The organism is Poseidonocella sedimentorum, from assembly GCF_900116005.1.
GTDB classification, from domain to species: Bacteria; Pseudomonadota; Alphaproteobacteria; order Rhodobacterales; family Rhodobacteraceae; genus Poseidonocella; species Poseidonocella sedimentorum.
Genome location: NZ_FOYI01000003.1, coordinates 280918 through 337738, shown reverse-complemented (window position 1 = coordinate 337738; position 56821 = coordinate 280918). Strand labels below are relative to the sequence as shown.

The window sequence follows — 56821 nt, the reverse complement described above, 5'->3', positions numbered from 1 at the left end:
AGTGGCGCGGGCAAATCCATGACCGGCAACGCCGTCATCGGCCTGCTCGATCCGCCGGCGCATATCACCCAAGGCGAGATCTGGCTCAAGGGCGAGCGGGTCGACGCGCTCGATTTCGAAGCCAAGCGGCGGATGCGCGGCCGGGAGATCAGCATGATCTTCCAGGATCCGCTGACCTCGCTCAACCCGCTCTTCACCGTGGGCGAGCAGCTCGTCGAGACCATCCAGCTCCACCTCGGCGTCTCCGCCAGCGAGGCCAAGAAACGCGCGCTCGCGCTGCTCGACCGGGTCTCGATCCCCAATCCCGAAGAGCGGTTCAACCAGTATCCGCACCAATTCTCGGGGGGCATGCGCCAGCGGGTCGTGATCGCGCTCGCGCTTTGCTCGGAGCCCTCGGTGATCATCGCCGACGAGCCCACAACCGCGCTCGATGTGTCGGTGCAGGCGCAGGTGCTGGACCTGATCAAGGAGCTCGCCCGCGAGCGGCAGGTGGGCGTCATCCTCGTCACCCACGACATGGGCGTCATCGCCGACACGACCGATACGGTCACGGTGATGTATGCCGGCGAGGTGGTCGAAAACGGCACTACCGATCAAGTGCTCGGCGCGCCGACGCATCCCTACACCCGCTCGCTCATCTCCGCCGTGCCGCGCCCGACCGTCAAACTCGACCGCTTCCCGCTGATCGAATACGGCAAGCGCGAGGGCGGCTTCAAGATCGAGGCGCTGGCCCAGAGCTGGCCGCGCACCAAAACCTCCGACTCGGGCCGACTGCTCGAGGTCAAGGGCGTCACCAAACGGTTCCTCGAACGCGGCTCGCTGATCCCCTCGTGGCGCAGCTATTTCACCGCCGTCGACGAGGTCTCCTTCGACATCCACGATGGCGAGGTCTTCGGACTGGTGGGCGAAAGCGGCTCGGGCAAGTCAACCGTGGCGCGCATGATCGCGACGCTCTACCCGATGGACGGCGGCGATATCGTCTTCGACGGGGTGCCTCTCTCGACCATGGGCGCCGAGGGGCTCGCCGCCTATCGCCGCCAGATCCAGATGATCTTTCAGGATCCCTTTTCGAGCCTCAATCCGCGGATGAAGGTGGGCGATATCGTGGCCGAGCCGCTGCATCACCACCGGCTCCTGCCCCGGGGCGAGGTCGATCAGCGGGTGCGGCAGCTGCTCGATTGGGTCGGCCTCGCCAAGGACGCGTGGCGCAAATATCCGCATGAGTTCTCGGGCGGCCAGCGCCAGCGGATTTCCATCGCCCGCGCCCTCGCCACCCAGCCGCGCTTCCTCATCTGCGACGAGCCCACAAGCGCGCTCGACGTCTCGATTCAGGCCCAGATCCTCAATATCCTCAAGGACTTGCAGGAACATCTCGGCCTGACGATGCTCTTCATCAGCCACGATTTGCCCGTCGTGCGCCAGGTCTGCGACCGGGTCGGCGTGATGCGGCGGGGGCAGCTTGTCGAGGTGCAGGACACCGAAACCCTCTTCACCGCGCCCGAGCATGGTTACACCCGCGAGCTGCTGAGCCTGATGCCGAAGCTGGAGCAGCTCGACACAGCCGTCTAGGCCGCGCGCCCCGGGACGGAACCTTGCGCCCCGGCGGCGCGTTGACCTGCCACGCAATGGCAGGAGATGCGCGATGTCCAAGGTAGAAACATTCGACCCGACCACCTCGAAAAAGCTCGCAAGCTACGAGCAAATGTCCCGTGACAAAGCCTTCGAGCTGGTTGATGCCGCGCATGAGGCCTTCCTTGACTGGCGCGATGAGAGCTTCGAGTACCGCGCCGGGATCCTGCACCGGATCGCCGGCGCGCTGCGCGATCACAGCGACGAGCTGGCCCGGCTGATGACCTGCGAAATGGGCAAGCTGCTCTCGGCGGGGAAGGACGAGGTCGCGCTCTGCGCCGCGCTTTTCGACTACGCCGCCGAACATGGGCCCGAGGCGCTCGCCGATCAGCCGCGCGATCTCGGCGACGGCAAGTCCGGCCTCGTGACCTTCCAGCCGATCGGCGTGATCTATTCGATCCAGCCGTGGAATTTCCCGCTCTACCAGCCGGTGCGCGTCCTCGCGGCGACGCTGATGGCGGGCAATGCCTGCGTTCTCAAACACGCCTCGATCTGCACCGGCAGCGCGCTGCGCCTGCGCGAGATCTGTGTGGATGCGGGGCTGCCCGAGCATCTCTTCGGCGTGTTGATCATCGATCACGACATCTCCGACGAGATCATCGACCACCCCAAGATCCGCGGCGTGACCCTCACCGGATCGGACGGCGCGGGCCGGCATGTGGCCGCCAAGGCGGGGGCCGCGCTCAAGAAGACCGTGCTCGAGCTCGGCTCCAATGACGCCTACCTCGTTCTTGAGGACGCCGACGTGGACGAGGCCGTCTCGCTCTCGGTTCAGGGGCGACTCTACAACAATGGCCAGACCTGCGTGAACGCCAAGCGCTTCATCGTGACCGAGGCGGTCTATGACCGCTTTGTCGACGGCTTCACCGCCGCGATGGGCGCCATCCGCATGGGCGATCCCGCCCAGCCCGAGACCGAGCTTGGCCCGATGAGCAGCTTCGAGCAGCGCGAGACCGTGGACGGGCAGGTCCGGGAGAGCCTTGAGAAGGGCGCGACGCTGCTTTGCGGCGGCGAGATCCCCGACGGCGAGGGCGCCTTTTATCCCGCGACGGTTCTGGGCGATGTGACGCCCGGGATGCCCGCCTATGACGATGAGATTTTCGGCCCGGTCGCCAGCGTGATCCGCGCCCGCGATGACGAGGACGCGATGCGCATCGCCAATGACAGCCGCTACGGGCTTGGCGGGGGTATCTTTTCGCGTGACGTCGAGCGCGCCCGCGAGCTGGCGCGCACCCGGTTCGACACCGGCATGGTGCGGATCAACGGCTTTGGCGCCGCGCATCCCAACATGCCCTTCGGCGGGGTGAAAGACAGCGGGTATGGCCGCGAGCACGGCGGGTTCGGGCTGCACGAATTCGTCAATGCCAAGGCCGTTTACCTGCCTTAGGCGCCCGCCTGACGTGACAGGACGCCTCGGGCCCAGCGGTCCGAGGCCTCCCCGAAACAGTCGTGCAGCGAATCCACCGCGATGACGCTGCCGAGCGCGAGACGGCCCAGAAGACAGAGCCCGGGCGGCACATCGCGGCCCTCCGCGCCGATCAGCCCGCCATCGGCGGCGGTGTGCGCCGCCAGCGCCTCGCTCAGCCGCACGACCCAGCCCTCATCGATGAGCTCATCCACAAGCGGCGCGTCCAATGTCATCGGATCGGGGCTCGGCATGACCGCGTCGATCATCACCGAAACCGCCTCTTGGTTGCCGCTTTTGGCAAGGGTCCAGCCGCTCCCGGTCATCTCGATCTCAGGATCGACGGCCAGATCCAGCCGCACCAGCCCCGCATCGATCAGCGCCCGCAGCTCGCGGCTCGACGCCACCGGCGGCCCGTAGGAATAGCGCTTGAGACCCTCGTCAAACCCCACCAGCGCCTCGGCGGTTTCCGCCGGGGTTTCGGCGGGGTTGTAACCGGCGCGAAACGGGTCCTGCCATTTGCGCCACAACTGGCCCAGCACATAGCCGATGCCGGGCGGCGCCGCTCCGGTGGCCATGGCGATGCCGCGATCGAGGGTCTCTTCGGGGCCCGCGGTCTCGTCCTGCTGTGAGCCAGGCTCGGCCCATTCCTGCGCGAGCCAATCGTGCAGTGCGGCCTCATCGACGGCTGTGCTGGAGGAGCGCAGGATGCGCGCCATCGGCGGGATAAGCGCGGCATTGAGCGCGGCGCGCGCGGCCTCCGGGCTCGCGGCGGAGGCGGCCTCCTCAATCGCCGCCGTGAAGCGTGCGGTCTCGGTCTCCAGCGGCGCGAAACAGGCGTCGAGCGTCTCGGTCAGCGGCTTGGGGTAGGGCGGCTGCCCATTGAGCGAAAACGGCAGGATGCGCGCGGGCTCGCGCCCGGAGGCGCGATAGCCCTCTTCGGTGAACGTGCCGCCCTGTTCGCAGGTCAGCACGCGCAGGATATCAAAGGCCGAGAGGGCAAGCCCCCGGATCGCAACGGTTTTCCCGGCCCACTCCCTTGCCGCGACGGCGAGTTCCCGCGCCGGATAGGCCTCCGCCAAAGCGCCCGCGCCCTGCGCCACATGCTCGGCCCAGTCGGCTTTTTGCGGATCTGGGCGGCTGGGCGGTTGGCCCAGCGTGAGGAGCACCTCGTCATAGGGGCCCAGCCAGCCCGCGCCATGGGTCAGGTACCAGCCGTCCGCGCGCCGGCTGAGGGCGGTGATGCGGTGGCGAAGATGGCGGATGTCGAGCACGTTCTGGCGAAGGAGATCGTCGTAGCGGGCGCAGAGGTAACGCCCGAGCTCGGCGCGGGTGGGGAAGTCATCGGGCCCGAGACCGGCCTTGGACCAGTCGGCAAAGCGGCCCACGCCCGAGCTCTCCGGCGGGCGGATGGCGATATCGCGCAGCGGGATGTTGAGCTTGCAGATCGGGCTTTCGTCCGGATCGAAATTCGGGCCCGCACCGGGAGCGGCGAAGGGGTCGAACCCGTCGACCGCGCATCTGATCCCGCGCGCGCGAGCCCGTTCGGCCAGCGCCTCCAGAGCGCCAAGGGCGCGCGGGCCCATCCCGACGAGTGCAATGCGCGGGCCGGGCCCGCTCACCCGTTGCCCCGCAGCAGGTAGCGCAGATGGTCGGCGGTATAGGGTTTGCGCAGCACCTCCAGATCCGGGAAATCGGCCACCACCTCGCCGTCGCCGCCGTAGCCCGTGGCCAGCACCGCGCGGATGCCCGCTTCGGCGCAGCGTTCGGCCACGGCTTGCGAGGTCTCGCCGCCGAGGTTCACGTCCAGCAGGACGAAATCGATGCTCTCGCGCTCCAGAAGCTCCATCGCCTCCGAGACCTTCGAGGCCGTGTGCACCTCCTGCGCGCCGAGCTCGGTGAGGATATCGGCCGCGTCCATCGCGATGATCATGTTGTCTTCGAGCACAAGCGCGGAGCCCGTAAGCGGTGTGGGATCGGAGGGTCTCTCCGGCACATTGGCCACCACCTCCGGCGCCGGGGGCGCGCCGGGCTCGACGTGCCCGCCGGGGATGGTGAAGGCCGCCGAAACACCGGCGACGCGGTAGCGGATCTCGGCCGTGCCGTTGAGCTCAAAGGGCACGGAGCGTTCGATGATCGTCGTGCCGAACCCCTTGCGTGTGGGCGGCTGTACCGGCGGTCCGCCGGTTTCGCGCCAGTTCAGCAGCGCGGTGCCGTCCGGATCGAGATCAATCGCGATCTCGACACGCCCGCCACTCTGGCTCAGAGCGCCATACTTGGCGGAATTGGTCATCAGCTCGTGGACGACCAGCGCCAGCGTGGTGAAGGCGGAGGGCGACAGATCGACATGCGCGCCGGAGATCACCACCCGATCGGCGCGATCGGAGAGGAAGGCGTTGACCTCGTTGCTGATCAGCGTCTGGAGCGGGACCCAGGCCCAGTCGCGCTTGGTGAGCTGGTCATGGGCGCGTGCGAGGGCATGGATGCGCGCATCGAGCAGGGCGGCATAGGACTCCAGCGTGTCGGCGCCGCCGCGGGTTTGCGTCACGAGGCTGCGGATCAGGTTGAGGATGTTGCGGACCCGGTGGTTGAGCTCGGCGATGAGCAGCTCTTGCTGGTCCTGCGCGCGGCGCATCTTTTCGCTGGCCTCATCGGCGAGCTTGATCACCACCTCAAGCAGCGTCACCCGAAGCACCTCGGCGGCCCGCAGCTCGCGCGGGCGCCACGGGCTGGAGTGATCGCGGACGATCTCCTGCCAGGCTTCGAAGCTCTTGCGCGGGGTCAGGCGGACGCCGTTGGGCCCGAGGCTTGCGGGTTTGTCGGGATTGCCCGCCCATGTGACCGAGCGCGCCACTTCGCGGCGGAAGAGCACGAGGTAATCGCGCGGGGTGCGCGAGATCGGCAGCGCCAGGACGCCCGCGATGCGCCCCGCAAAGACATCGGCGCCGGCAAAGCGCGCGGCGAGGTTGTCCGTGGCATAGACCTGCGCGGCCTCGGCGGTGTTGAGGAACCGCGCGAGGGGGATGAATTCCTCCTTGGTCGGGGCCATGCCGCGGGCGCGATAGTCGCCGCCGGAATAGACCGCAACCCCGTCATGGGGGATAATCGGCTCGAGCTCGTCGGCGACTGCATCGAAGAGATCGAACAGGGATTCGCCGCTTGAGATCTGGGACATGAGGCGGTCGTGCACGCCGCGCGCCTTGTCGACTTCGGCGAGCTCCTGGGTGATCTCGAACTGCGCGAGCTCGTAGTTGAAGAGCTGGACGAAGAGCTCCACCGCGCTGCGCTTTTGAAAGTCGAGGTGAAAGGGCGCGTAATGGTGGCAGGCGAAGAGCCCCCAGAGCTCGCCCTTGCGCAGGATCGACACAGACATCGAGGCCTGAACGCCCATGTTCCGGAGATACTCCAGATGGATCGGCGAGACCGCGCGGGTCACCGCTTTGGAGAGGTCCACCGGCGCGCCCTCGGGGCCGAGCTCGGGCAGGATGCGATAGGTCTCGCCGCGAATGTCGGGGATGATGCGCAGCAGATTGCGCGTGTAGAGCGCGCGGGCCTGTTTGGGAATGTCGCTCGCGGGGTAGCGCAGGCCGAGGAAGGGCTCGAGCCCCGGAGAGACGGCTTCGGCGATCACCACGCCCGAGCCATCGGGCTCGAAGCGGTAGACCATGACGCGGTCTATCCCGGTCAGCCCCTTGAGCGCGCGGGCGCCCTCGGCGGCGATTTTCTCCAGCGTGTTATGGCGTTGGACGCGCGCGATCAGCGGCTGGACAAGGGCGAGATCGTCGCGCCGGACGTCGCTCGCGCCGCGCGGTTCGAATTCGAACACCAGCATGCGGCCGGCGTAGTGGATCGAGACGTCGAAGCGCCGCCCGTCGCCCATCAGATCGTAGTCATAGACACGCGCGGTGCTGTCCGCGAGCGCCAGGATCTGGATCCGGGAGCGCAGGAAATGCACCGTCTCTTCGGAGAAGAACTCCACGAAGCGCATCCCGAGCATGTCTTTCGCGGACCGGCCGAGCACCTCGTCGCAATTCTCGGAGACGTGGGCGATCATCCAGTCGGCGGAGATCGCGACCAGACAGCCGTAATGCTGGATGCGGCCGGGGATGTGGATCGGCTCGCGGTCACAGTTGGTCAGGTCGACCTCGGGCGGATCGAGGTCGGGGCGAGGTTCAGACATGGACGGATGCGTCCTCCAATGCGGCGCGGGCGGCGAGATCGCCGTAAAGGGTGAGGAGCGCGGCGGCATCGGCGACGATGCGATCGGCTTGCCGGGTCTCGGCGGGCATGGCGCGAGCGGTCTCGGCGACGGCGCGCCAGATGTCGAGCCCGTCGGGCGCAGAGAAATACTGCGCGGCGCGCTGAACGTCGGGGTTCTCCGAGGCGGCCCAGCGGGCGCGGAGCAGAACGGTGCCGAGCCGCGAGCCGGCGATCACATAATCGACCGCGAGCGGGTCCAGCGGGTGAAGCGGCGCAGGATGCGGCGAAAGCGGCGCGGCATTCAGCTCCGCCAGATCGGCCTCGGTGCGGGCGAGAAGCGCAGGGATAAGCGCGCGGGTCAGACCGCCCGCTTCGGCCTGCTGAAGTCGGCCAAGCGCGGCCTGCTGCATCCGCAGAAAGCCGGTGAAGCCGCGGCGATCGGTCAGGGAGAAGAGGGAAACGCGCTCATCAAGAACGCCGTGAGACGCCGAAAGATCGCGCCGGAGGCGGTTTCGGAGCGTCATTGGAGTGTGAGGTCGGGACGAATCGAAGGCATCATCCTTCAAACGTACCACCCGCGGCGAGTGAGGTGAATTCGATCCTTCGCGTCAAGCGGGTACCACAGGCGCCCTGCGAGCGGCGTCTTGACGCCGTGGCGCGGCGCGGCTCGATGCCTGCGGGCGAGGGGCAGGCAGGGGCGCGCGCGGCGCCCCTGCTGTCTTGCGAATTCAGGAGTCTAGCCACTCGTCGACTTCGCGACGCGCCTCTTCCTTGGTCTTGCCGTATTTCGCCTGGATCTTGCCTTCCAGCGCTTCACGGTTGCCATCGACCTGGTCGAGCTCGTCGTCGGTCAGCTCGCCCCATTTCGCCTGGGCATTGCCTTTGAATTCTTTCCATTTGCCTTGGACTTGGTCCCAATTCATGACGCTTTCCTTTCAGGTTTCACGTGTGGGTCTGGCAAACCAACGAGGGCGGCCCGGCTTTCGTTCCCGGAAATCTCCGCGCCATGTGCAATTGCTTGCCGGCGGGCCCCAACGGCGCCTCAGAGGTCCAGCGCTTCGGTTGCGTCATTGGTCTCCTGGCGCATTTGTTCCAGCGTGCCGCGCACCGGATCGTTGACGATCTGGGCCATGCAGGCATCGAGGGCGCCAAGAATGCGGCGCTCGCCGCTGCGGATGGCGGCGAGCCGGACGGGATCGGGCGCGCCGGCCTCTGCGCCCGCCTGATCATGCAGCCATTTGGCCCAGGTCTCGCCGGTCTCGGCCATCGCGTCGAAGATATCGGCCATCTCATCGAGCCTGTGCTGATGATCGCGGTGGAGGGGGGCGAGGCGCGCCATCGCGGCGCGGCACTGCGGATCATCCGGATCGGGCCGGGCATCCAGCAGCGCGATCCCGTCGCGCAGCGCAAGATGCAGCTCCGCCAGCGCCTCGACCGCCTTGCGATCCGTGTTGCGTTCTCCGACAAGGTCGATCATCTGCGCCTCCCATGGGCTGATCCCGGCCTTCGGCGCGGGGAATTGGGTGTAAAACGGGTCTCGGGAACCCAACTTGCCCCGCGGCGTTGAGTTCCCATGCGACACACCGAGACCGAAAAACCCGAGATCGCCGGCCTGCGCGCCATGCTTCCGTCCTGGATGTTCTGGGGCGGGATTGCGGCGCTGATTGCGGCCATCGTCCTTGTCATCATCGCGCTGAGCACCGGCGCGGAGCAGACCGGAATCGAGGAAAGCCCGTTCCGCAACGTGCCGGAACCTGTCCTCTCGCCGGACGGCTAGGGGCTCGGGTCGGGCTCGAAGCCGACCCGCTCCAGTTCGGCGCGCACCCGGTCCTTTTCGCGCTCCGTAGCGAGCCCGGCCATGGCGAAATCGTGGATGTCCTGCAGGACGATGCGCCCCGCGTCCCCGTCCGAGAACGGCGCGTGGCGGCTCAGCCGCGCGACCGCGTCGATCAGCACAATCATCACCTCGCCATGCGCCGCCCCGTCCCGGGCGATGCCGCGAAAGGCGTGGATCAGAAAGCCTTCGGGCGACAGCTCGGGCAGGTAGACCCGGGGGTAGGCCGGCTCAGGCGCCTCGGTCTCGCGCGCCTCATCCCACAGCAGCCGCTCCAGCCGCGCGATGACCTCGATCGCCGTCCCCTGATCGTTGATCCCCGGCGAGAGCGCCTTGGCCGCGGCCTCGCGCAGAATGATGAGCGCAAAGCGCGGATCCTGCTCGACGGTCCGGCTGTTGGCGATGACAAAGGCGCTGGCATCCGGCTTGGCATCCCCTTCGGCATCCGCGCGCGCGGGGACGATCCAGCCGAGCGGTTCGCCGCTCAGGATCCGGTCGCCCGGCTGGTGGGCGAGGTAGATCTCCGCGTCGTTCTGCTCCGCAAGCTCCTGCAAGGCCTCCATGTCGACCCGCGACAGGAACCCCGAGCGCGGCACGTCAAAACCCGTCGAATGCGCCGGCGCGCCATCCGCCGCCCAGGACCGCCCCCCTAGAAGCGGTGTGCTGCGCATGTCCTCGAAGGTCTCGCGCGCCGCGTTCTCGGCCCGGTCCAGCGCGTATTCCATCGAGCCGATCCGGGTGAGCTGCGAGATCCAGCGCACCAGCGAGACCACCACCGCGCCCACCACCAGCACCGTCGCCGCAAAGACGATCACCGCCGCGTCGTCGCTGTAATAGCCTGCGTTGAAGAGGATGATCGCGACGAGCGAGAAGACGAAGGCGCCGATGAAGGTGGCGAGCATCGATTGGGTCGAGGTGTCCTCCATCAGCAGCCGGTGGATGCGCGGCGTCGATTGCTCGGCCAGCGTGCGGTGCGAGGAGACCATGACCCCCAGCGAGAAGGTCGCGACCGCGAGCATTCCGTTGGCGAGGATCGTCAGGATCGGCAAGGTGGCGCTCTGGGAGAAACGGTCGGTGGAGCCATGGGGGATCACCGCTTCGAACAGCTCGGCCGACAGCGCGGCCAGCACCGCAAGCCCGGTGATCAGCGCCACGCGCACCCAGAGGATCCGGCTGGTGCGGCGCAGCTTGTGAAAGGTTTGCGTCAGCACGCTGCGCGGATCGGTGAACATGGCAACTCCGGGGCCCGGACCTGGGCTCATCCGCTGAACATGGGGCTTTGCGCGGGCATTGCCAACTGGGAAGGGCGCGGCGTCTAGCTGATCGCCGGGTGGATCCGGATCCGAGCGGTCGAAAGCGGCGCGGCGGGGTCCGATAAATCATAGGAGACGAGCGGGCCGTCCTTGCCCGCCGAATAGTCGAGGCAAAGCGCATTCGGGGTCTGGAGCACCGGATCGCCGCTGAGCCAGTAGTGCCCGAAAAAGACCGGGCGCGCCGAGGCGGGATAGGTGCTGGAGGACAGCGCCTCGGGCAAGGGCGCGTCCGGCAGATCCTCCAGGGAGGGTACGGAAATCGCGATATCGCGCCAGGTCCGCGCGGCGGCGTTCCACCATTGCAGGCGCATGTGATGCCGCCGGGTTCCGTCCTTGTCGGTGAAGGCCCGGCCCTCGGGGAGCCGCTGCTCCGGCCCCTTGGTGATCTGCTCGGCGAGGTGGAAGAGCTCGTCAACTTCCGCGCGATCGGCGGCGCGGATGAGCTGTGCCTCGGTCAGCACGCCATCCCCCGTGAGGGCCTTGAGCCGGTCGATCGACCCCTCGATCCAGCATGCATGCACCGCGCGAAATCCGTCGTCTTCCAAAAAGAGCGGCAGGCCGCGCATCCAGCGCAGCGCATCGCGCGTCTGCGGATCGCCGGGCGGGAATTGGTCGAGAAAGGCCTGATGCTGGCGGATGTTCTTGGCCGAATGCGCGCGCAGGGGCTGGCCGTCCTCGGGGTGAGCCGTGTGGAAATGCAGCGCGTTGAGCTCGTGGTTGCCCATGATCGCCCGGGCCTTGCCCGCATCGATTAGCTCCCGCACCGTCTTGAGAACGGCCCGGTTGTCCGGCCCGCGATCGATGAAATCGCCCAGAAAGACGATCTGCCGGCCCGGCTCCGGATGCGTCCACCCGACCGCGCGTCGGCGCCATCCGAGCCCGGCGAGCGCCGCATCGAGCTTGGCCGATTGGCCGTGAATATCGGGCAGGATGTCATAGCTGGTCATGCAGGGCTCCCTGACGTGTCCTCGGCTCTCGGTTCGGCCCAGCTTCCGCAGGGCGCGGCGCCGGCGCAACCGGAAAAATCCCGGGCCCGGTGGGGCGCTGCGTCGATGAGTGAAGAGGGTGGTGGCGGACAGTGAGGGATTCGAACCCTCGAGACGGTTTCCCGCCTACACACTTTCCAGGCGTGCGCCTTCGACCACTCGGCCAACTGTCCGTGGGCCGCTGTCTATCCGCATTGCGGCGCCGGTTGCAAGGGGGCAATCACCGGTTTCGGGCGGAGAATCCGGCCCGTGCCGGGGGGCGCGTCACCCCTGTTCCGGGTCGCCCATGTTGCCGCCTGTGTTGGCGCTCGTGTTGGCGGCGTTTTCGGCGGTAGGTTTGGAGTCGGATTTGGCAGCGGGCGCGGGTGCGTCGGGCGCGCTCTCGGCGCCGCTCGGCTCCGGCGCGCCGCCGGGCGCCGGCCGGGTGAGTGTCTCGGGGTTGCGCAGCCACAGATCGCGCTGCGCGAAGGGGATCTCGATGCCTTCGCGGGCGAAACGTTCGGTGATCCGGTGGTGCAACTCGGATTTGACGGCGACCAGCTTGTGCACATCATAGAGCATGGCGCGCATCCGGAAATCGAGGCTGTCGGCACCAAAGCCCATGAAATCGACTCCCGGTTCGGGATAGCTCATCACATCGGGATGGCCGCGTGCGATCTCCAGCAGGATCTCCTCCACCTTGCGCGTATCGGTGCCGTAGGCGACGCCGACGAGGATGACCGCCCGGCCGAGCGGGCTGCCGCGTGTCCAGTTCGTCACGGTCCCGGAGATGAAATCGCCGTTGGGCACGATGAGTTGCTGCTTGTCGAAGGTCTCGATCACGGTGGAGCGCACGGAGATGGATTTCACGATCCCCATGTTGCCGCCGACCTCGATCCAGTCGCCCTCGCTGATGGGGCGTTCGATCAGCAGGATGATGCCGGAGACGAAGTTCTGCACCACGTTCTGGAGGCCGAAGCCGATCCCGACCGAGAGGGCCGAGAGGATGAAGGCCAGCGCCGTGAGGTCGATCCCGCCCGCGTTGATCGCGATGAGGGCGGCCAGCGCGATGCCGACATAGCCGACGCCCGAGCGGATCGCGTTCTGCGCGCCGACCTCGAGCGAGGTGCGCGGCAGAACGGAAGATTTCAGCGCGAGTTGCAGCAGCCGCGTGGCGGTGAGCGCCGCGAGGAAGACCAGCAAAACCTTGATCAGCGCGCCGGGGGTGATTTGCGTCTCGCCGATGGAGAAGCCGCGCGAGAACGTCATGAAGAGCTCGCCAAGCTCGGTCGCCCGCACCCCCCAGATGAGCGCGAGCGCGGGCAGGGCGAGGACCGCCAGCCCGAAGTTGATCAGCACCGGAATGAGCGCGTCGCGCGCCTCGTCCATCGAGACATTGGCCGCCAGCGCGTAGAGATCGCGGATCGGGCGCTGGAGCGCGGCCAAGAGGGCCAGAACGCCCAGGGTCAGCGCTGTGGGCAGCATGATCGATTGCGCCGCGTTGACATATCCCGCCGCCGCCAGCAGCGGGCCGGTCACGGCGACCAGCGTGAGGAACCCCGAGAGCAGGCGGGGAATCTGCCGGCTGAGCCCGGCGCCATCGCTCTCCTCTTCGCCCTCGGGGGCGGGGGTTTCGGCCTCGGCGTGCGTGTTCTCGGCGATGCTGCGGGTGATGTAGCGCGCGAGGCGGAAGTAGAGCAGCCCGAGCCCGGCGTAGAACGGCAACAGGAAGACGCCGCGCGTCGCGGGCGGGACGAGATCGAGCCCGACAAAGGCGCCCAGCACGACGGAAAACCCCGCGAGCACACCGGTGGCGATGAAGCTGACCCGGGCACCGCGGCGCAGATCGTCCGAGAGCGAGAAGGCGGCGGGCTGCTGCGTGTTTTCGGGAAAGAGGCTGCGCGCGAGCCACAGGGCGATGAAGGTGGTGGCGAGAAACCCGATCAGCGCGCGCAGGAAGACCGTCCCGGTCTCGCCCGGGATGCCGGTGTTGATGAAGGCCACCACGAAGAGGATCGCGCCGGCCACGGGGAAGAACACCTGGCCCAGCGAGATCAGGAACGCCAGCGCGATGCGCCCGCGCCGCTGGCGCCGCTCCTGAACGTGATGCGCGAGCCGGGCGATCCAGCGCTGGCTCCGCAGCAGCAGGATGAGTGCGATCGCGAGGATGCCAAAGACGCGCGGCCAGGTGGTCTCCAGCTCGGCCAGCCGCTGCGCCGAGAGATTGCCCGACACCTCGCGCCCGATCTCGACCGCCACGCTGCGCAGCGCGGCAAAGGCGCGCTCCCAGTTGGCCGGGTTGAGCGGCATCGCCTCGCGCTCGAGCAAGGCTTCGTTCTGGCGGGCGCGGATTTCGCGGTCGATCCCGTCGATCAGGCTGTCGGCGCGCACCCGCGCGGTGTTGGCGTTGACCCGCGGCGTCTCGAGCGCGGTGAGCTGGGCCAGAAGCTCTTGCCGGCGGGCGGCGATCTCCTCGGGCTCGGTCTCGCCGGCCTCCGTGTCCGGGGCGGGGCCAAGCGCCTCGATCTGGCTCTGGAGCGTCTCGATCCGGGTCGCGTTGGTGTTTTCGGCCGCTTCGAATTGTGCGCGCCAGGTGACGATCTGCGCCCGGATATCCTCCAGCTCGGCGTTGGAGGCCGTATCGCTGTCGAGCAGCTGTTCGGCCGCGCTGGCCCGCCGCTCATAGGTTTCGTAGTCGGGGGGGCTCGTGTCCTGCTGCGCGAGCGCGGCGGTCAGCAGCCCGACCGCAAGAAGCGCCGATGCGAGCGCGAAAAGAGCGCGGCGGCTCAGATCGCGCAGGCTCATGCTTCGGCGAATACCGTGGGGATCGGCGTCGCGCGCGGCGCCTCGCCCGCGATCCAGCCGGGCAGGGGCAGGCCCTTCTCGCGCAGGAATTCGGGGTTGAAGAGCTTGGACTGGTAGCGCGTGCCGTAGTCGCAAAGCACCGTCACGATGGTGTGGCCCGGGCCCATCTCGCGCGCCATGCGGATCGCGCCGCCGACGTTGATCCCCGAGGACCCGCCGAGGCAGAGCCCCTCTTCGGAGAGCAGATCAAAGACGATGGGCAGCGCCTCGCGGTCGGGGATGTTGTAGCTGAAATCGGGGGTGAAGCCTTCGAGGTTGGCGGTGATGCGGCCTTGCCCGATGCCTTCGGTGATCGAGCTGCCCTCGGAGGCCATCTCGCCGCGGGTGTAGAAGGCGTGGAGCGCCGCGCCGTCCGGATCCGCGAGCGCGATCTTCACGCCCTTGGGCTGGAGCGCCATGCCCACGCCCGCAAGCGTGCCGCCCGATCCAACGGCGCAGACGAACCCGTCCACCTTGCCGCCGGTCTGCTCCCAGATCTCGGGCCCGGTGGTTTCGATATGCGCCTGCCGGTTGGCCACGTTGTCGAACTGGTTGGCCCAGATCGCCCCGTTGGGCTCGGTTTTCGCCAGCTCTTCGGCAAGACGGCCGGAATATTTCACGTAGTTGTTGGGGTTGCGATAGGGCACGGCGGGCACCTCGACGAGCTCCGCGCCCGCCAGCCGCAACATGTCCTTCTTTTCCTGGCTCTGCGTCTCGGGGATGACGATCACCGTCTTGAACCCGAGCGCCGCGCCGACGAGCGAGAGCCCGATCCCGGTGTTGCCGGCCGTCCCCTCGACGATGGTCCCGCCGGGCTTGAGCGCGCCGCGGGCGATGGCATCGCGGATGATGAAGAGCGCCGCGCGATCCTTGACCGACTGGCCGGGGTTCATGAACTCGGCCTTGCCGTAGATTTCGCAGCCGGTTTCCTCGCTGGCCCGCTTGAGGCGGATCAGGGGCGTGTTGCCAACGGCTTCGGCCAGATCATGTGCGATACGCATGTGCGCGTCCCCCCAAGGGTTTGGATTGCCTTTCCGATCTAGGCCGCGGCGGGTGAAACATCAACCGCCGAAACTCCCGCGTCCTCAGCCCGCCGCCCGCAGCCGGCCCCGCTCACGCGCGAGCCACAGGAGCATCGCCGCGAGGGGCCCTGCGTTGATCTCGCCGCTGTCGAGCAGCGCCATCGCCGCGTCAAAGCTCAGCAGATGGCTGCGGATGTCCTCGTGTTCCTGCGCCAGCCCGCCGAGCCCGGCCTGATGGTCCGACAGATCCGTCAAGGCGAGGAAATAGTGGAAGAATTCGGTCGAATAGCCGGGCGCGGAATAGGCGCGCATCATCGGCTCCAGCCGGTCCAGCCGCAACCCGGCCTCCTCCAGCGCCTCGCGCCGGGCGCAGTCTTCGGGCGCCTCATCCGCGTCCACCAGCCCGGCGATGGGCTCCAGCGTCCAGGGCGCGGGATCGCCGCGCAGGACCGGCCCGAAGCGGAGCTGTTCGACCAGCAGCACGAGGTCGGCCACCGGATCATAGGGCAGGACCAGCGCGGCATCATAGGCGATGAAGCATTCGCGCTCGATCGGCGTGCTCCAGCGGCCGTCGAACCGCCGGTGGCTCAGGGTGAATCCGTCCAGCCGGAAGAAGCCGTTGTAGAGCGGGGCGCGGTGGGCGATGTCGATATCGGCGCGGCCCATCGGCGTTTGCTGCCTGCGCGGGCGCAGGGCGCGGGCCAGGCGCTGCGCCCAGGCGCGGGCGCGAAAATAGGGGTAGAGCGCGGCCATGCGGGCGGGTTCGGCGTCGGGCCGCGCGAAATGGCCCATGAACTCGGTCGCGGCGTCGCAGGTCAGCGCGCCGTCGGCCTCGGCCCAGTCCTCAAGCGACCAGACGCCGGGCCGCGTCTCCGGCTCCGAATCCGGCAGGTAGACCGTCGCCACCTGCTCCGCGTCCGGGCCTGACACCGTGCCGGTCAAGCGGACCTCGCAAGGCGCGCGGGCATAGCCGAAGGGGGATTCGTAGAAGTCCAGCCGGGCGAGATCTTCGGCCGAGGCATCGACCAGCAGCGCCCCCTCCACCACGCTGCCCGGCGCGGAGCGGATCACGGGATAGGCGCCGCCCGCCACGGGGCAGAGCGCGACGCCGTCGAGCCGGGCGGGCGAGAGCGCGCTCTCCCGGCCAAGGACGATCCGGCGCAAGGGGTCATGGCGCAGCGTGCCATAAAGGAAAACGGCATTGGTCACGGGGGGGCGGGCCTTTGTCTGGCGCTTCGGGGGAGGGCGCGGCGCGCGGCGGGGCTCAGGCCGGGCGGCGCAGGGTGATTTGCGTGACGTCGGTGGTGCCGCTGGCGAAGGCCGCGGCGCAGGAGGTCAGGTAGAAATCCCACATCCGGTGGAAGCGCGCGTCAAAGCCCAGGGCGGCGATCTCGTCCCAGCGGTCGTTGAAGCTCTCGTGCCAGCGGCGCAGGGTCTGGGAATAGCTCTGGCCGAACTCGAAGTGGCGCGCGACTTCGAGCCCCGCCCCCGCCACATGCTCGCGCAGCAGTCGCGGGCAGGGGAGCATGCCGCCGGGGAAGATGTATTTCTGGATGAAATCCACCCCGCGCTTGTAGACCTCCCACCGCGCGTCCTGCACGGTGATGATCTGGAACGTGCCGCATTTGCCGGGCTTGAGACAATCGCGCACGGTGTTGAAATAGACCGGCCAGTATTTCTCGCCCACCGCCTCGAACATCTCGATCGACGCGATCCCGTCATATTGCCCGCGCTCATCGCGGTAGTCCTGAAGCTTGAGCGTCACCTGATCGGAAATACCCGCCTTTTCAACGCGTTCCTTGGCGAAGTTAAACTGTTCCTGACTGATGGTCAGCCCGGTCACCCGCAAGCCCCGTTCCTTTGCCGCATATTCGGCGAACCCGCCCCAGCCGCAGCCGATCTCAAGCACGTGATCGCCGGGCTGCGCGCCGATCTGATCGACCATGGAGGCGTATTTCGCGCGTTGCGCGGCCTCGAGGCTCTCCTGCCCGGTCTCGAACAGGGCCGAGGAATAGGTCATCGTGTCGTCGAGCCAGAGGCTGTAGAAATCGTTGCCCAAGTCGTAGTGGTAGGAGATGTTCTTGCGCGCCTGGGTCTTGTGGTTGCTCTGCAGCCAGAAGCGGAATTTCTCATAAAGCGTCACCAGGCGCTGGCCGGGGAAGCCGTCATAGACCGCCTCGTTGCCGGTGTGGATCAGATCCTGAAACGCCTGCAGGTCGGGGCAGGACCAGTCGCCATCGACATAGGCCTCGCAAAAGCCCAGATCGCCCTCGCGGATCAGCCGGGCAAAGACATCGTCGGAATGGATGTGCAATTCGGCCACCGGGCCGGGGTTTTGCCCCTCGACGCGGAACCGCCGCCCGTCGGGCATCACGAAGTCGGCGCGCCCGTTGTTGAGTTTTTTCGACATCTCGAACACCTGCGCGAAGTAGCGCGGCAGGCCGGTCTGGCCCTCGGTACTGGTCAGGATCATGCGTAGGCCCCGTCGTTGCTTGCGTGAAAACTTAGTTGGCCCACCCCGGCGCGGCAAGAATTTCGTTAAGACTTTCAATCCCGGGCCCGGTGATAGGCGGCCAGCGCGCGCTCTCTGCCCTCTTTGAGCCCGACCACGGGGGCGGGGTAGGGCGCCTTCGGCGAGAGGCCCCAGGCGCGGGGCGCCGCGTCGAAATAGGACAGGCTCTCGGCGCTCGGATCCTCAAAGGGCTCGGCCAGCCAGCGCCGGCAATAGGCCTCGTCGGGGTCGAATTTCTCGCGCTGCGTTTCGGGGTTGAAGATGCGGAAATAGGGCGCGGCGTCGGGGCCCGAGCCCGCCACCCATTGCCAGCCCATCGCGTTGGACGCCGGATCCCAATCGATCAGGCAGTCCTCGAACCAGCGCTGGCCGATGCGCCAGTGCGCCAAAAGGTGCTTGGTCAGATAGCTCGCGACGATCATCCGCGCGCGGTTGTGCATCCGCCCCGTGACGTAGAGCTCGCGCATGGCCGCATCGACGAAGAGCACGCCGGTGCGCCCCTGTTTCCACGCGATGACCTCCGGGCGGCTCTCGTCCTCGTCCCATGGGAAATCGTCCCATTCCTCGCGCCAGTTGTCGGTGAAAAGGCGCGGCCAGTGGTAGCCGAGGTGCCAGGCGAAGTCGCGCCAGGTGACTTCCTTGAGGAAATGCTCCGCGCCCGCCGCGCCGCGCTCCTGTGCGGCCAGACCGGCGGCCCAGAGCTGGCGCGGGGAAATCTCGCCCAGGGTCAGGTATTCGGAGAGGTCCGATGTGGCGGCTCGTGCGGGCAGGTTGCGATCCGCCTTGTAGCGCTCGATCCTCTCTTCGGTGAAGGTCGCGAGTCGCGCCTGCGCGGCCGCCTCTCCCGGGGCGATATAGGGGCGCAGCACCTCGGCCCCCCGGCGCAGTGCCGCGCCCATGTCCCAGTCCCCGAGTGCGTCGCTCCGGGGCCAGGCGGCGGGCGCGGGCAGGGACTTGGGCGCAGGGAGCGGCTCGCCCGGATCGCGGCTGCGCACATTGCGCCAGTAGGGGGAATAGACGCGGTAGGGCGCGCCGCCCCCGGTCTCGACGGTCCAGGGCTCGAAGAGCAGATGGCCGGGGAAGGAGCGCGCCTCCAGCCCGCGCCCATTGAGGGCGGATTTGATCTCGGCGTCGCGTTCTTGCGCGCGCGGATCGTAAAGGCGGCTCCAGAAGACGGCGCCCGCGCCGGTCTCCTCGATGATCTCATCAAGCACCCCGATCGCCGGGCCGCGGCGCAGGATGAGCCGGCTGCCGCGCGCCTCAAGCGTGTTGGCGAAATCCGCGAGCCCGAGGCCGAGCCGGAATGTCGCCGCGGCCCCGAGCGCATCCACCGCGCCGTCATGGATGAAAACCGGGATGATCGGGTGGCCGGTCTCGCAGGCCGCGCACAGCGCGCGATGATCGCTCAGCCGCAGATCGCGGCGGAACCACAAAAGAACGGGGGTATCGGTCACGGCGCTGTCTCCACGAGGTGTCCCGGGAGAATTAGGGCGATCCCGCCGGGGTCAACCCGGCGGGGGTCCCGTCAGCCGAAAACCCGGCTCAATGCGCCGTCCACCGCGTCGGTGATCTGGTCGATGTCATCGGGTGTGGCGATCAGGGCGGGCGCGAAACACAAGGTGTTGTTGTAGCCCGGCACGGAGCGGTTCGTCGCCCCGATGATGACGCCCTGCGCCATGCAATCGCCCGTCACCGCCCGGACCAGCGCCTCAGACACCGGCTCCTTGCTCGCCCGGTCCGCCACCAGCTCGGCGCCGCAGAAGAGCCCCGCGCCGCGCACGTCGCCGATCACGCGGTGTTTTTCCATCAGCCCGTGGAGGTTCTCCATCAGGCGCGCGCCCATGGCCTGGCAATTGCCCAGAAGGTCCTCTTCCTCGATGATCGCCATGTTCTCCAGCGCCGCCGCGGGCCCGGCGGTGCAACCGCCGAAGGTCGAGATGTCGCGGAAATAGTCGAGCGGATCGTCCGCATCGGACTTGAACATGTCGAACACCTCCTCGGTCGTCACGAGGCAGGCGATGGCGGCATAGCCGGAGGCCACGCCCTTGGCCATCGTCACCATGTCGGGCTTCACGCCGTAATGCTGATAGCCGAACCACGTCCCCGTGCGGCCGACGCCGCAGACCACCTCGTCGATGTGCAGAAGCACCTCGTATTTGCGGCAGATCTCCTGGACCCGCTCCCAATAGCCCGGCGGCGGGGGGATCACGCCGCCGCCCGCCGTGACCGGCTCAAGACAGAGCGCGCCGACCGTCTCGGGCCCCTCGCGCAGGATGACCTCCTCGATCGCATCGGCCGCGCGCTGGCCATAGGCCTCGCCGCTCAGATCGCCCCAGCCCTGATCGGCGGCGCGGTACTCAAGGCAATGGGGCACCTCGATGAACCCCGGCGCAAAGGGGCCGTACTGCGCGTTGCGCTCCTGCTGGCCGCCGGCCGACAGCGCGCCGAGGGTCGTGCCGTGATAGTCGCGGTCGCGATAGAGGATCTTGTGCTTCTTGCCGCCGAACCGCTTGTGGGCGATCTGGCGCACCATCTTGAAAGCCTTCTCGTTGGCCTCGCTGCCCGAATTGGCATAATAGACGCGCGAGAGCCCGGGCATCTTGTCGATGAGCCTCTCGGCAAAGCGTGCGCCGGGGATCGAGCCCATCGAGCCCGCGAAATAGTTGAGCTGCAACAACTGGTCGCGCACCGCGTTGGCGATCCGCTCGCGCCCGTAGCCGACGTTGACCGTCCAGACCGCGCCGGACACCGCGTCGAGATGCTCGCGGCCCGTCTGATCCCACACGCGCATCCCCTTGCCCTCGACGATGATCTTGGGATCGGTGGTCTCGAGCGGTTTGTGCTGGGTCAGATGGTGCCACACATGCGCGCGATCGGCGCTGACAATCCCTGACAGATCGTTGTCTTTCATCCCGCCATCCATGCCGAGATCTCCCTGAATTAACGTGAGGCGGCCACCCAGGGGCCGAGTCGTCGGGCGATGCTACATGAGCGCGCCGCACTCTCCAAGAACTCGCACCCCATCGCGGTCATTGACCGGGGTGGGATGCCGCGAAAGCGGCCCCTCTTTGGCGGGTTTGTCACGTCCGCGCGCGAAAAAACGAACAAATTGTTTGTACATGGGCGCAATATGCCTTTCCATCAGCCACAGTCGCGCGCGCAGACTGTGCGGGCGGCGAGTTTCTGAGCGCTCTCAACGCGCGCGAAAGACCACGGGGAGATCAATAATGAACATGAAAACCGCACTGCGGAGCGCCGTCGCGGGCGCCGCGCTTCTGACCGGGGCGCAGGCCGCCATGGCCGACGATCACGGCTCGATCACGGTCGGCTACTTTCTCGAATGGCCCATGCCCTTCCAGTACGCCAAGGTCACCGGCATGTACGAAGAGGCGATGGGCGTCGAGGTCGATTGGGTCAGCTTCGACACCGGCACCGCCATGAGCGCCGCGATGGCCTCGGGCGACGTGCAGATGTCCGTGAGCCAGGGCATCCCGCCCTTCGTCGTCGCGGTCTCGGCCGGGCAGGATCTTCAGGTCCTCGACGTGGCGGTGAGCTATTCCGACAACGACAACTGCGTCGTCTCCGCATCGCTGGAAATCGACAAGGACAGCGCCGATGAGCTTGCCGGCAAGAAGGTCGCCGTTCCGCTCGGGACCGCGGCGCATTACGGCTTCCTCAAGCAGATGAGCCATTTCGGCGTCGATGTGGGATCGATGGACGTGGTCGACATGGCCCCGCCGGATGGCGCGGCGGCGATTGCGCAGGGGTCGGTGGATATGGCCTGCGGTTGGGGCGGATCGCTGCGGCGCATGATGGAGTACGGCAACGTGCTGCTCACCGGCGCTGAGAAAGAAGACCTCGGCATTCTCGTCTTCGACGCGACGACCGGCCCTGCGGGCTGGGTCGCGGAAAACACCGACATGGTCAGCGCGTTCCTCGCCGTCACGGCCGAGGCCAACGCGATGTGGAACTCCGGCGAGCACACCGCCGAGATGCTGCCCGCAATCGCCCAGGACGCAGGGATGGACGAGGATGCGACCGAAGCCACACTCGCGGGCTTCGTCTTCCCCTCGGTTGACGAACAGCTCGGGCCGAAATGGCTCGACGGCGGCGCGGCGGAGTTCATGAAAGGTGTTGCGAATGTCTTCGTCGAGGCCGGTAGCATCGACGCGGCGCTCGACACCTATGAAAACGCGGTGAATGCCGGGCCGCTCAGCGCGGCAAGCGGCATGTAAATGGCGCGGGTCGGGGCCCCTGCGGGCGGCCCCGGCATGCGGCCCTGCACCTGACCCGGCGCGGAGAGATCCGGGCCGGAGCGATGAATCGCAAAATGGCGCGGCGCAGCGAAACGGCCCGCGACAGACCGAGGGGCGGCGGCCCCCGGAAGGACCGGAAGAGAGGTATGCGTGAGCGGACTGGATATTGAGAGCGTATCGATGAGGTTCGATCTGCCCGGCGGCGGATCGGTGCAGGCGTTGAAGGACGTCTCGATCTCACTCGCCCCGGGGGAGCTGATGAGCGTGCTCGGCCCGTCGGGCTGTGGCAAGACCACCTTGCTCAACATCGTGGCGGGGTTCCTTGCGCCCACCGGCGGCGAGATCCGCATCAACGGCCACCGCGTCCACGGCCCCGGCGCCGAACGCGGCATGGTCTTCCAGAAAGGCGCGCTTTTCGAGTGGATGGACGTGCGCGAGAACGTGGGCTTCGGGCCCCGCATGGCCGGCCAGCGCCAGCGCGACTATCGCGACAAGGTCGATCACCTGCTCGATATCGTTGGCCTGTCGGATTTCAAGGAAAAGGCGATCTACGAGCTTTCGGGCGGGATGCAGCAGCGCGTCGCCCTCGCGCGCTGCCTTGCCAATGAGCCCGACGTGATCCTGATGGATGAGCCGCTGGGCGCGCTCGACGCGCTCACCCGCGAGAAGATGCAGAGCCTTGTGCTCCAGCTCTGGAAGGAGACGGGCAAGACCATCATCCTCATCACCCACTCGGTCGAGGAGGCGCTGCTCCTGGGCGAACGGCTGCTGGTCATGGCGCCGCGCCCGGGCCGGATTCACCGCGAATACCGGCTGCCCTTTGCCGATCTCGGCGTCGGGCAGGATCTGCGGGAGGTCAAGAAACATCCCGAATTCAACGCGCGACGGGAGGAGATCCTCGGCATGATCTGGGACATGGAAGAGGAAATCATGGGCCGGCCGGCCGCAAGCCAGGGGGCGGCGCAATGATTATCCTGCTCATCTATGTGGCCATTTTCGTGGCCTCCTTCTTCATCGTGAAATTCGTCGCCCAAAAGTCGATCACCGACTACGCCTCGCTCAAGACCGTGACCTTCGGCGATGAAAGCGCCGTGACGCCCAACCGCTTTGCCAGCGTGATCTCGGTCGCCACGATCTTCCTGCTCTGGGGCGCGTTCACCGGCTCGTCCTGGGTGCCCGGCTTTCTCCATGCCCCGGCGCCGTTCGAGGGCGAGGCGCGGTTCACCTACACCGTCGCCGTGCCGAACGGGCCCATCGACGATGCCGAGGTCCTCGTCCTCGTCCATCCGATCGGCGAGACCGTCGAGGCGCCGCCCATCGACCCCGGCGAGGGCTTTGCCAAGAACGACAGCGCGACGGTCGGCGTCTGGCGCAGCGGCTTGATCCGGGTAGATCGCAACGACCAGGTGGGCCGCGAAGAGGGCGCGACCATCGTGGCGGTCAACGGCATGGATATCGCCCCCGGCGGCTCGGTCGAGACCGAATACGGCCGCGTCGGCATGAGCCCCAAGGGCACGCTGAACTTCGAGCCGGCCAAGGGCTGGCAGATGGAGCCGATCTGGTTGCCGCCGCCCGAAGATGTCCTCCGCCGCATCGGTGAGATCTCAAGCGAGGGATTCCGCGGCGCGACCCTGTGGGAGCATCTCGGCCTCTCGCTCTTCCGGGTTGTTCTGGGCTTTCTCTTCGGCGCGATGGTGGGGATCCCGCTGGGCTATGCCATGGGCCTGTCGAACTGGTTTCGCGGCTGGTTCGATCCGATCGTCGAGTTCATGCGGCCGGTGCCGCCGCTGGCCCTCATCCCGCTGGTGATCATCTGGGCGGGCATCGGCGAGGTCGGCAAGATCATCCTGCTGTTTCTCGCCGCGCTCTGGATCATGGCCATCGCCGCGCGGGCGGGCGTCTCCGGCGTCAACATCACCAAGGTTCACGCGGCCTATTCTCTCGGCGCCAGCAAGTGGCAGATCATGCGTCACGTGATCGTGCCCAATTCCCTGCCGGAGATCTTCACCGGCGCGCGGGTCGCCATGGGCGTCTGCTGGGGGACGGTGGTCGCCGCCGAACTGGTCGCGGCGGAGAAGGGCGCGGGCATGATGATCATGGTCGCCTCGAAGTTCCAGAACACCGACATCGTGATCATGGGGATCATCCTGATCGGCGTGATCGGCTTCGGGATCGATATCCTGATGCGGCGCGCGGAGAACCGGCTCGTGCCTTGGAAGGGGCGGAGCTGAGTTCAGTCGAATTTGCGGGAGGGCGCGAGCACCGTGGCCTCCCCGATGAGCACCTGTTTGTCCTCGACCAGACAGCGGCAATCGAGCTGCACCCGGCGCTTGGCGTGGTCGATGCCGATCACCTCGACCTCGGCCAACACCACATCGCCAGGCCGGACAGGGGCAAGGAACCGAAGCGTCTGGCCCATGTAGACCGCGCCGTGGCCGGGGAGTTGCTCGCCGATCACGGCGGAGATGAGCCCGGCGGTCAGCATCCCGTGGGCAATGCGCCCTGCGAAGATCGTGTCCTGGGCGTAATCCTCGTCGAGATGCACCGGGTTGCGGTCGGTCGAGACCTCGGCAAACAACTCGATATCGCGGTCGGTCACCTCTTTGCGCAGGTGCCGCACCATCCCCATCTCGATGTCTTCGATGCAAATCGTGCCGCGGGGCATATTGTCCAACATCACCCGATCACTCCGTTCAGCGAGCAATTAAAAGACGCATTAGCGCCTCATGTTGGAATAAAATTACTTTGCGACCGCAGAAAAATCAACCGTTAATGCAGGTCAACGCAGATGACCCATCGCGAACTGGGGATGCACCGATTGCGCGCCGAGATAGGCTTTGAGCGCCGCCGCATCCGGCTGACGTTCGGTTTTCGTCTCGCGCGCGGCGAGCCCGCCGGTGATGAAGATCACGTCGAGATCCTCTCCCATTGCGCCGGAGACATCCGTCGCCGGTCCGTCACCGATGGCGAGGATGCGGGCGTCCGGCACGTCGCGGCCAAGCTCTCCCAGCCGCCGCCGCGCCAGATCGTAGATCGGCGGGTAGGGCTTGCCGAAATAAAGGCTCTCGCCGCCCATCTCGGTATAGAGCGCCGCCAGCGCCCCGGCGCACCATTCCCGCACCTCGCCCCGATCCACGACGATATCGGGATTGGCGCAGAGCAGCTTCATGCCCTTTTGCTTGGCATAGAGGAACTGGGGCCGGTTGACTTCGGGGTCGGCCATCGGATCGAACGGGCCGCAGCAGATGATCCCCTCGGCCTCTTCGAGCGGCACGCGGCTGATCTCGACCGGGTCGGAGAGCAGATTGAGCGGCTCGAAAAAGCCCGCGTCGCGCTCCCATTCGCCCATGAAGAAGACCTTTTGGCCCACCACCCCGCGGAACATCGCGGCGCGCGCGCTGTCGCCCGACGAGGCGATGCTGTCCCAGGCGTCGTCCGGCACGCCAAAGACCTTGAGCTGCTCGGCCACGCCGGCGCGGGGCTTGGGCGAGTTGGTCACGAGCACCACCGCGCCGCCGCCCTTGCGGAAGGCCTGAAGCGCCGCCACGGCCTCGGGCAGGGCGGTCACGCCGTCATGGACGCAGCCCCACAGATCGACGAAAAGCGCATCATAGCGCGCGGAAATATCGGCTAGACGGGCGATGATCTCGGTCATGGGGCTGCTCCGGGGCGCGTGTGGGCCGGGCCGCGGCGGGCCCGGCGATTGCATCAGACCTTGAGGGCCGGGATGATCTGTTTCTTGCGGCTGACGACGCCGGGCAGGACCACGGTGTCGCCGGAGACATCCACGCCGAAGCTCTTCTCCGCCACGGATTTCACCAGATCGTTGGGGACCAGCAGCGTCGCCTCCTCGTTGAGGATGTCCACGACGAAGAGTAGGACCTGATCGACGCCATCTTCTGTGGCGACGGGGCCCATGGTGTCCATCAGGCTCTCCTTGCGGTCGAGCACGGTGCCGGGGCTGGTGGTTTCGAGGACCGAAACGCGGAATTTGGTATCGCCGACGCCGTATTCCTTGGAATCCATGCGCAGCAACGCGGCATCGGAGAAGGCCGAGACATCGGATTTCGCCGCGAACATCTTCTCGGCGAAGGCGGGGATATCGACGCCCAGCTCATCGGCGAGCGCGTGGGCGACGGCCTTGTCTTCGTCGGTGGTGGTGGGGGAGCGGAATTCGAGCGTGTCGGAGAGGATGCAGGAGAGCATCGCGCCCTTGACGCCATCGGGCGCGCGGCCCAGCTCGGAGCCGATCATCTTGTACATCAGCGTCGCGGTGCAGGCGAGCGGCTCGATGCGGATGTCGATCGGACCCTTGGTTTCGAGCCCGCCCACGAGCTTGTGGTGGTCGATGATGGCGCGGATGTCGGCGTCGTTGATGCCCGCGGGCAGCTCGGCGGGGTTGTTGGTGTCGACGATGACGACCGGCTGGTCAGCGGCGACGCCGTCGATGATCTCGGGCTTGTCGAGCGACCAGTGCTCCAGCATGAAGGCCGCTTCGGTGTTGGGCTCGCCGAGCAGCGCGGGCTTGGCGGCTTCGCCTTTGATCTCGTTGAGATACCAGGCCCAGATGATCGGGGAGCCGGTGGAATCGGTGTCGGGGGATTTGTGGCCGAAAACAAGCGTTGTCATGAGCATGGTCCTATGGGGCTGGTCCGTCGGGCGCGCTTATAGGGGGCGCACGCGCGCTTGTCACCCAAGCAATATGGCGGGCGGATGGTTCCATGTGGCGACCGGAGGATGCCTCCGGCGGGAGTATTTTTCGAAGAGAAGAAGACAGGGGCGGGCCCGGGGGTGAAATCGTGGGATTTGAGGGATTGGTCTGTTGACAGGGGGCGGCGCGGCGCTTAGCTACCCCATGCGTTGGCACTCATGCGATGTGAGTGCTAACGCGACCGGGCCCTCCGGGTTCGGGACAGGAAACTTTGAGCATCAGGAGACTCAGAGATGGCATTCAAACCGCTTCATGACCGCGTGCTGGTTCGCCGCGTTGAAGGCGATGAGAAAACCGCAGGCGGTCTGATCATCCCCGACAGCGCAAAAGAGAAGCCCGCGGAGGGGATCGTCGTAGCTTGCGGCGAAGGCGCGCGCAAGGACAGCGGCGAGCTGATCGCGATGGCCGTCAAGGACGGCGACAAGATTCTGTTCGGCAAGTGGTCCGGCACCGAAGTCACGGTGAACGGCGAAGAGCTGCTGATCATGAAGGAAAGCGACATCCTCGGCATCATCGAAGGCTGAGCCCGCGAGGCTTTGCCATTTGCCGAAATCCGAAACTCTACTGCTTTCTGAGGAGAGAAGAGAATGTCTGCCAAGGACGTGAAATTCGATACCGACGCCCGCAATAAAATGCTCAAGGGCGTCAATGTGCTGGCCGATGCCGTCAAGGTGACGCTCGGCCCCAAAGGCCGCAACGTTGTGCTCGACAAGAGCTTTGGCGCACCGCGCATCACCAAGGACGGTGTTTCCGTGGCCAAGGAAATCGAACTTGAGGACAAGTTCGAGAACATGGGCGCGCAGATGGTGAAGGAAGTTGCTTCCCGCACCAATGACGAGGCCGGCGACGGCACCACCACCGCGACGGTTCTGGCGCAGGCCATCGTTCGCGAGGGCTTGAAATCCGTGGCCGCGGGCATGAACCCGATGGACCTCAAGCGCGGCATCGATCTGGCGACCGCCAAGGTTGTCGCGGCGATCAAGGCGGCCTCCCGCCCCGTGAACGACAGCGCCGAAGTCGCGCAGGTCGGCACGATTTCCGCCAACGGCGAAGCCGAGATCGGCCAGCAGATCGCGGATGCGATGCAGAAGGTCGGCAACGAGGGTGTCATCACCGTCGAGGAAAACAAGGGTCTGGAGACCGAGACCGACGTGGTCGAGGGCATGCAGTTCGACCGTGGCTACCTCAGCCCCTATTTCGTCACCAACTCCGACAAGATGATCGCCGAACTCGACGATTGCCTTGTCCTGCTGCACGAGAAGAAACTCTCCTCGCTGCAGCCGATGGTTCCGCTGCTTGAGTCCGTCATCCAGTCGACCAAGCCGCTCCTGATCATCGCCGAAGACGTCGAAGGCGAAGCGCTGGCGACCCTCGTGGTCAACAAGCTGCGCGGCGGTCTGAAAATCGCGGCTGTCAAGGCGCCGGGCTTCGGTGATCGCCGCAAGGCCATGCTGCAGGACATCGCGATCCTCACCGGCGGCCAGGTCATCTCCGAAGATCTCGGCATGAAGCTCGAGAATGTCACCATGGACATGCTCGGCACGGCCAAGAAAATCTCCATCACCAAAGACGAGACCACCATCGTTGACGGTGCCGGCGACAAGGCCGAGATCGAAGCGCGCGTGTCTCAGATCCGCACGCAGATCGAGGAAACCACCTCCGATTACGACCGCGAAAAGCTCCAGGAGCGCGTTGCGAAACTGGCGGGCGGCGTGGCTGTCATCCGCGTCGGCGGCATGACCGAAGTGGAAGTGAAAGAGCGCAAGGACCGTGTGGACGACGCGCTCAACGCGACCCGTGCGGCCGTGCAGGAAGGCATCGTCGTTGGCGGCGGTGTGGCACTGGTGCAGGGCGCCAAGACGCTCGCCGGGCTGGAAGGCGCGAACCCCGATCAGACCGCCGGGGTCGCCATCGTGCGCCGCGCGCTTGAAGCGCCGCTGCGTCAGATCGCCGAAAACGCCGGTGTGGACGGCGCGGTTGTCGCAGGCAAGATCCGCGAGAGCGACGATCTGAAATTCGGCTACAACGCTCAGACCGATGAGTTCGGCGACATGTTCGCCTTCGGCGTCATCGATCCGGCGAAAGTTGTCCGGACCGCTCTGGAAGACGCGTCCTCGATCGCCGGTCTGCTGATCACCACCGAAGCGATGGTGGCCGACAAGCCCGAGCCCAAAGGCGCAGCTTCCGGCGCGCCTGACATGGGCGGCATGGGCGGCATGGGCGGCATGATGTAACGCCGCCGCGCGATGATTTGAGAGAGGGCTCCCGGTTCGGGGGCCCTTTTTCGTTTGGCGGGGCGTGCTGTCGGTGTCGTGGCGGAGCGCCGGACAGTTTGAGAGTCATCAAACAGTTCGAGCCTCATCAAACAGTTCGACGCGCGTCGAACTGTTCAGGCGCTCAGATAGCGGACGGATGTCTCGGCGGAGAGTGAGGCGGCCAGCGCCTTGAACCGGGCTTCCGCCACTTCACCAAAAAGCGGGGCCGCGGCGGGCGCGAGGCGCAACTCGAGCTGCTTCTTCTTGGGAAACCACCGCAGCTCGGCGGCGTCTTCGTGCCCGTGTATCCACAGCATCGCACCAAAGCGCATCGCCTTGCCCAAGACCTCCGCTTCGCCTTGCCGCTCTTCGGACAGGATGTTGAAAAGGTCTTCGAAATGAGTGCCTTCGCGCTTGTTCCTATAGCGATGCAGCAAGGCGACGCCGAGGTAGATCCGCTCCCAATGTCGCATTCCGCCGAGATGCGCGCGGGTTGCATTGTCGAAGGTCAGCTCCGCGCGGTAATCGGGGTGGGCGCGCCAGCTCACATCATGCAAAAGGCAGGCCGCGCGGATCAGCCGCTTGCGCTCATCAGGCAGGTTTCGAAACAGCGGCAGGACGAAGGCATAGAGCCGCCGGCCAAAGCCCGGCAGGCGCGCGTCCTTGCTCTCGGCGAACCGGCAGGCTTCGATCAGGGGATCGCGTTCGCGCACCTCGCGCGGCATCTGCTCATACAGCATACCCTCGCGAATGCCGTAGCTGGACACCGCGATATCCTTGGGCCGGATGGTCGAGATGATCCGCTTGAGCACCTCCGCCGCGAGCGGCACGAGCGACATCCGAGCCTCCGACAGCCCGCAGCGTTGGCGCAGCTTTTCGAGATCGCTCTCTTCGATGAACCGGACCGTGTCACGGATGGTCGTGGCGGTCATCCGATATTCGTGCAGCACGTGAAGCGGATAGGCGCGGCGCTCCATGTCGATCCGCGCGATCGCGCGCCAGGAGCCGCCGACGAGGAAAAGCCGGTCCCGCTGCGGGCCGAGCCAGCTGTGCATGTCCTCCAGCACCGCCTTGATATGCGCCTTCCGGCCGGCTTTTCCGCCCTTCACTTCGCGCAGTTTCAGCGGCCCGAGCGGCGAGGTCAGCCTCTTGCCGACGCGCCCGTCGCGCACCTCCGCAAGCTCCATCGACGAGCCGCCGATATCGCAGACGAGCCCATGTGCCCCGGGCCAGCCGAGCAACACGCCCTGGGCCGAGAGCCGCGCTTCCTCATCCCCATCGATGACCCAGATCTTGAGCCCCGTCTCGGCCAGAACCTCGGCGCAGAACTCCGGCCCGTCCTCGGCCTCGCGGACCGCGGCGGTGGCGACCACCGTGAGCGGGCTGATGCCCATGCTGTCGGAGAGCGCGGCGAACCGGCGCATGGCGGACAGCGCGCGGCGCCGCCCCTCGGGGTTGAGCCGCCCGGTCTCGGACAGCCCCGCGCCGAGCGCACACATGATCTTCTCGTTGTAGAAATAGGCCGGGCTCCGCGCCGCGCCGTCAAACACCACGAGCCGCACCGAGTTGGAGCCGACATCAACCACGCCCACACGCGCGAGCGCGCGCATTTTCGGGTCATCGAACAGCGGCTTGCCGAACGGGCCCCAATCGGGCGTGGGTGTCGCGGGCTCTTGGGTCATGGGCCGGCCTTCAACGTCTTTTTCGGGCCGCGCCGGAGCGGGGCTGCGTCATCACAAGTGGAACACTGCACCACGCGGCGCGGACGCGTCAATCGCGGGCGTCAGGTGATTTCGGCAAGGCGGTCGAGCGCGGCGGCAAGCTTGGCGCGTTCGTCCTGGCGCAGGCCAAGATTGTCGCGGGCCTCCTCGACGACCTCGGGCGGCGCGCTGGCGACGAACTTGGGATTGCCCACCCGGCCTTCGAGCCCCCGGATTTCTTTGTCGAGCCGGGCGACGGATTTCTCCAGCCGCGCGGTCTCCTTGGCGACATCGATGATCTCGGCCAGCGGCAAACCGAAGGTCGCCCCTTCCGCCGGGATCGTGATCGTGCCGCGGGGAAACGCTTCGACGGGCGTCAAACTGTCGACGCGCGCCTGCTTGGCGATGAGCGCCGCGTTCCCGTCCCAGGCCGCTTTCGCCGCCGGCTCCATCCCGAGCGCGAGCACGGGGATGAAATCGCCCGCGTTGACACCCATCTGCGCCCGCGCCGACCGTATCGCGCCGATCACGGAAATGACCCAGTTCATCTCCCGGTCGGCCGCCTCATCAAGCAGCGCGGCGGTGGTATACTCCGGCCAATCGGAATGCACCAGCATCTTGGCGCGGTCCCCCGAGAGGGCCCAGAGCTCTTCGGTGATGAAGGGCATGATCGGATGCAAAAGGATCAGACATTGATCGAGGACCCATTTCATGACCTCTCTCGTTTCGGTCTGGACCGAAACATCCTCGTCCCCGAGCAGCGGCTTGGCGAATTCCACGTACCAATCACAAACCTTGCCCCAGACGAAGGCGTAGAGCGCGTTCGCGGCGTCGTTGAACCGGTACTGATCCAGCGCTGTATCGACGGTCTCGCGCACCCGCGCAACCTCGCCGATGATCCAGCGGTTGGCCGTCTGGCGCGCATGTGCCGGGTTGGCCGCGAGATCGACGGATTGCGCGGTAAACACCTCGTTCATCTCGGCAAACCGCATCGCGTTCCACAGCTTCGTGCCGAAGTTGCGATAGCCCGCGATCCGGTCTTTCGACAGCTTCAGATCGCGCCCCATGGCGGCCATGGAGGTGAGGGTGAAGCGCACCGCATCGGCGCCGTATTCGTCAATGAGATCAAGCGGATCGAGCACGTTGCCGAGCGATTTCGACATCTTCTTGCCCTTCTCGTCGCGCACCAGCGCGTGGACATAGACGGTGTCGAAAGGGCGCTCGCCGACGACGGCATATTGCATCATCATCATCCGGGCGACCCAGAAGAAGATGATGTCGAACCCGGTGATCAGCACGTTGGTCGGGAAGTACTTCTGGAGCTCCGGCGTCTGCTCGGGCCAGCCCAGCGTGCCGATCGGCCAGAGGCCGGAGGAGAACCACGTGTCGAGCACGTCGGGATCGCGCCAGATCGGGTAGACGAGCTTGGTCGGATCCTGCGTCTGGGCGAACCCGGCGAGGCCCTGGGCGAGGGCATGGATCGCCGCGTCCCGGTCGGACACTTCGATGATCGTCGAATGGTTGAAGGGCGCGGGCAGGGTGACGAGATCGTCCGAAAACCGCTCACGCACCGAGGCGACATCCGCCGCGCAATGGGAGTGCTCGCCGCGCTGGACGAGCGCATCGAGCGCGAGGGCCGCGCCGATTTCCGCCGAGTCCCAATCTTCCGCGGCGCTGTCGGGGGTGAGGCCCAGATCGGCGAGCCTCTCCTCCATGTAGGACATGTTGAGCCCGTACCAGACCGGGATCTGATGCCCCCACCAAAGCTGGCGCGAAATGCACCAGGGCTCGATGTTCTCCAGCCAGTGGAAATAGACCTTCCGATCCGATTCCGGCAGGATGTCCGTGCCGCCATTGGCGCGCCCCTTGCGGACCGCCTCGAGCGCGGGCTCGACGATTTTCGAGGTATCCACAAACCACTGATCCGTCAGCATCGGCTCGATGATGACCTTGGAGCGGTCCCCGAACGGCTGCATGATCGGCTTGGACTCGACAAGCGGGACAAGCTCGTCGGCCCCCTCCGCGTCGGGTTTGACCGCGGCCTTGCCAAGGGCGGGGTTGTCCGCGCGGGTCATCACCGCGAGCCCCTCGGCGGTGATCTGCTCCACGACAATTCGACGCGCGTCGAAACGATCGAGCCCGCGTATCTCGTCGGGGACGAGGTTGAGGGTGTCGACTTCGGCTTCGCTGAACTCTGCGCCTTCCGCGATCTGCTGCGCCCTGGCGGCACAGTCGGCATAGGCATCGCCGTCACTGCGCATCGCGCCCTTGGTGTCCATCAGCCGGTACATCGGGATGCCGTTGCGGCTCGCGACGCCATAGTCGTTGAAATCATGCGCGCCGGTGATCTTCACCGCGCCCGAGCCGAACGTGGGGTCGGGGTACTCATCGGTGATGATCGGAACAAGGCGGCGGGACTCTTTGGGTCCGACCGGAATTTCGCATAGTTTTCCGACGATTGGCGTGTAACGTTCATCCGATGGATGAACTGCGACCGCCCCGTCGCCGAGCATCGTCTCCGGCCGGGTCGTCGCGATTGCGATATAGTCGCGCTCTTCTTCCAGCACCACGTTGCCATCGCCATCGCGCTCCACGTAGTGATAGGTTTCGCCCCCCGCGAGCGGGTATTTGAAATGCCACATGTGGCCCGCGTTTTCGACGTTCTCCACCTCGAGATCGGAGATCGCCGTCTCAAAATGCGGATCCCAGTTCACCAGCCGCTTGCCGCGATAGATCAGCCCTTTTTCATGCAGATCGACGAAGACCTTGATGACCGCGTCGTGGAAATTGCCGTCCTCGCCCTCCGGCGCGCCGGGCGCACCGGACATGGTGAAGGCGTTGCGCTCCCAGTCGCAGGAGGCGCCGAGCCGCTTGAGCTGATTGATGATCGTCCCGCCCGACTTGGCCTTCCAGTCCCAGACCTTCTCCAGAAACGCCTCGCGCCCCATCTCGGCCCGGGTCTGGTTGCTCTTGTCCTTGGCCAACTCGCGCTCGACGACCATTTGCGTCGCGATCCCGGCATGATCCTGCCCGGGCTGCCAGAGCGTGTCGAAGCCGCGCATCCGGTGCCAGCGCACGAGGATATCCTGCAGCGTGTTGTTGAACGCATGCCCCATATGCAGCGAGCCGGTCACGTTGGGCGGGGGGATCATGATGCAGAAGGTCGACGCTTCGGGCCGGGCATTGGCGCCCGCGCGGAAGCATCCGGCCTCTTCCCAGGCGGCGTAGAGCCGCGCTTCGGCTTCGGTCGCGTCGAAGGTTTTATCCATGCTCATGGGGTGTCTCGCTGCCGCACGTTATGTGGTTTGGCCTCCCATATCGCAGCCCGGCCCGGAGGGAAAGGCGGCGGCGCCAAATTTGGGGCGGGCTGGACAGTGGCGGGCGAGGGGCTAGGCTCTGCTGCGGACAGAAGGAACAGGCGGGCCGATGGAACGATTCGGAAAAAGTCAGCCGGTGCGCCGGGTGGAGGATCAGCGGTTTCTGCGCGGTGCGGGGCGCTATATCGATGATATCGCCCCACAAAACGCGGCGTTTGGCCATGTCCTGCGCGCTTCGGTCGCCCATGGGCGGATCACTGAGCTGGACGCTTCGGCAGCGCGGGAGGCGCCCGGGGTCCTCGCGGTTCTGACGGCGGCCGATCTTGCCGCCGAGGGGATCACGCGGGGGATGGGCGCCACGGTGGTCGAGGCCCCGGACGGGCGCAAGGGCGCGGCGGTGCGGCGGCCGCTGCTGGCCGAGGACCGGGTGCGCTTCGTGGGCGAGCCGGTGGCCTTCATCCTTGCCGAGAGCCGCGCGGCGGCGGCCGATGCGGCCGAGTTCATCACGCTGGAGATCGATGCTCTGCCCGCGCATATGGCGCTCGCTCCCGGCGGCGAGGCGCTGCACCCGGAGGCGCCGGAAAACCGCGCGTTTTCCTGGGCGATGGGGGATGCCGACAAGGTGCGGGCGGCCTTCGAGACGGCGGCGCATGTGGTCGAGCTCGCCGCCGAGGACAACCGCGTGATCGTCAACACGATGGAGCCGCGCGGCTGCCTTGCCGATTGGTCGGAAGGCCGGCTTCACGTCGCGTTCGGCGGGCAGGGGGTCTGGGATCTCAAGCACGATCTGGCCAAGCTGCTGGGCCTCAAGCGCGAGCAGGTTCACGTAACGATCCCGGACGTGGGCGGCGGCTTCGGGATGAAGGCCTTTGCCTATCCGGAGTATTTCCTCTGTGCGATCGCGGCGCGCAAGATCGGCCGTCCGGTCCGCTGGATGTCCGAGCGGGGCGAGGCGATGATGTCGGACAATGCCGGGCGCGATCTTGATCACGTGGCGCGGCTGGCCTTTGATGAGGATCTGCGGCTCACCGGCTATCATGTCACGACCCGCGCCAACATGGGCGCCTACAACAGCGAATATGCCCAGAACATCCAGACCGAGCTTTTTGCGAAGGTGATGCCGGGGACCTATCGGCTGCGAAACGTTTTGCTCGAGGTCGAGGGGGTCTTCACCAACACCACCCAGGTCGATGCCTATCGCGGCGCGGGCCGGCCCGAGGCGATCTACATCCTTGAGCGCGCGATGGACATGGCCGCGCGGGAACTCGGGGTCAGCCCGTGGGAGCTCAGGCGGCGGAATTTCATTGAAAAACATGAGTTTCCCTATCGAAGCGCAACCGGCGTGACCTATGACGTCGGCGATTTTCACAAGGTGCTTTCGCGGGCGGAAGCGGAAGCGGGCGTTTCAGGATTCGACGAACGGTTGGAAGCGTCCCGCGCGGCGGGCAAGCGGCGCGGGCTTGGGCTTTGCTATTATATCGAGAGCATCCTCGGTGAGCCGAGCGAGCGGGCGAAGGTTGAGTTCGATGATGATCGAACAGTCAAACTCTACGTCGGCACCCAATCCAACGGGCAGGGGCACGAGACCGTTTACGCCCAATTCCTCGCTGACCAGAGCGGGATCGACCCCGGGGCGATCCGCGTCATTCAAGGCGACAGCGATCTCATCCCCAAGGGCGGCGGCACGGGCGGCTCGCGCTCGGTCACGGTCCAGAACACCGCGACGCTGGCTGTGGTCGATGAGATGATCCCGAAATATGCCGCGTTTTTTGCCGAGTTGGAGGAGGTCCCGCCGGAGGATGTCGTCTTTGACGATCTGGTGTTCCGCGCCGCGGGGACCAACCGCACCGCCGGGCTGCTGGAGCTTTCGGAGCGCGCCAGGGAGGACGGGCGCGACGATCTTCTGACCTTCTCCAAACGCATCACGCTCGATGACCGCTCGTTCCCCAATGGCGCTCATGTGGCGGAGGTCGAGGTCGATCCGGAAACCGGCGAGGTGCGGCTGGACCGCTATACCGTTGTTGATGATTTTGGCAACCTTATCAATCCTCTATTGGCCGAAGGTCAAGTGCATGGCGGGGTGGTTCAGGGCGTGGGGCAGGCCTTGATGGAGCGCGTCGTTCATGACGAGGACGGCCAGCTGCTGACCGCCAGTTTCATGGATTACGCCCTGCCGCGGGCCAGCGATGTGCCGATGATCGGCTTTGCCACGGAGCCGACCCCCTCGACCTACAATCCGATGGGCATGAAGGGCTGCGGCGAGGCCGGGACGGTGGGCGCGCTTGCGGCGATATCCAACGCGGTGCTGGACGCGCTGTGGGATCTCGGCGTGCGCCAGGCCGATATGCCGTTCACGCCTGAACGGGTCTGGAAGATGTGTCGCGATGCGGCTGCCCGCGCTTCTTAACCGGTTCCGCAACTGGCTGTTCTGGCGGCCTGTCCGGAGCGAGCCCGCGCGCCCGACGCGCGGGGCGATCGACCATGTGGTGATCCTCGACGGGACCATGTCCTCGCTCGATCCGGGCGATGAGACCAACGCGGGGCTCACCTACAAGCTGCTGACAGAGGCGGGGCATCCGGTGTCGGTCTATTACGAGCCGGGCCTGCATGCCGAGCATTGGCGCAACATGACCGATGTGATGACCGGCAAGGGTATCAACCTGCAGATCCGGCGCGCCTATGGCTATCTCGCGTCGCGCTACCGGGCCGGGGACCGGATCTTCCTCATGGGCTATTCGCGCGGGGCCTATGCCGCGCGCTCGGTGGCCGGGATGATCGACAGTGTCGGGCTCGTGCGGCGGCGCCACGCGACCGAACGCACCATCCGCGCCGCCTATCGCCACTACCAGTTCGCCGCCGGTAGCGCGGCCGCAGCGGCCTTCCGCGAGGCCCATTGCCATCCGGAGGCGACGGTCGAGATGGTGGGCGTCTGGGACACGGTCAAGGCGCTCGGGGTCCGGCTGCCGCTCGTCTGGCGCCTCACGGAGAAGCACCACGCCTTTCACAACCACGCGCTGAGCCCGGTGGTGCGCAACGGGTTTCAGGCGCTGGCGATCAACGAGACGCGCGAGGCTTATGACCCGGTGCTCTGGGATTGCCCGGAGGATTGGGCCGAGGGGCGGATCGAGCAGGTCTGGTTTCGCGGATCGCACGGCGATGTGGGCGGCGAGTTGGCCGGGTTCGAGGAGGCGCGGCCCCTGTCGAATATTCCGCTGGTCTGGATGCTGGAGCGGCTGGAGTCCTGCGGCGTCGCGCTGCCCGAGGGCTGGGCGGCGCGCTATCCCACCGATGCCGCCGCGCCGAGTTCGGGGACGTGGCGGCGGTGGGGCAAGTTCTTCCTGCTGCGCCGGCGCCGGGTCATCACGCCGGGCGCCTGCCAGTCGCTGCACGCCAGCGTGCCCGACGCGCTCCGCGCGAAGATTGTGGCGCGCGGGGCGAAAAGGGCCGGGCAAAAGCCGGGCGCGGCGGTCGAGACCTGAGCGCGCGGGCGCGCGCGGTCAGGCGACGTTTTCGAGTTGGACCTTGGGCGTCACGCCGAGCGCGTGGCAGACATCGCGGGTCAGCTCGGGGCGGTTCATCGTGTAGAAATGCAGCGCCTCGACGCCCTCGTCCACGAGCCGTGTGCAGAGCGTGGTGCAGACCGTCGTGGCCAGCAGATCCTCGCGCCCGTCACGCTTGGCGGTCTCGAAGGCGCTGTCGAGCCATGCGGGAATAGTCGCGCCGCAGCTGGCCGAAAACCGCTTCGTGCCGGCCCAGTTCTCGATCGGCAGAATGCCGGGGATGATCGGCGCGGTGATGCCCGCCGCCGCGGCCCGGTCGCGAAAGCGCAGGAAGGTCTCGGCGGAGAAGAAAAACTGGGTGATCGCCTCGTCGGCGCCCGCGTCGATCTTGCGCTTGAGCCAGTCGATATCGGCCTGCTCGTCGGCGGCCTCGGGGTGTTTCTCGGGGTAGGCGCCCACGCGGACACGAAAATCGCCCGCGTCCTTGAGCGCGGTGATGAGCTCGCAGGTGTCGGCGAACCCGTCGGGATGGGCGGTAAAGCCGCCCGCGCCCTTGGGCGGATCGCCGCGCAGGGCGACAATCTCGGAGACGCCCGCCGCCGCATAGCCGCGCGCGATCTCCAGCGTTTCCTCGCGGGTGGCGTTGACGCAGGTGAGGTGCGCCGCCACGTTGAGCCCGCTTTGCGAATGCAGCGTCGCGACCGCGTCGCGCGTCAGGTCCCGCGTGGTGCCGCCCGCGCCATAGGTCACCGAAACGAAGCGCGGCCCGAGCGGGGCCAGAACCTGCACCGTATCCCACAGCCGGAAGGACCCGGCGAGGTCTTTCGGGGGGAAGAATTCAAAGGAAACGGCGGGCACTGTCATCGGATACTCCTGCGGGTTGTCGGGGCTCTTGTGACACAGGTCGGTTTGTGAAACAAATTCATATTATTCAAGATCAACATGAGCCAGCTTCCGAATGCACATCGAATTCCGCCATCTGCGCACGATCAAGGCCATCCATGAGGCGGGCGGGCTGGCCCGCGCGGCCGATCAGCTCAACATCACCCAAAGCGCGCTCAGCCATCAGGTGAAGGGGCTTGAGGCCCAGGCGGGCGTGGAGCTTTTCGTGCGTCGCTCCAAGCCCTTGCGGCTCTCGGCGGCGGGGCTGCGGCTGTTGCGCGCGGCGGAGAAGATCCTGCCGGAGGTCGAGGCGCTGCAGGCGGAGTTCTCGGGTCTGCGCGACGGGCGCTCGGGGCGGCTGCATATCGCGATCGAATGCCATGCCTGTTTCGAATGGCTCTTTCCGGTTCTGGAGGCGTTTCGCAAGCTCTGGCCGGATGTGGATGTGGACATCCGCCCCGGCCTTGCCTTTGACGCGATGCCGGCGCTGCAAAAGGAGGAGGTCGATCTGGTGGTCTCGTCCGATCCGGAGGATCTTTCCGGTGTGGGGTTCCATCATCTGTTTGATTACGCTCCGGTTTTCGTCGCCGCCAAGGCGCATCCGCTGGCCGGGAAACCCTTCGTCGAGGCGGAGGATTTTCGCGGCCAGACCCTCATCACCTACCCGGTGGAGCGCACGCGGCTGGATGTCTTCAGCCAGCTTCTGATGCCCGCCAAGGTCGAGCCCGCGGCGGTGCGGCAGGCCGAGCTTACGGCGGTGATCCTGCTTCTGGTGGCGTCCAACCGCGGGGTCGCGGTGCTTCCGGACTGGGTGGTGCGCGAGGTGAAATATTCTTCCGACTATGTGACGCGGCCGCTCACGGCGGCGGGGATCACGCGCCGGCTCTATGCCGCGATCCGGACCGAGGACGAGGGCAAACCCTACATGCGCGATCTGGTGCGGCTGGCGGGCGAGGAGGCCCGGCGGCTACAGGCGGCCTGAGCCAAGCGTGGTAAGGTTCGGCCCGCACCGCGCGCACCTTCGGACAAAAGGCGGGGGACAGCACGGCGCGGGCCTCGTGGGGTGACCGGTCAGGGGAGGAGTTTCCCGGTCACCTCGACAAGTCGGCGCGCCTGGTAGGAGATGGTGTTGCGTCCGGCCTCGTCAAACTTGCCCGCAAGCGCGGAATAGCCGTAGGGGTTGCCGCCCGCGGCGGCGATGCTCTCGTCGGTGTAGCCGGGCGTCACGATGATCGCGCCGAAATGGATGGCCGTGCCGTAGAGCTGAAGCAGGGTGGTTTCCTGCCCGCCGTGGGGGTTGCCCGCGCTGGTCGTGGCGGTGAAGGGTTTGGCAAGCTCGCCCGATTGCCAGAGCCCGCCGAGCGTGTCGACAAAGGCGCGCACCTGGCTCGGCACGGCGCCGAACCGGGTCGGCACGGACCAAAAGAACCCGTCGGCCCAGCTGATGTCGTCATGGCTGACCTCGGGGATGTCTTTCATTTTCTCAAGCTGCGCGGCCCAGGCCTCCTGGCTCTCAACCACCTCCTTGGGCGCGGTTTCGGCAAAACGGCGCAGGCGGACATCGGCGCCGGCCTCGCGCGCGGCTTCGGCGGCGGCCTCGGCCATGGCGTGGTTGGTGCCGTAGGTGGAGTAGAAGGCGACGAGAATTTTCGGCGGGGTCATGGGGTTTCCTCTGCATCGGTCGAGGGGGGAACGCCTCACCCGCGCGATCGGTTCCCGGCCTCGCCGCGCGCCGGGGTGGGCGGCGGGTTGGGCGCCGGGGAAGGCGGCGGGGGCAGAGCGCGCGCGCCGCGGTTTCGAAGCGGGCTTGGCAAGGGGCGCGGGCCAGCGTATACGCGCGCCTTGATCCACGGGCCGCATCACGCGCGCGGCCCGTTCTGAACCCGACCGGGAGATGGAGCGAGACATGCACGGCAGCGCCAATATCAACATCATGATCAAGGCCGCGCGCAAGGCGGGGCGAGCGCTGGCCAAGGATTTCCGCGAAGTGGAGAACCTGCAGGTCTCGATGAAAGGCGCGGGCGATTTCGTCAGCCGCGCCGACCTGACTGCCGAGAAGATCCTCAAGGAAGAGTTGCGCGGCGCGCGTCCGACTTATGGCTGGCTGGCCGAAGAGGGCGGCGAGGAGGCGGGCGAGGATCCGACCCGGCGCTGGATCGTGGATCCGCTCGACGGGACGACCAACTTTCTCCACGGGCTGCCGCATTGGGCGATTTCCATCGCGCTGGAGCACAAGGGCCAGATCGTCGCCGGCGTGATCTTCGACGCGGCCAAGGATGAGCTCTACTGGGCCGAGAAGGGCGCGGGCGCCTGGATGAACGAAAAGCGCCTGCGGGCCTCCGGGCGGCGCTCGATGATCGAGGGGCTTTTCGCCACGGGCGTGCCCTTTGCCGGGGCGGCGACGTTGCCGGCGACGCTGCAGGAGCTCGCGCGGCTGATGCCGGTCTGTTCCGGGGTGCGCCGCTGGGGGGCCGCGTCGCTCGATCTGGCCTATGTGGCGGCGGGCCGTTTCGACGGTTACTGGGAGCGCGGGCTGAAACCCTGGGACGTGGCGGCGGGGCTGATCCTTGTGCGCGAAGCGGGGGGGCTCGTCCAGCCGATCCGCGAGGGCCGGAGCATCGTCGAGGACGGCGCGGTCATCTGCGCCAACGAGCCGCTGTTTGACGGATTCGCCAAGATCATCCGCGGCTGAGCCGAGCCGGCTTTCCTTGTCCGAGCGCCTGACGGTCCGGGTTACGGGCCTTTGCGCCGCGCCTGCTCCACGGCGCGGGCCCAGCTTTGGCGCTGCTCTGAGCGATCCGCCTCGGGCAGGCGGGGCGCATGGCGGGCAACCGGGCCGCCGGTCCAGCTGACCTCTTCGCCCAAGGCGCGCGCGGCCATCGCCGCAACGCCCAGAGCGCCGACCTCGGCGATCGGGCTGACGCCCACCGGGCATCCAAGAATATCGGCCTGAAGCTGCATCAGCCACGCGTTGCTGGAGGCGCCGCCGTCCGCGCGTATCTCCGCGACGGGCGTTCCAAGCTCACGCGTCAGCGCGTCGACCACATCTGCGACCTGATGCGCGATGGCCTCGAAGGTCGCGCGGGCGAGATGCGCGGGCGTCGTCCCGAGCGAGAGGCCGGAGATCACGCCGCGCGCCTCATCGTCCCAATAGGGCGCGCCAAGCCCCGCGAGCGCGGGCACGAAGACCACACCATCGGCCGTCTCCACACCCGCCGCCAGGTCCGCGAGGGCGGCCGCATCCTCAAGGCCCATCATCCTGGCCGCAAAGGCGGCGGCCTGCCCCGAGACGGTGATGTTGGCTTCGATGGCGTGCCGGGTGGTGCCGTTTTCCGTCCAGGCGATGGAGGCGGACAAACCGCGCGGCGCCTTGGCGCGCGCCGAAACGGGCATCATCATCGACGATCCGGTGCCGTAGGTCACCTTGAGGGTCCCGCCCTCGCGCAGACCGTGGCCATAGAGCGCCGCGTGGCTGTCGCCCATGATCGCGAGGATGGGAATGCCAGCGGGCAGGGCGGTTCTGCCCGCCGCGGTGACGCCGAACCGGGCGTCCGAGGCCAGAGCTTCCGGCAAGACGGAAAGCGGCACGCCGAAGATCTCGGCAAGCTCGGCGCTCCATTCAAGTGTGCCCGTGTCGAACAGGGTCGTGCGGGAGGCGTTGGAGTGATCGGTCGCAAACGCCGCGCCGCCGGTCAGGTTCCACAACAGCCAGCTGTCGACGGTCCCGGCGCGCAGGCGCCCCGTTGCCGCAAGCGCCTGCGCCCCCGGATGATGCGCCAGCACCCAGGCGAGCTTGGACGCGGGGAACAGCGGGTTGAGCGCAAGGCCCGTCAGCTCCTCGACGCGGCCCCCGTGCCCCTTGGCGGCGAGGGCGGCGCAGATCTCGGTGCTGCGGCGGCATTGCCAGAGCGGCGCGGGGCCGGTCGGCGCGCCGGTTTCCGCGTCCCAGGTGACAAGGGTTTCGCGCTGATTGGCAATCGCGATGGCGTCGAAAGGCCCGTGCGGCGCGACCTGCGCGATGACGTGGCTGGTAGTCGCCCAGATGTCTTCGGCCGATTGCTCGGCCCATCCGGGCTTGGGATAGCGGGTCGCGCAGGGTGCCGAGGCCGTGGCGAGGATCTTGCCGGCCCCGTCCACCACCAGCGCCTTGGTGTTTGTCGTGCCCTGATCGAGGGCGAGGATCCGCATGTCAGCCCGCCTTGCGGGAGAGCGCGCGCCGCGTCGCAGCGGCGATCCCTTGCCCGCTCAAACCTGCGTCCGCAAACAGCGTCGCCACATCGCCCGTCTTCTGAAAGCCGGTGAAGCCCACCCGCTCCAGCGGCACCGGGGCGTGTGCTGCGCAAAGTTCGGCGACCGCGCCGCCGAGCCCGCCCGAGACGAGCGCCTCTTCGGCGGTGACGATGGCGCCCGTTGCGGCGGCGGCCAGAACGGCGGTCTCATCGAGGGGCGAGAGGCTGTGCATCGAGAGGACCCGGACGTCATGGCCCTCACCGGCAAGACTGTCGGCCGCTTCGAGCGCGAGATGCACGGTCGTGCCGCAGGCGATGATCGTGGCGTCCGCGCCCTCGCGCATCACCCGGGCCTTGCCGGGCTCGAAGCTCCGCGCGCCGTTGGCGTCGGGGCCGAGGTCCGGCACCTGCATCCGCGACAGGCGCAGATAGACCGGGCCGTCATGGCTGGCCGCCCAGCGAACCGCCGCTTCCGTCTCCCATGGGTCGGCCGGGACGATGACCGTCAGCGGCTGCAAGGCCCGGAGCCAGGCGAAATCCTCGATCGAGTGGTGGGTCGCGCCGAGCTCGCCATAGGCGACGCCGGAGGATTGGCCCACGAGTTTCACGTTGTAGCCGGAATAGACCACATCCGCCTTCACCTGTTCCAGCGCGCGGCCCGTGAGGAAGCAGGAGGCGGCGGAGACGAAGGGCACCTTGCCGCCATTGGCCAGCCCCGCCCCGACGCCGACCATCACCTGCTCGGCGATGCCGACATTGACCAGCCGCTCGGGGAAGGCTTTCTGGAAGCCGGCCAAATTCGAGGAGCCGACGGAATCGTTGACCACGGCGACGATGCGCGGATCGGAGGCGGCGAGCTCTTCGAGCGTTGCCGCCCAGGCTTTGCGGCAATCGAATGTGCTGCTGGGGCTTGCGCCGTCCATCATGCCAACTCCTTCATTGCAATGGCGAATTCCTCGTCCGAGGGCACGCCGTGGTGCCATTTGGCCAGATTTTCCATGAACGATACGCCCTTGCCCTTGACCGTCTGGGCGATGATCGCGCGCGGCCGGTCGGTTCCCGGCGCCCCGAGGCGCGCCAGCAGCGCGGCGGGGTCGTGGCCGTCGACTTCGTGGACCTCCCAGCCGAAGGCGGCGTATTTCGCGTCCAGCGGATCCAGCGCGGTCGTCTCCGCCGTGGGCGCGCCCTGCTGGAGATGGTTGCGGTCGACGATGAGCGTGAGGTTCGACAGACCATTGTGCGCCGCGACCATGGCGGCCTCCCAGTTGGAGCCCTCTTGCTGCTCGCCATCGCCGGTCAGGACGAACGTCCGCCGGTCCGAGCCGTCCAGTTTCGCGGCCAGCGCGATGCCCACCGCGATCGGAAAGCCATGGCCCAGCGGCCCGGTGTTCGCCTCGACGCCGGGGAGATAGTTGCGGTTGGGGTGCCCGTTGAGCCGCGAGCCGGGCGCCATGTAGCTTTCCAGCAGCTCGTCCTCGAAATACCCCGCCGCACAGAGCGCGGTATAAAGCACGCCGGTCGCATGGCCCTTGGACATGACGAACCGGTCGCGCTCGGGCCAGTCGGGGCGTGCGGGATCAAAGTTCAGCACCCCGAAATAGAGCGTGGCGAGAATGTCGGCGGCCGAGAGATCCCCCCCGATATGCCCCAGCCCCTTGCCGTGCACCATCTGCATCGCGCGGCGGCGCATCCATCTGGCGCGCTCGGCGATCTGCTCGGCAGTTGCGATGTCGTCTTTCATGGCGGACCTCAAGCGTTTCGGGGGAGGGTCGGGACGGGCGCGACCTCGCCACCGTGATGGTAGGTTGGGATGCGCAGATAGCGCGTCACCGCTTCGTGCAGGGCCTCGGCATGGTGGCCGCGCACCATCGCGACGTGATGCTCGAAGCCGTTTTGCGTCACGAAGCGCATCAGATCGCGCAGCCGGTCGACCTCGGTCACCGCGATGCCGCCATCCATCCCGAAGGGATCATCGGTGAAGGCGCCTTGCCCGAGATAGGATTTCAGCGTGCCGGCCCGGTCGTCGGAGGACAGGCGGAAATAGGTCATCTCCCCCGCGCGGACCTTGCCCTTCACCGCGCCGAAGCACTTTGACCGGCCGATGACCTCGCCCAACACGTCGAGCTCCCCGACGACGGGGGTGTCGCCGATGAAGGAGGCCGGGAAGTTGCCGCAATGGGTGCAGACGCATTTGTCGACCTCGCGCCCATAGTTGTTGTTCCAATCGAGGATCGCGGCGGGGGCGGCCGAGGCCAGCGACAGCGCGAACATCGACACCGCGCCCATCACATCCACCTCGCAGGCCGAGGGGCTCAGATCCTCGCCCATCATCGACATGGTCACGCAGGTGGCGCAGCCGAAATTGTCCTGAAGGGACCGCCAGCACTGGATCGCCGAGGCGTCGCATTCGTTTTCGGCGATCCACCGGTTGACCGCGAGCGTCCACTTGGCTTGCGTCGCGATCTGGTCCGTCGTGATATGGGCCGGGATCGTGCCGTAGGCCCTGATCCGCTCCATGACGGCGACAAGCTCCGGCGCGTCGTCCTGGATCGCGCCCGCCGCCTGCATCATCTCCGACAGATCCACCGTCTGCACCGTGATCCCCGCCGATTGCAGCAGCTTTTCGGAGTAGCGCATGGTCTGGAACGGGCCGGTGCGCGCGCCGATCGCGCCGATCCGCGCGCCTCTCAGTCCCCGAACCGTGCGGCATGTGCGGGCGAACCGATCCAGATCGCGCCCGAACGCCTCGGAGTCGAGGTCCATCGTGTGGTCGGTCGTTTCGGTGAAGGGCACGCCATATTGCCAGAAGTTGTTGGCGATGGAGATCTTGCCGCAAAAGGCATCGCGGCGGGAGTGCACATCGACCGCGTCGAGCTCATCGTTGCAGGCGGCCAGAAGGATCGGAATGTCCAGATCGGCCCGGTCAATCAGCTCGGCGATCGCGATCTCGTCGCCGAAGTTCGGGCAGGCGATCACGATCCCGTCGAGCGTCTCGCGATGCGCCTTGAAGTGGTCGGCGTAGAGCCGCGCGTCGTCGATGGATTGCACCGCGCCGTTCGCCGTCGCCTCGAAGGGCAGGGTCACAAGCGTGAGGCCGAGCGCGGCCATCTGAGCCGCCACATCCTCGCGGGCCTGGGCGCAGGGCGCGGGGCTGAAGAAAGCACGGCTGGCGATTGCCAGGCCAAGAGCCACGGGGCGTTCGAAGTTTCTGTTCATCGGTCCTCTCGCCAGACTCAACCTCGCGGTCCACTGCCATCTGGATTATCGTTTATTTTCGTTTGAGACAAGATGAAACCTGAAACGCAATCGAAATGTGCGATAATCGAAAAACCGACTATATACATAGCGAGACGCGGCGGGATCCAGGGGTCATGCCTTGGGTTTTGTTGTGAAAACGCAAACAAACGAAAACAATTTCGTTGACAGATTGGCCTCTGATCTGCTCATCTCCGGTTTACCAAGCGTCGGGGAGGCGCTTGAACATTGGGAGGAGATTCAAGATGCGCATCAAGCGTCGCAGCTTTCTGACAGCGTCTGCCGCCGGTCTGACGGTCGCAGCAGCCGGGGGGCGGCTTGCCCTCGCACAGGGGTCCGGAACCATCGCCGTCATCACCCCGAGCCATGACAACCCGTTCTTCAAGGCCGAGGCCGATGGCGCCGTCGCCAAGGCGCAGGAGCTTGGCTACGACACCGTCGTGCTGGTCCATGACGACGATCCGAACAAGCAATCGCAACAATTCGATACCGTCATCGCGCAAGGCGTGGTGGCGATCATTCTCGACAATGCCGGGGCCGATGCCTCGGTGGCCGCGGTGCAGCGCGCCAAGGATGCGGGCATCCCGTCCTTCCTCATTGACCGCGAGATCACCGCGACCGGCGTCGCCGTCTCGCAGATCGTGTCGAACAACTATCAGGGCGCGCAGCTCGGGGCCGAGGAATTCTTCGTCCAGATGGGCGAGGCGGGCCAATACGCGGAGCTTCTGGGCAAGGAATCCGACACCAACGCCGGGATCCGCAGCCAAGGTTATCACGATGTGATCGACCAGTTCACCGATATGGAGATGGTCGCGCAGCAGACCGCCAACTGGTCGCAGACCGAGGCCTTTGGCGTGATGGAATCCATTCTTCAGGCCAATCCGGGGATCAAAGGCGTCATCTGCGGCAACGACACGATGGCCATGGGCGCCTATGCCGCGCTGGAAGCCGCCGGGCGCGGCGATGTGATCGTCACCGGCTTCGACGGCTCGAACGATGTGCGCGATTCCATCCTTGGCGGCGGCATCAAAGCGACGGTGCTTCAGCCCGCCTACGAGCAGGCCCAGCTCGCGGTCGAGCAGGCCCACACCTACCTCTCCGACGGCTCTACCGGGCTCGACGAGAAGCAGCTCATGGATTGCGTTCTGATCACCGAAGAGAACGCCGGCGATCTGGATAACTTCCAGCTCTCCTGATGGCCCGACCCTTCGGAGGGGTGCGCGCAGCGCCCCTCCCATTCGGCTGGTTTGGGGAGTGCCAGATGATCCGATTTCTTGCGCTTGCGCTTGCGCTTGTGCTCTGCGGCGTCGCGGCCCTGAGCGGCTGTCAGATCGTGTTCGAGGACGAGAACGCCCCGGCGGAGATCCCGGCCGGACCGGACGGGGACGATGCGCGCAATACCGCGCGGCTCGAAGAGAGTTTCGAGGCCGAGCTCCTGCCGCTCGTCGCGCAGCGCGCGCTTGACCTCGAAGGTTTGCGCACCGCCCTGTCGGCCGGGCTCGACAGCGCCGGCGAGGCCCATGCCAACCGCGGCGCGGGGCAGGGGGCGGCGTGGAATTTCGCTCTGCGCGATGAGGGGCGCGTGGTGGCCAACCGGCTCGACAGCTCGGCCCGGACGGCCGATGTCGACGTCGATGGCGACGGGGAGAGCGATCTGCGCCTGCAGCTCGGCCCGGTGATCCGGGGCACCGCCCTGCGCGATGCCGCGCCGTTCTACAACTTCGATGATTTCCGCGACCAGATCGAATTCGCCAAGCTGGCCCGCGCCATCAACGACCGGATCAAGCCCGCGCTCGTCGCGGTCGAAGACGTGCCCGTGGGCGCGACGGTCCGCTTCACCGGGGTGGTGCCGCTCAAGGCCGCCGATGGCGATCTCGTGGTGACGCCGATCGACTTCGAGGTCGTCGAATGAGCGCGGATCATCCCATCGGCCTTCAGGTGCGCAATGCGGTGAAGGTCTATCCCGGCACCCGGGCGCTCAAGGGCGTCGATTTCGATATCCGGATGGGCGCCGTCAACGTGCTCGTCGGCGAGAACGGGGCCGGAAAGTCGACCTTGATGAAGGTCATCGCCGGGGTCGAGGATCTGACCGAGGGCAGGATTCTGGTCGGTGGAGAGGAAAAACAGTTCCGCTCCAAGGACGACGCGGTCACTGCCGGGGTCGGGATCGTGTTTCAGGAATTGAACCTCTTTCCCGAGATGACCGTGGCCGAGAATGTCTTCATGGGGCGCGAGCCGACACGGTTTGGCGTGGACGTGAAGGACAACGAAGTACTGGAGCGCACCCGCGCGCTGATGGCGCGCCTCGAGCAGAAGATCGCGCCCGAAACGACCCTCGGGCATTTGCGCATCGGTCAGCAGCAGATCGTCGAGATCGCGAAGGCGCTGGCGCAGGATACCAACATCCTCATCCTCGATGAGCCGACGTCCGCGCTCTCGGCGCAGGAGGTCAACGTGCTGTTTCGCATCATCGAAGACCTCAAGGCCCAGGGCGTGGGGATCGTCTATATTTCGCACAGGCTGGAGGAATTGATCCGGATCGGCGATTACATCACCGTGCTCCGGGATGGCGAGATCACCGGCGCGCGCTCGATGGAGGGGGTCGATATCCCGTGGATCGTCCGCGCGATGATCGGCGACAAATCCAAGGATTTCGCCTCGGAGATCACCCATGATTACGGCCCCACGATGTTCGAGGCGCGCGATGTCTCGCTCGCGCGGGCGGGCGGCGGCTGGACGGTCGATCACGTCTCCATGTCCGTGCGCGCCGGTGAGGTGCTCGGGGTCTACGGCCTCATGGGGGCGGGGCGGTCGGAGTTCCTCGAATGCGTCATGGGCCAGCACCCGACGGCCCGGGGCACCATCGAAGTCGACGGCCGCCCGCTTGACGGCTGCACCGTCGGCCAGCGGATCCAGCGCGGGATCGCCATCGTGCCGGAGGATCGCAAACGCGACGGTCTGGTGCAGGTCATGGCGATCCGCGAGAACCTGACGCTTTCCTCGCTCCCGCGGCTGGCGCGCTGGTTCGACCTCTCGCCGGCGATCGAGGCCTCGAAGGCCAGCGAGTTCATCAAGCGGCTGACGATCAAGGTCGCCTCGGCGGAAAACCCTGTCTCCTCCCTCTCGGGGGGGAACCAGCAGAAGGTCGTGATCGGCAAGGCGCTGATGACCGAGCCCAAGGTCCTGCTGATGGACGAGCCCTCGCGCGGGATCGACATCGGCGCCAAGGCCGAGATCTATCGCACCATCCGCAAACTGGCCGCCGAGGGTCTGGCGATCGTTTTCGTCACCTCCGATATCGAGGAGGTGCTGGCCCTCTCGGACCGGATCCTCGTGATGGCCGATGGCCGGGTGACGCGTGAATTCCCGCACGGCGCGCCGGCCTCCGATGTCGTGACGGCGGCCAACCCTGCCAAGGCCGGTGCGATCCCGGTTTCGAAGAAGGACAATGCCGAATGGCCGATGCAACCATGACCGCCCGACCCGGCGCGCCCTCTCGCAACTGGCTGCTGACGCTGCTAGAGCTGCGCACCTACGTCGCTTTGATCGTCGTCTTCACCGTCTTCGCCATCATGGCCCCGAATTTCCTGTCGGTGGACAACGCGGTCCTGATCTCGAAACACGTGGCGATCAACGCCTTCCTCGCCATCGGGATGACCTTCGTCATCATCACCGGCGGAATCGATCTTTCCGTCGGCTCGACCGTCGGGCTGACCGGTATGGTCGCGGGATACCTTGTGCTCTACGGCATAGACCTCGGGCTCGGCTGGTCGATCCAGTTCAACACGCTGGAGATCGTCCTGATCACCTGCGCGGTGGGGGTTTTCGTGGGCTGGATCAACGGGATACTGATCACCAAGCTCCATGTGGCGCCCTTCATCGCGACGCTGGGCACGCTCTACGTCGCCCGGGGCGCGGCGCTTCTGATGTCGGGCGGGCGGACCTTTCCCAACCTCAACGGGTCCGGGACCTACGGCTCCGCCTCCTTTCCCGCCATCGGCGCGGGCACGTTTCTGGGCGTGCCGATGATGATCTGGATCCTCGTCGCGGTGACCGCCGTGGCGATCTACATCTCCCGCCGGACCCCGCTGGGCCGCGCGATCTATGCCACGGGCGGCAACGAGCGGGGCGCGGCGCTTTCGGGTGTGAACGTCGATCGCACCAAGCTGTTCGTCTACATGTTTTCGGGCCTCATGGCGGCGATCGTGGGGATCGTGATCGCGTCGCAACTGCGCGCCGCCCACCCGGCGACCGGGGAGTTTTTCGAGCTCAACGCCATCGCCGCCGCCGTGCTGGGCGGGACCTCGATGGCGGGCGGGCGCGGGCGGATCTGGGGCACGATCATCGGCGCTTTCGTGATCGGGATCCTGTCGGACGGGCTCATCATGATGGGGGTGTCGAGTTTCTGGCAGATGGTCATCAAGGGGCTTGTGATCATCGCCGCGGTGGTCATCGATCAATGGCAACGCAAGCTCAGCGCGCGCATCGCCCTGACGCAGGAGGCGCATTAGCGCCCGTTGCGCGCCCCCTGTCCGCAGGCTAGACCCACCGAAACGGATCTGGAGTGAAGGTCAACATGGCGAAAGGAAGTGGTCAGCCCGAGGCTCGACCCGCGCAGGGCATGCTATCCACCGCGCGGCGACAACGGATCATGGCGTGGATCGAGGAAGAGGGGTCAGCCCGCGTGCGCGATCTGGCCACGACCTTCAACGTGACCGAAGCCACGATCCGCACCGATCTGGAGCGGCTCGAAGACTCCGGGCGGATCAAGCGCGAACACGGCGGCGCGTTTCTGGTCTCCATGCCCGAAGACGTGACCTCCATGTCCCTGCATCACCGTGTCGAGATGGACCGCAAGCGCAAGATTGGCGCGGCGGCGGCCAAGCTGGTGCAGAACCGCGAGACCATCATCCTCGATGCCGGCACGACGACCACCGAAATCGCCACGCGGCTTCAGGACCGGCGCGATCTCACGGTGATCACCAATGCGCTCAACATCGCCCTGACGCTCGGCTCCGTCCCGGGGTTCGAGATCCACATGCCCGGCGGGCAGTTCAAACCGCCGACACTGTCGCTGACCGGCGATACCTCGGTGGAGTATTTCCGCAACATCCTCGCGGGCCGGTTGTTTCTGGCCACCGCCGGGGTCGATGTGGAAGCCGGGCTTACCTACCCGTCCTTTGCCGATCTCCAGCTCAAACAGGCGATGATCAAGGCCGCGCAGCATGTCTATCTCGTGGCCGACAGCACCAAGATCAACCAATCCTCCTTCACCCGGCTTGGCGATCTGGATCTGATCCAGACCTTCATCACCGACGACGGGATCTCGGACGCCGATGCCAAGCGCTTCGAGGACCGGGGGGTCGAACTGCTCATCGCTGAATAGACGGGCGCGGCGGCTAACTCGGCGGTCAACTCGGAGGCGTCAGAACCAGTCGACGATCGCGTCGTAGGCATAGAGCCCGAGGTAGGCCAGGGCGATATTGTAAAGAGTGTTTCCCATCGCGAGCGGGAGGATCGTGCGCCAATAGCTGTAGCCGATCATGCTGAGCGAGGCGACGACGAAGTCGTTGGAAAAGGGAGAGACAGCGCCATAGGTCACCAGCGCCGGCGGCACCAGCCTCGGATGCCGCGCCATGCGTTCGGCGAGGTGCTCGATCGTGGCCTCGATCCGCGGCGGCATGCTGGATTTGACCTTGCTCCCGACCAGATACATCGTGCTGTCGCCGAGCATCACCCCCATCGCAGTGCTGACGCCGAGGGCCACGGGGCTGAGCCCGCTCGCGGCGAGGCTCATCAGAACAAGGTGATAGGGGATGCCGGTGAAGGTGGTGAAGCCGCCGATCATGCCGAGCGAGAACATCAGGACATAGGCATTGGTCGCGCCGACCGCGTCGATGAGATCCTCCGCGGGAAAGCTGGCCACTGCGATGGAAATCGCGATATAGGCGCCGATGGCCATGGCGGCGCTGGTGATCTTCCGGCCGCGCTTGCGCCGGGGCGCGATGCCCTCGGCGGTCATCGCACCGGCCCTTCGGTCAGGGTCCGCATGCGGTCCACCTCAAAGGTGCCATCGTCAAGGATCCTGCCGCGGATCATGACGTGCTGGCCCGGCTCCAGTTCCCTGAACGAGGCCATCCCGTGAAGCTCGGCGTCGAGGGGGACGGTCACGGCGGTGATGTCCCCGCGGGCGTTTTGCACGCTCACGCCGACCTGACTGACCGCGACCACCTCACCGGCGAGGCGTTGCAGGTTGCCCCTGGCCTGCAGGTAGAGGAAAAACAGCGACAGGATCGCGAAGGACGCGGCGATCGCCAGACCGACGGCGATGGTGCGGCCCAGGGAATAGGGTTTGGCTTTGGGGCTCATGGTCCTGATCCAGCGGCCTCTTTCGGGCGGAGACAATCGTTTGCCGGTCGGCAATGGGTTCGGGCTTTACCAGATGCGCCCGGGTTCCAGAAGCAACAACGGCGTGAGCGGGGGTATTGAAAGGTGCGCGTCTGCGACGCGCGCGGTTATTGGTCTATTGGCGCTCGGGGGCCCACCGAAGCAGCGGTTCAGGTGTCGGAGGGGTGGTTCACGCCGTCGGACCAGGGGATGTCGTGCGCGGCCGGGTTGATGCCGTCGAGCGCGCCCATGTTGACGCCGTACTCATTGGGGTCCGAGCGGCGGCGGTGATGGGTGTAGATGCCGCAGGTGGCGCAGAAGTGGTGTTGCGCGGTGTGGGTGCCCCAGGTGTAGAGCGTGAGGTTGCTCTCGCCCTTGACGATCTCCAGCCCGTCCAGCGGGACCGAGACGGCCGGCGCGCCGCGGCGGCGGCAGAAGGAGCAATCGCAGCGCCGGGCGGTTGCGAGCCCATCGCTGAGGCGGACGCGCAGTTCCACGGCGCCGCAGTGGCAGGTCAATCTGTGGGTCTCGGTCATGGGGCGGCTCCTTTAGCGGCGCACTTTGGGGATCCGGCTCCGGGCGAGGCGGTAGGTGGCGTCTGCATGGGGCGGGTGGCCGTCTGTGCGGCGCCAGAACCCCGGCCCGCCGAGGCGGAGCCAGAGCGGGACCGTGAGGCCAAGGCCGATCACGAAGCCGCCCGCATGGGCCCAGTAGGCGACGCCGCCGGATGTCGGGTCGGCGCCCGCGCCGCCGATGAATTGCAGCCCCAACCACAGCATGAGCATGATCCAGGCCGGGATCGGGAAGATTCGGACGAGGATGATGAGGATCACAAGAATATCCACGCGGGCGCGCGGGAAGAGCAGCAGGTAGCCGCCCATGACCCCGGCGATCGCGCCCGAGGCGCCGACGGTGGGGACGGGCGAGCCGGGAGCGGAGGCCACATGCACCAGCCCCGCGCCAATGCCGCAGGCGAGGTAGAAGAACGCGAAGGGCAGGTGGCCCATCTCGTCTTCCATGTTGTCGCCGAAGATGAACAGAAAGAGCATGTTGCCCGCAAGGTGCATCAGCCCGCCGTGGAGGAACATGGAGGTCAGCAGCGTTGGCAGCCCGCCCCCCGAGCTGATCCGCGCGGGGATCATGGCATAGTCGAGGTAGAAAAGGCCGAGCGCGCGCGGATCGGAGAAGAGGCCCCAGTAGCTGAGGAAAATCAGGATGTTGGCCGCGATAAGCCCGTAGGTGATGACGGGCGTGTGGGTCGAGGGGTTGTGATCGCGGATCGGGAACATGGGTCAGACTTATGCGCAAAGCGGCGGCTTGCAAAGCGTGGCTTTGGTGCGGGGCGTCGCGGGCGTGCGGCTTGCCCTTGGGGCAGTTCGGCGCGTAGCATCGCGGCATGATGAGGACGCGGTGTCTTGGATGGACCTTGGCGGCGGCGCTGGCGGGGTTGAGCGCGGCGGCGGGGGCGGCGTGTCCGCCGGTCGCGGACCGGTCGGGCGAGCTCGCGCGGCTCTTTGCAGCGGTGCGGGCGGCGCCGGATGCGGATGCGGCCGCGCCGCTCACGCGCGGGATCTGGGCGATCTGGGCAGCGGCGCCCGATGCGACGGCGCAGGAGATCCTCGATCGGGGGATGCGGCGGCGCGAGGGCTATGACTTTCCCGGCGCCGTGCGGGAGTTCGACCGGCTCGTCGCCTATTGCCCGGACTATGCGGAGGGCTACAATCAGCGCGCCTTTGCACGCTACCTGCAAGGGGACTACGCCGTGGCGCTCACCGATCTGGATGCGGCCCTCGCGCGCGCGCCCGAGCACACCGGCGCGTTGACGGGCAAGGCGCTTACGCTCATCGGGCTGGGCCGGCATGCTGATGCGTCGCCGGTGCTGCGGGCGGCCCTTGCGCTCAACCCGTGGCTGCCCGAGCGCGGGCTTCTGCCGATGCTTGACGCGGCGGAGGGCGCGGGGTTGGGCGCGGGGGTGGAGCTGTGAAATCGGGGCTCGCATCCCTACCCGACCTGTGGCAAGGAAGCCCCGATGCGGACGTGGCGAAATCGGTAGACGCAGCAGACTTATGACTTGAGTGCACGCGGGGAAACCCGCGCTGTAGAACCGCTCAAATTCGGGGAACGCTCTGGGGCTTTCGCGCCGTGCCAATCCCGAGCCAAGCTCCCGGTTGCCGGGAGAAGGTGTAGAGACTAGACGGGCGGCGCCTAACGGCTCTTCGGGGCTCATGGTGAAGGGATAGTCCAGACCACGAACGGCCCCCCGCGCGCGGGGGGCGCGGCGGCGAAAGCCGAAGTGGTACGAAAATCTGCTTCCCTTATGGGAGTGCGGGTTCGAGCCCCGCCGTCCGCACCACACGCCGCCCCCGGGCAGGATCCGGGGGGCGGCGCAGGCAGGCTCAGAGCATCATCTGATAGGTCGCGGGCACGTAGTGGAAGCGGCCCTCGCCGGCGGTATCGACGAAGCCCATGCCGGGGAAGGGCATGTGGTAGCCGATGAGCGGGATACGGTCGGCCGCGAGCATCCCGAGCACGCGCTTGCGCGTCTGGGCGGCGGCGCTTTTGTCCATGTCGAACCGCACTTCCCATTCGGGATAGGCCAGCGACCAGACATAGTGGTTGGCGGTGTCGGCCATCAGCAGGATCTGCTCGCCACCGGACTCGAGCATGTAGGCCATGTGGCCGGGCGTATGGCCGAAGGCGGCGACGGACGTGATGCCCGAGGCGACGCTCTCGCCATCGCCGAGGAAGGACATTTTCTCGGCAAAGGGGCGGACCTTGGCGTCGAAGCCCTCGTTTCCGGCCGCGGCCCAGTGGTCATATTCGACCTGGCCCGTGACGTAGCGCGCATTGGGGTAAGTGGGATTGCCGGAGGCGTCGGTCATGCCGCCGATGTGATCGCCGTGCATGTGTGTCAGGACCACGACGTCGATGTCGTCTGCAGAGAGGCCGGCCTGCGCGAGTGCGGCGGTGGTGCCTTGGGCGGAGAGGCCGGTGTCGAAGAGGACGGTCTCGGAGCCGGTGCGCACGACCGTCGGCGTGAAGAAGAACTGGGACTTGTCATCGGGTATGAAATGCGTGGCGCTCACATCCGCGAATTCCTCCGGCGAGACGTTCATGCCGAAAATGGTCTGGATGTCTTCGACCGTGCGGGTGCCCGCAAGCAGGGTCGAGACTTGGAAATCGCCGAGCTCGAACGTGTTTTGCAGAGCGTTTTGCGGCCCCTCGTGGCCATCGGCGCGAGCAGGGCCGGAGCCGAGGCTCGCGGCAAGCGGAAGGGCGGCGCCGGATGTGAGGGCGGTGCGACGGGTCATTCTTGTGGTGATCATGGTGTGTCTCCCTTATTGGCAAAGGCCATTTGGCAGGTAGTGCGCGGGCGCGCGCGGTCTAGAGAGAGTATACCGGGAATTTGCGCGGCGCGAGCGGATCGGGAGGAAGGGGCGCTGCCCCGCCCGCCGTTGGCGGACTCCCCGGAGTATTTTTCGAAGAGAAGAAGATCAGAGCGGGATGTAGTCGACCGTTTCGCCGGCGGCGCGGGCGGGGTCCGCGATGGGGCGGATGAGCAGGGCGTTGGCTTGTTGCAGGACGGTCAGCAGGGCGCTGTCCTGGCGCTCGAAGGCCGCGATGCCGGCGTCTAAAAGCTGCGCTCGCATGTAGTGTTCGCGCGGGCCGTTCGGGGGGAGCGGGGAGGTCAGTGTTGCCTGGCGGCGGGGCATGGGCACTGCGGGCAGGCCTTGCATGGCGCGCAGGAGGGGGCGGAGGAAGATCGTTCCGCAGACCATCGCCGAGACCGGGTTGCCGGGCAGGCCGATCATCAGCGCCTCGCCGATCCGGCCGGCCATGAGCGGTTTGCCGGGGCGCATGGCGATTTTGTAGAAGGCGCGGTCGAGGCCCATGTCCTGGGCGACCTGTCCCACAAGGTCATGATCGCCGACCGAGGCGCCGCCGATCGTCACGATCAGGTCCGCGCCATGGGCCATTTCCAGCAGGTGTGCGAGGTCTTCGGGCGTGTCCGGCGCGATGGGCAGGATCCGGGTGCGGGCGCCTTCGGCGTCCAGCATGGCGGCGAGGCCGAAGGTGTTGGAGGCGATGATCTGGTCGGGGCCGGGGGTGTCACCGGGCATCACGAGCTCGTCGCCGGTTGAGATGAGGGCGACCTCGGGGCGGCGGGCGACGGGGACTGTCGCGAGGTTCATCGCTGCCAGCAGCGCCACATCCTGCGGGGTCAGGCGGCGCGGGGCGGTGAGGCGGCTGCCGGCGCGAAAGTCGGTTCCGGCGGGGCGGATGTAGGCTTTTGGATCAAGGTTTTTCTTCAACGTGATGCGGTCGGCTTCGCGGGTCACGTCCTCCTGAATGATGACCCGTCGGGCGCCTTCCGGGAGGGGCGCGCCGGTGAAGATGCGGACTGCCTCTTGCGATTGGATCCGGCCGGGAAACGCATGGCCCGCGGCGGCCTCGCCGATGATGGTGAAGCTGTCACCGGGGGCGGGATCGCTGGGGGCGATGGCGTAGCCGTCCATGGCCGAGGCTGGAAAGGGGGGCTGGTCGCGGGTGGCGATGGCGTCATCCATCAGGACGCGGCCTGCGGCCTCTCGTAGGGAGACGGTT

Annotated in this window: 48 protein-coding genes and 1 tRNA gene (2 of these 49 running past the window's edge); 18 read left to right on the top strand and 31 right to left on the bottom strand. The window is 66.8% G+C overall.

The features are described from left to right. Nucleotides 1-1569, top strand: partial view of an ABC transporter ATP-binding protein gene (locus BM353_RS07020; protein ID WP_092078402.1) — the 3' portion only. Its footprint begins 129 nt before the window's first position; only the last 1569 of its 1698 coding nucleotides appear in the window; the start codon falls outside the window, past its left edge; it ends in the stop codon at nt 1567-1569. Between the two features lie 73 nt (nt 1570-1642). Further along, nucleotides 1643-3016 (top strand): NAD-dependent succinate-semialdehyde dehydrogenase, encoded by a 1374-nt coding sequence (locus BM353_RS07015; protein ID WP_092078399.1) that lies wholly within the window; start codon nt 1643-1645, stop codon nt 3014-3016. On the opposite strand, the gene BM353_RS07010 is transcribed toward BM353_RS07015, so the two are convergent. The 5 genes from BM353_RS07010 to BM353_RS06990 all read right to left on the bottom strand — a co-directional run bounded on the left by BM353_RS07010 (nt 3013) and on the right by BM353_RS06990 (nt 8711). Next, entirely contained in the window at nt 3013-4656 is a 1644-nt protein-coding gene (locus tag BM353_RS07010) for an FAD/NAD(P)-binding protein (protein ID WP_143104114.1), read from the bottom strand. The genes BM353_RS07015 and BM353_RS07010 overlap by 4 nt on opposite strands. Continuing rightward, nucleotides 4653-7214: an HWE histidine kinase domain-containing protein gene (locus tag BM353_RS07005; RefSeq protein WP_092078393.1), complete on the bottom strand. Its 2562-nt coding sequence runs from the start codon at nt 7212-7214 to the stop codon at nt 4653-4655. The genes BM353_RS07010 and BM353_RS07005 overlap by 4 nt, the downstream gene beginning before the upstream one ends. Next, entirely contained in the window at nt 7207-7758 is a 552-nt protein-coding gene (locus tag BM353_RS07000; protein ID WP_092078389.1) for a heme oxygenase-like domain-containing protein, read from the bottom strand. The genes BM353_RS07005 and BM353_RS07000 overlap by 8 nt, the downstream gene beginning before the upstream one ends. Nucleotides 7759-7962: 204 nt before the next feature. Beyond that, entirely contained in the window at nt 7963-8157 is a 195-nt protein-coding gene (locus tag BM353_RS06995; protein WP_092078386.1) for a CsbD family protein, read from the bottom strand. 119 nt (nt 8158-8276) lie between these two features. After that, nucleotides 8277-8711 carry a hypothetical protein gene (locus tag BM353_RS06990; RefSeq protein WP_092078383.1) on the bottom strand — a complete coding sequence of 145 codons (435 nt, stop codon included), beginning with the start codon at nt 8709-8711 and terminating at the stop codon, nt 8277-8279. Nucleotides 8712-8807: 96 nt separating this feature from the next. On the opposite strand from BM353_RS06990, the gene BM353_RS06985 reads away from it, so the two are divergent. After that, on the top strand, nt 8808-9011 hold the full coding sequence (locus tag BM353_RS06985) for a hypothetical protein (protein WP_092078380.1): 204 nt from the start codon (nt 8808-8810) through the stop codon (nt 9009-9011). Here BM353_RS06985 and BM353_RS06980 read toward each other — a convergent pair. The 9 genes from BM353_RS06980 to BM353_RS06940 all read right to left on the bottom strand — a co-directional run bounded on the left by BM353_RS06980 (nt 9008) and on the right by BM353_RS06940 (nt 20647). Next, nucleotides 9008-10300 (bottom strand): DUF2254 domain-containing protein, encoded by a 1293-nt coding sequence (locus tag BM353_RS06980; RefSeq protein WP_177220469.1) that lies wholly within the window; start codon nt 10298-10300, stop codon nt 9008-9010. The genes BM353_RS06985 and BM353_RS06980 overlap by 4 nt on opposite strands. Nucleotides 10301-10383: 83 nt before the next feature. After that, nucleotides 10384-11328 (bottom strand): metallophosphoesterase, encoded by a 945-nt coding sequence (locus tag BM353_RS06975; protein WP_092078374.1) that lies wholly within the window; start codon nt 11326-11328, stop codon nt 10384-10386. A gap of 122 nt (nt 11329-11450) precedes the next feature. After that, nucleotides 11451-11540, bottom strand: a tRNA-Ser gene (locus BM353_RS06970). Between the two features lie 91 nt (nt 11541-11631). Beyond that, a complete protein-coding gene (locus BM353_RS06965) occupies nt 11632-14151 on the bottom strand; it encodes a DUF3772 domain-containing protein (RefSeq protein ID WP_092078370.1) in 2520 nt (839 codons plus the stop codon). Continuing rightward, entirely contained in the window at nt 14148-15191 is a 1044-nt protein-coding gene (locus tag BM353_RS06960; protein WP_092078367.1) for a cysteine synthase A, read from the bottom strand. Before BM353_RS06960 ends, BM353_RS06965 begins: the two co-directional genes overlap by 4 nt. Nucleotides 15192-15275: 84 nt before the next feature. Beyond that, entirely contained in the window at nt 15276-16421 is a 1146-nt protein-coding gene (locus BM353_RS06955) for a gamma-glutamylcyclotransferase (protein WP_092078364.1), read from the bottom strand. Between the two features lie 55 nt (nt 16422-16476). Further along, nucleotides 16477-17685, bottom strand: coding sequence for an SAM-dependent methyltransferase (locus BM353_RS06950; RefSeq protein ID WP_092078359.1), 1209 nt, complete (start codon nt 17683-17685; stop codon nt 16477-16479). A 74-nt stretch (nt 17686-17759) separates the two neighbouring features. After that, a complete protein-coding gene (locus tag BM353_RS06945) occupies nt 17760-19178 on the bottom strand; it encodes a cryptochrome/photolyase family protein (protein WP_092078356.1) in 1419 nt (472 codons plus the stop codon). A 71-nt stretch (nt 19179-19249) separates the two neighbouring features. After that, complete coding sequence (locus BM353_RS06940; RefSeq protein WP_092078353.1) at nt 19250-20647, bottom strand: aminotransferase family protein; 1398 nt, start codon at nt 20645-20647, stop codon at nt 19250-19252. Nucleotides 20648-20957: 310 nt separating this feature from the next. Between BM353_RS06940 and BM353_RS06935 the strand changes: the two genes are divergently transcribed. The 3 genes from BM353_RS06935 (at nt 20958) to BM353_RS06925 (ending at nt 24211) form a co-directional block, all read left to right on the top strand. Then, on the top strand, nt 20958-21959 hold the full coding sequence (locus BM353_RS06935; RefSeq protein ID WP_092078540.1) for a taurine ABC transporter substrate-binding protein: 1002 nt from the start codon (nt 20958-20960) through the stop codon (nt 21957-21959). A gap of 171 nt (nt 21960-22130) precedes the next feature. After that, entirely contained in the window at nt 22131-22949 is an 819-nt protein-coding gene (locus tag BM353_RS06930; protein WP_092078351.1) for a taurine ABC transporter ATP-binding protein, read from the top strand. Then, a complete protein-coding gene (locus tag BM353_RS06925) occupies nt 22946-24211 on the top strand; it encodes an ABC transporter permease (protein ID WP_092078348.1) in 1266 nt (421 codons plus the stop codon). Before BM353_RS06930 ends, BM353_RS06925 begins: the two co-directional genes overlap by 4 nt. 2 nt (nt 24212-24213) lie before the next feature. Here BM353_RS06925 and BM353_RS06920 read toward each other — a convergent pair whose 3' ends face one another. From BM353_RS06920 to BM353_RS06910, 3 genes are all read right to left on the bottom strand, one after another. Then, entirely contained in the window at nt 24214-24657 is a 444-nt protein-coding gene (locus BM353_RS06920) for a MaoC family dehydratase (protein WP_092078345.1), read from the bottom strand. Nucleotides 24658-24759: 102 nt separating this feature from the next. After that, complete coding sequence (locus BM353_RS06915) at nt 24760-25635, bottom strand: TIGR01459 family HAD-type hydrolase (protein WP_092078537.1); 876 nt, start codon at nt 25633-25635, stop codon at nt 24760-24762. A 53-nt stretch (nt 25636-25688) separates the two neighbouring features. Beyond that, nucleotides 25689-26609 carry a manganese-dependent inorganic pyrophosphatase gene (locus BM353_RS06910; RefSeq protein ID WP_092078517.1) on the bottom strand — a complete coding sequence of 307 codons (921 nt, stop codon included), beginning with the start codon at nt 26607-26609 and terminating at the stop codon, nt 25689-25691. A 315-nt stretch (nt 26610-26924) separates the two neighbouring features. Here BM353_RS06910 and BM353_RS06905 point away from each other — a divergent pair, with 315 nt between their 5' ends. Beyond that, complete coding sequence (locus tag BM353_RS06905) at nt 26925-27215, top strand: co-chaperone GroES (protein WP_092078342.1); 291 nt, start codon at nt 26925-26927, stop codon at nt 27213-27215. A 63-nt stretch (nt 27216-27278) separates the two neighbouring features. Further along, the gene (gene groL, locus BM353_RS06900; protein ID WP_092078339.1) at nt 27279-28925 is read left to right on the top strand and encodes a chaperonin GroEL; all 1647 of its coding nucleotides are present in this window, start codon (nt 27279-27281) and stop codon (nt 28923-28925) included. Nucleotides 28926-29080: 155 nt separating this feature from the next. On the opposite strand, the gene BM353_RS06895 is transcribed toward groL, so the two are convergent. Then, on the bottom strand, nt 29081-30628 hold the full coding sequence (locus BM353_RS06895) for a Ppx/GppA family phosphatase (protein WP_092078336.1): 1548 nt from the start codon (nt 30626-30628) through the stop codon (nt 29081-29083). Nucleotides 30629-30729: 101 nt separating this feature from the next. Continuing rightward, on the bottom strand, nt 30730-33921 hold the full coding sequence (locus tag BM353_RS06890) for a valine--tRNA ligase (RefSeq protein ID WP_092078333.1): 3192 nt from the start codon (nt 33919-33921) through the stop codon (nt 30730-30732). Nucleotides 33922-34072: 151 nt separating this feature from the next. On the opposite strand from BM353_RS06890, the gene BM353_RS06885 reads away from it, so the two are divergent. After that, nucleotides 34073-36370, top strand: a complete 2298-nt coding sequence (locus tag BM353_RS06885; RefSeq protein WP_092078330.1) for a xanthine dehydrogenase family protein molybdopterin-binding subunit — start codon at nt 34073-34075, stop codon at nt 36368-36370. Further along, a complete protein-coding gene (locus BM353_RS06880; RefSeq protein WP_092078327.1) occupies nt 36348-37442 on the top strand; it encodes a DUF2235 domain-containing protein in 1095 nt (364 codons plus the stop codon). The genes BM353_RS06885 and BM353_RS06880 overlap by 23 nt, the downstream gene beginning before the upstream one ends. Before the next feature lie 18 nt (nt 37443-37460). On the opposite strand, the gene metF is transcribed toward BM353_RS06880, so the two are convergent. Beyond that, entirely contained in the window at nt 37461-38327 is an 867-nt protein-coding gene (gene metF / locus BM353_RS06875) for a methylenetetrahydrofolate reductase [NAD(P)H] (protein WP_092078324.1), read from the bottom strand. Nucleotides 38328-38421: 94 nt separating this feature from the next. Here metF and BM353_RS06870 point away from each other — a divergent pair, with 94 nt between their 5' ends. Next, the gene (locus tag BM353_RS06870) at nt 38422-39327 is read left to right on the top strand and encodes a LysR family transcriptional regulator (protein ID WP_092078321.1); all 906 of its coding nucleotides are present in this window, start codon (nt 38422-38424) and stop codon (nt 39325-39327) included. 89 nt (nt 39328-39416) lie between these two features. Here BM353_RS06870 and BM353_RS06865 read toward each other — a convergent pair whose 3' ends face one another. Further along, nucleotides 39417-40007 carry an NAD(P)H-dependent oxidoreductase gene (locus tag BM353_RS06865; RefSeq protein ID WP_092078318.1) on the bottom strand — a complete coding sequence of 197 codons (591 nt, stop codon included), beginning with the start codon at nt 40005-40007 and terminating at the stop codon, nt 39417-39419. Nucleotides 40008-40251: 244 nt separating this feature from the next. Here BM353_RS06865 and BM353_RS06860 point away from each other — a divergent pair, with 244 nt between their 5' ends. Beyond that, nucleotides 40252-41037 (top strand): inositol monophosphatase family protein, encoded by a 786-nt coding sequence (locus BM353_RS06860; RefSeq protein WP_092078515.1) that lies wholly within the window; start codon nt 40252-40254, stop codon nt 41035-41037. Nucleotides 41038-41078: 41 nt separating this feature from the next. Here BM353_RS06860 and BM353_RS06855 read toward each other — a convergent pair whose 3' ends face one another. The 4 genes from BM353_RS06855 to BM353_RS06840 are packed head-to-tail and all read right to left on the bottom strand — an operon-like array spanning nt 41079 to nt 45790. Beyond that, nucleotides 41079-42533 (bottom strand): FGGY family carbohydrate kinase, encoded by a 1455-nt coding sequence (locus tag BM353_RS06855; RefSeq protein WP_092078315.1) that lies wholly within the window; start codon nt 42531-42533, stop codon nt 41079-41081. Nucleotide 42534: 1 nt separating this feature from the next. Then, a complete protein-coding gene (locus BM353_RS06850) occupies nt 42535-43500 on the bottom strand; it encodes a transketolase family protein (protein WP_245759591.1) in 966 nt (321 codons plus the stop codon). Continuing rightward, nucleotides 43497-44315 carry a transketolase gene (locus BM353_RS06845; protein ID WP_092078310.1) on the bottom strand — a complete coding sequence of 273 codons (819 nt, stop codon included), beginning with the start codon at nt 44313-44315 and terminating at the stop codon, nt 43497-43499. Before BM353_RS06845 ends, BM353_RS06850 begins: the two co-directional genes overlap by 4 nt. An 8-nt stretch (nt 44316-44323) precedes the next feature. Next, on the bottom strand, nt 44324-45790 hold the full coding sequence (locus BM353_RS06840) for an L-fucose/L-arabinose isomerase family protein (protein ID WP_092078307.1): 1467 nt from the start codon (nt 45788-45790) through the stop codon (nt 44324-44326). A 284-nt stretch (nt 45791-46074) separates the two neighbouring features. Here BM353_RS06840 and BM353_RS06835 point away from each other — a divergent pair, with 284 nt between their 5' ends. From BM353_RS06835 to BM353_RS06815, 5 genes are all read left to right on the top strand, one after another. Continuing rightward, entirely contained in the window at nt 46075-47025 is a 951-nt protein-coding gene (locus BM353_RS06835) for a D-ribose ABC transporter substrate-binding protein (RefSeq protein WP_092078304.1), read from the top strand. 65 nt (nt 47026-47090) lie between these two features. Beyond that, the gene (locus BM353_RS06830; protein ID WP_092078301.1) at nt 47091-47741 is read left to right on the top strand and encodes a DUF2291 family protein; all 651 of its coding nucleotides are present in this window, start codon (nt 47091-47093) and stop codon (nt 47739-47741) included. Continuing rightward, entirely contained in the window at nt 47738-49303 is a 1566-nt protein-coding gene (locus tag BM353_RS06825; RefSeq protein ID WP_092078298.1) for a sugar ABC transporter ATP-binding protein, read from the top strand. The genes BM353_RS06830 and BM353_RS06825 overlap by 4 nt, the downstream gene beginning before the upstream one ends. After that, nucleotides 49285-50340, top strand: coding sequence for an ABC transporter permease (locus tag BM353_RS06820; protein WP_092078295.1), 1056 nt, complete (start codon nt 49285-49287; stop codon nt 50338-50340). Before BM353_RS06825 ends, BM353_RS06820 begins: the two co-directional genes overlap by 19 nt. Nucleotides 50341-50405: 65 nt before the next feature. Then, a complete protein-coding gene (locus BM353_RS06815) occupies nt 50406-51215 on the top strand; it encodes a DeoR/GlpR family DNA-binding transcription regulator (RefSeq protein ID WP_218155468.1) in 810 nt (269 codons plus the stop codon). Between the two features lie 39 nt (nt 51216-51254). On the opposite strand, the gene BM353_RS06810 is transcribed toward BM353_RS06815, so the two are convergent. The 4 genes from BM353_RS06810 to BM353_RS06795 form a co-directional block, all read right to left on the bottom strand. Further along, nucleotides 51255-51851 carry a hypothetical protein gene (locus tag BM353_RS06810; protein WP_092078289.1) on the bottom strand — a complete coding sequence of 199 codons (597 nt, stop codon included), beginning with the start codon at nt 51849-51851 and terminating at the stop codon, nt 51255-51257. After that, on the bottom strand, nt 51848-52198 hold the full coding sequence (locus BM353_RS06805) for a hypothetical protein (protein ID WP_092078286.1): 351 nt from the start codon (nt 52196-52198) through the stop codon (nt 51848-51850). Before BM353_RS06805 ends, BM353_RS06810 begins: the two co-directional genes overlap by 4 nt. A 188-nt stretch (nt 52199-52386) precedes the next feature. Next, on the bottom strand, nt 52387-52752 hold the full coding sequence (locus BM353_RS06800; protein ID WP_092078283.1) for a GFA family protein: 366 nt from the start codon (nt 52750-52752) through the stop codon (nt 52387-52389). Nucleotides 52753-52764: 12 nt separating this feature from the next. Then, nucleotides 52765-53505, bottom strand: a complete 741-nt coding sequence (locus BM353_RS06795) for a rhomboid family intramembrane serine protease (protein WP_092078280.1) — start codon at nt 53503-53505, stop codon at nt 52765-52767. A 107-nt stretch (nt 53506-53612) separates the two neighbouring features. Here BM353_RS06795 and BM353_RS06790 point away from each other — a divergent pair, with 107 nt between their 5' ends. After that, complete coding sequence (locus BM353_RS06790) at nt 53613-54200, top strand: tetratricopeptide repeat protein (protein WP_245759590.1); 588 nt, start codon at nt 53613-53615, stop codon at nt 54198-54200. Nucleotides 54201-54612: 412 nt separating this feature from the next. Here the strand turns inward: BM353_RS06790 and BM353_RS06785 are convergent, their stop codons facing one another. Continuing rightward, on the bottom strand, nt 54613-55542 hold the full coding sequence (locus BM353_RS06785) for an MBL fold metallo-hydrolase (protein WP_092078277.1): 930 nt from the start codon (nt 55540-55542) through the stop codon (nt 54613-54615). A 168-nt stretch (nt 55543-55710) separates the two neighbouring features. Next, on the bottom strand, nt 55711-56821 hold the 3' portion of the coding sequence (locus tag BM353_RS06780; protein WP_092078274.1) for a molybdopterin molybdotransferase MoeA. Its footprint extends 62 nt past the window's final position; the window shows 1111 of its 1173 coding nt (coding positions 63-1173); the start codon falls outside the window, past its right edge; its stop codon occupies nt 55711-55713.

Bases quoted from the DNA above. Each gene is read 5' to 3' on its own strand.
- BM353_RS06980 (WP_177220469.1), bottom strand. From the start codon at position 10,300: ATGTTCACCGATCCGCGCAGCGTGCTGACGCAAACCTTTCACAAGCTG.
- BM353_RS06880 (WP_092078327.1), top strand. From the start codon at position 36,348: ATGCGGCTGCCCGCGCTTCTTAACCGGTTCCGCAACTGGCTGTTCTGG.
- BM353_RS06840 (WP_092078307.1), bottom strand. From the start codon at position 45,790: ATGAACAGAAACTTCGAACGCCCCGTGGCTCTTGGCCTGGCAATCGCC.
- BM353_RS06915 (WP_092078537.1), bottom strand. From the start codon at position 25,635: ATGACCGAGATCATCGCCCGTCTAGCCGATATTTCCGCGCGCTATGAT.
- BM353_RS06845 (WP_092078310.1), bottom strand. From the start codon at position 44,315: ATGAAAGACGACATCGCAACTGCCGAGCAGATCGCCGAGCGCGCCAGA.
- BM353_RS06825 (WP_092078298.1), top strand. From the start codon at position 47,738: ATGAGCGCGGATCATCCCATCGGCCTTCAGGTGCGCAATGCGGTGAAG.
- BM353_RS06905 (WP_092078342.1), top strand. From the start codon at position 26,925: ATGGCATTCAAACCGCTTCATGACCGCGTGCTGGTTCGCCGCGTTGAA.
- BM353_RS06890 (WP_092078333.1), bottom strand. From the start codon at position 33,921: ATGAGCATGGATAAAACCTTCGACGCGACCGAAGCCGAAGCGCGGCTC.
- BM353_RS06860 (WP_092078515.1), top strand. From the start codon at position 40,252: ATGCACGGCAGCGCCAATATCAACATCATGATCAAGGCCGCGCGCAAG.
- BM353_RS06835 (WP_092078304.1), top strand. From the start codon at position 46,075: ATGCGCATCAAGCGTCGCAGCTTTCTGACAGCGTCTGCCGCCGGTCTG.
- BM353_RS06925 (WP_092078348.1), top strand. From the start codon at position 22,946: ATGATTATCCTGCTCATCTATGTGGCCATTTTCGTGGCCTCCTTCTTC.
- BM353_RS06995 (WP_092078386.1), bottom strand. From the start codon at position 8,157: ATGAATTGGGACCAAGTCCAAGGCAAATGGAAAGAATTCAAAGGCAAT.
- BM353_RS06855 (WP_092078315.1), bottom strand. From the start codon at position 42,533: ATGCGGATCCTCGCCCTCGATCAGGGCACGACAAACACCAAGGCGCTG.
- BM353_RS06805 (WP_092078286.1), bottom strand. From the start codon at position 52,198: ATGAGCCCCAAAGCCAAACCCTATTCCCTGGGCCGCACCATCGCCGTC.
- BM353_RS06790 (WP_245759590.1), top strand. From the start codon at position 53,613: ATGATGAGGACGCGGTGTCTTGGATGGACCTTGGCGGCGGCGCTGGCG.
- BM353_RS06960 (WP_092078367.1), bottom strand. From the start codon at position 15,191: ATGCGTATCGCACATGATCTGGCCGAAGCCGTTGGCAACACGCCCCTG.
- BM353_RS06985 (WP_092078380.1), top strand. From the start codon at position 8,808: ATGCGACACACCGAGACCGAAAAACCCGAGATCGCCGGCCTGCGCGCC.
- groL (WP_092078339.1), top strand. From the start codon at position 27,279: ATGTCTGCCAAGGACGTGAAATTCGATACCGACGCCCGCAATAAAATG.
- BM353_RS06990 (WP_092078383.1), bottom strand. From the start codon at position 8,711: ATGATCGACCTTGTCGGAGAACGCAACACGGATCGCAAGGCGGTCGAG.
- BM353_RS06865 (WP_092078318.1), bottom strand. From the start codon at position 40,007: ATGACCCCGCCGAAAATTCTCGTCGCCTTCTACTCCACCTACGGCACC.
- BM353_RS06920 (WP_092078345.1), bottom strand. From the start codon at position 24,657: ATGTTGGACAATATGCCCCGCGGCACGATTTGCATCGAAGACATCGAG.
- BM353_RS07005 (WP_092078393.1), bottom strand. From the start codon at position 7,214: ATGTCTGAACCTCGCCCCGACCTCGATCCGCCCGAGGTCGACCTGACC.
- BM353_RS06885 (WP_092078330.1), top strand. From the start codon at position 34,073: ATGGAACGATTCGGAAAAAGTCAGCCGGTGCGCCGGGTGGAGGATCAG.
- BM353_RS06975 (WP_092078374.1), bottom strand. From the start codon at position 11,328: ATGACCAGCTATGACATCCTGCCCGATATTCACGGCCAATCGGCCAAG.
- BM353_RS06850 (WP_245759591.1), bottom strand. From the start codon at position 43,500: ATGATGGACGGCGCAAGCCCCAGCAGCACATTCGATTGCCGCAAAGCC.
- BM353_RS06950 (WP_092078359.1), bottom strand. From the start codon at position 17,685: ATGATCCTGACCAGTACCGAGGGCCAGACCGGCCTGCCGCGCTACTTC.
- BM353_RS06830 (WP_092078301.1), top strand. From the start codon at position 47,091: ATGATCCGATTTCTTGCGCTTGCGCTTGCGCTTGTGCTCTGCGGCGTC.
- BM353_RS07000 (WP_092078389.1), bottom strand. From the start codon at position 7,758: ATGACGCTCCGAAACCGCCTCCGGCGCGATCTTTCGGCGTCTCACGGC.
- BM353_RS06935 (WP_092078540.1), top strand. From the start codon at position 20,958: ATGAAAACCGCACTGCGGAGCGCCGTCGCGGGCGCCGCGCTTCTGACC.
- BM353_RS06895 (WP_092078336.1), bottom strand. From the start codon at position 30,628: ATGACCCAAGAGCCCGCGACACCCACGCCCGATTGGGGCCCGTTCGGC.
- BM353_RS07015 (WP_092078399.1), top strand. From the start codon at position 1,643: ATGTCCAAGGTAGAAACATTCGACCCGACCACCTCGAAAAAGCTCGCA.
- BM353_RS06795 (WP_092078280.1), bottom strand. From the start codon at position 53,505: ATGTTCCCGATCCGCGATCACAACCCCTCGACCCACACGCCCGTCATC.
- BM353_RS06940 (WP_092078353.1), bottom strand. From the start codon at position 20,647: ATGGATGGCGGGATGAAAGACAACGATCTGTCAGGGATTGTCAGCGCC.
- BM353_RS06820 (WP_092078295.1), top strand. From the start codon at position 49,285: ATGGCCGATGCAACCATGACCGCCCGACCCGGCGCGCCCTCTCGCAAC.
- BM353_RS06800 (WP_092078283.1), bottom strand. From the start codon at position 52,752: ATGACCGAGACCCACAGATTGACCTGCCACTGCGGCGCCGTGGAACTG.
- BM353_RS06785 (WP_092078277.1), bottom strand. From the start codon at position 55,542: ATGATCACCACAAGAATGACCCGTCGCACCGCCCTCACATCCGGCGCC.
- BM353_RS06870 (WP_092078321.1), top strand. From the start codon at position 38,422: ATGCACATCGAATTCCGCCATCTGCGCACGATCAAGGCCATCCATGAG.
- metF (WP_092078324.1), bottom strand. From the start codon at position 38,327: ATGACAGTGCCCGCCGTTTCCTTTGAATTCTTCCCCCCGAAAGACCTC.
- BM353_RS06910 (WP_092078517.1), bottom strand. From the start codon at position 26,609: ATGACAACGCTTGTTTTCGGCCACAAATCCCCCGACACCGATTCCACC.
- BM353_RS06810 (WP_092078289.1), bottom strand. From the start codon at position 51,851: ATGACCGCCGAGGGCATCGCGCCCCGGCGCAAGCGCGGCCGGAAGATC.
- BM353_RS06965 (WP_092078370.1), bottom strand. From the start codon at position 14,151: ATGAGCCTGCGCGATCTGAGCCGCCGCGCTCTTTTCGCGCTCGCATCG.
- BM353_RS06815 (WP_218155468.1), top strand. From the start codon at position 50,406: ATGGCGAAAGGAAGTGGTCAGCCCGAGGCTCGACCCGCGCAGGGCATG.